General features: G+C 66.9%; 59 protein-coding genes, 3 tRNA genes and 1 pseudogene (1 of these 63 cut by a window edge). 30 read left to right on the forward strand and 33 right to left on the reverse strand.

All coding sequences use genetic code 11. The features are described from left to right. The first annotated feature begins 190 nt into the window (after window positions 1-190). On the forward strand, window positions 191-1279 hold the full coding sequence (gene aroC, locus KBZ14_RS08415; protein WP_255117884.1) for a chorismate synthase: 1089 nt from the start codon (window positions 191-193) through the stop codon (window positions 1277-1279). 18 nt (window positions 1280-1297) lie between these two features. On the opposite strand, the gene KBZ14_RS08420 is transcribed toward aroC, so the two are convergent. From KBZ14_RS08420 to psbO, 5 genes are all read right to left on the reverse strand, one after another. Next, entirely contained in the window at window positions 1298-1903 is a 606-nt protein-coding gene (locus KBZ14_RS08420) for a hypothetical protein (RefSeq protein WP_255117885.1), read from the reverse strand. 39 nt (window positions 1904-1942) lie between these two features. Next, entirely contained in the window at window positions 1943-2608 is a 666-nt protein-coding gene (locus KBZ14_RS08425; RefSeq protein ID WP_255117886.1) for a bifunctional 4-hydroxy-2-oxoglutarate aldolase/2-dehydro-3-deoxy-phosphogluconate aldolase, read from the reverse strand. A 28-nt stretch (window positions 2609-2636) separates the two neighbouring features. Further along, the gene (gene ftsH3, locus KBZ14_RS08430) at window positions 2637-4481 is read right to left on the reverse strand and encodes an ATP-dependent zinc metalloprotease FtsH3 (RefSeq protein WP_255117887.1); all 1845 of its coding nucleotides are present in this window, start codon (window positions 4479-4481) and stop codon (window positions 2637-2639) included. Between the two features lie 78 nt (window positions 4482-4559). Then, window positions 4560-5732 carry a sulfate adenylyltransferase gene (gene sat / locus KBZ14_RS08435; protein ID WP_255117888.1) on the reverse strand — a complete coding sequence of 391 codons (1173 nt, stop codon included), beginning with the start codon at window positions 5730-5732 and terminating at the stop codon, window positions 4560-4562. A 133-nt stretch (window positions 5733-5865) separates the two neighbouring features. Further along, on the reverse strand, window positions 5866-6678 hold the full coding sequence (gene psbO, locus KBZ14_RS08440) for a photosystem II manganese-stabilizing polypeptide (RefSeq protein WP_255117889.1): 813 nt from the start codon (window positions 6676-6678) through the stop codon (window positions 5866-5868). Between the two features lie 140 nt (window positions 6679-6818). Between psbO and KBZ14_RS08445 the strand changes: the two genes are divergently transcribed. After that, window positions 6819-7148, forward strand: coding sequence for a hypothetical protein (locus tag KBZ14_RS08445; protein ID WP_255117890.1), 330 nt, complete (start codon window positions 6819-6821; stop codon window positions 7146-7148). A gap of 18 nt (window positions 7149-7166) precedes the next feature. On the opposite strand, the gene coaBC is transcribed toward KBZ14_RS08445, so the two are convergent. Together coaBC and isiD are read right to left on the reverse strand one after the other, a co-directional pair. Further along, window positions 7167-8432, reverse strand: coding sequence for a bifunctional phosphopantothenoylcysteine decarboxylase/phosphopantothenate--cysteine ligase CoaBC (gene coaBC, locus KBZ14_RS08450; RefSeq protein ID WP_255117891.1), 1266 nt, complete (start codon window positions 8430-8432; stop codon window positions 7167-7169). Beyond that, the gene (gene isiD, locus KBZ14_RS08455) at window positions 8422-8652 is read right to left on the reverse strand and encodes a protein IsiD (RefSeq protein WP_255117892.1); all 231 of its coding nucleotides are present in this window, start codon (window positions 8650-8652) and stop codon (window positions 8422-8424) included. The genes coaBC and isiD overlap by 11 nt, the downstream gene beginning before the upstream one ends. Before the next feature lie 124 nt (window positions 8653-8776). Between isiD and KBZ14_RS08460 the strand changes: the two genes are divergently transcribed. The 4 genes from KBZ14_RS08460 (at window position 8777) to KBZ14_RS08475 (ending at window position 9895) form a co-directional block, all read left to right on the forward strand. After that, window positions 8777-8849: transfer RNA gene (locus tag KBZ14_RS08460), tRNA-Ala, on the forward strand. A gap of 35 nt (window positions 8850-8884) precedes the next feature. Then, a complete protein-coding gene (locus KBZ14_RS08465; RefSeq protein ID WP_255117893.1) occupies window positions 8885-9046 on the forward strand; it encodes a PCP reductase family protein in 162 nt (53 codons plus the stop codon). A 160-nt stretch (window positions 9047-9206) separates the two neighbouring features. Continuing rightward, window positions 9207-9407 carry a DUF8635 family protein gene (locus KBZ14_RS08470; protein WP_255117894.1) on the forward strand — a complete coding sequence of 67 codons (201 nt, stop codon included), beginning with the start codon at window positions 9207-9209 and terminating at the stop codon, window positions 9405-9407. A gap of 158 nt (window positions 9408-9565) precedes the next feature. Continuing rightward, window positions 9566-9895, forward strand: a complete 330-nt coding sequence (locus KBZ14_RS08475; protein WP_315856138.1) for a DUF565 domain-containing protein — start codon at window positions 9566-9568, stop codon at window positions 9893-9895. A gap of 36 nt (window positions 9896-9931) precedes the next feature. On the opposite strand, the gene KBZ14_RS08480 is transcribed toward KBZ14_RS08475, so the two are convergent. Together KBZ14_RS08480 and KBZ14_RS08485 are read right to left on the reverse strand one after the other, a co-directional pair. After that, the gene (locus KBZ14_RS08480; RefSeq protein ID WP_255117896.1) at window positions 9932-10942 is read right to left on the reverse strand and encodes an aspartate carbamoyltransferase catalytic subunit; all 1011 of its coding nucleotides are present in this window, start codon (window positions 10940-10942) and stop codon (window positions 9932-9934) included. 26 nt (window positions 10943-10968) lie between these two features. Further along, on the reverse strand, window positions 10969-11619 hold the full coding sequence (locus KBZ14_RS08485; protein ID WP_255118012.1) for a DNA-3-methyladenine glycosylase: 651 nt from the start codon (window positions 11617-11619) through the stop codon (window positions 10969-10971). A gap of 44 nt (window positions 11620-11663) precedes the next feature. Between KBZ14_RS08485 and KBZ14_RS08490 the strand changes: the two genes are divergently transcribed. Continuing rightward, window positions 11664-11801, forward strand: coding sequence for a DUF8629 family protein (locus tag KBZ14_RS08490; protein ID WP_255117897.1), 138 nt, complete (start codon window positions 11664-11666; stop codon window positions 11799-11801). Here the strand turns inward: KBZ14_RS08490 and KBZ14_RS08495 are convergent. Further along, complete coding sequence (locus KBZ14_RS08495) at window positions 11798-12097, reverse strand: DUF6679 family protein (protein WP_255117898.1); 300 nt, start codon at window positions 12095-12097, stop codon at window positions 11798-11800. The genes KBZ14_RS08490 and KBZ14_RS08495 overlap by 4 nt on opposite strands. Before the next feature lie 70 nt (window positions 12098-12167). Between KBZ14_RS08495 and KBZ14_RS08500 the strand changes: the two genes are divergently transcribed. Next, window positions 12168-12944, forward strand: coding sequence for a creatininase family protein (locus KBZ14_RS08500; protein ID WP_255117899.1), 777 nt, complete (start codon window positions 12168-12170; stop codon window positions 12942-12944). 9 nt (window positions 12945-12953) lie between these two features. Then, a complete protein-coding gene (gene gatC / locus KBZ14_RS08505; RefSeq protein ID WP_255117900.1) occupies window positions 12954-13247 on the forward strand; it encodes an Asp-tRNA(Asn)/Glu-tRNA(Gln) amidotransferase subunit GatC in 294 nt (97 codons plus the stop codon). 22 nt (window positions 13248-13269) lie between these two features. Here the strand turns inward: gatC and crtR are convergent, their stop codons facing one another. Beyond that, window positions 13270-14295, reverse strand: coding sequence for a beta-carotene hydroxylase (gene crtR / locus KBZ14_RS08510; RefSeq protein ID WP_255117901.1), 1026 nt, complete (start codon window positions 14293-14295; stop codon window positions 13270-13272). A gap of 70 nt (window positions 14296-14365) precedes the next feature. Then, a tRNA-Leu gene (locus KBZ14_RS08515) sits at window positions 14366-14447 on the reverse strand. A gap of 53 nt (window positions 14448-14500) precedes the next feature. Here KBZ14_RS08515 and KBZ14_RS08520 point away from each other — a divergent pair. Beyond that, complete coding sequence (locus tag KBZ14_RS08520; RefSeq protein WP_255117902.1) at window positions 14501-15070, forward strand: Ycf66 family protein; 570 nt, start codon at window positions 14501-14503, stop codon at window positions 15068-15070. A gap of 25 nt (window positions 15071-15095) precedes the next feature. Further along, window positions 15096-18023, forward strand: coding sequence for an isoleucine--tRNA ligase (ileS, locus tag KBZ14_RS08525; protein WP_255118013.1), 2928 nt, complete (start codon window positions 15096-15098; stop codon window positions 18021-18023). A 5-nt stretch (window positions 18024-18028) separates the two neighbouring features. Here ileS and KBZ14_RS08530 read toward each other — a convergent pair whose 3' ends face one another. Both KBZ14_RS08530 and KBZ14_RS08535 read right to left on the reverse strand, forming a co-directional pair. Continuing rightward, window positions 18029-18346: a DUF7734 family protein gene (locus KBZ14_RS08530; protein WP_255117903.1), complete on the reverse strand. Its 318-nt coding sequence runs from the start codon at window positions 18344-18346 to the stop codon at window positions 18029-18031. Between the two features lie 17 nt (window positions 18347-18363). Then, complete coding sequence (locus KBZ14_RS08535; protein WP_255117904.1) at window positions 18364-18978, reverse strand: DUF3177 family protein; 615 nt, start codon at window positions 18976-18978, stop codon at window positions 18364-18366. A gap of 71 nt (window positions 18979-19049) precedes the next feature. Between KBZ14_RS08535 and KBZ14_RS08540 the strand changes: the two genes are divergently transcribed. The 4 genes from KBZ14_RS08540 to KBZ14_RS08555 are packed head-to-tail and all read left to right on the forward strand — an operon-like array spanning window position 19050 to window position 23357. Further along, on the forward strand, window positions 19050-20336 hold the full coding sequence (locus tag KBZ14_RS08540) for an FIST signal transduction protein (RefSeq protein ID WP_255117905.1): 1287 nt from the start codon (window positions 19050-19052) through the stop codon (window positions 20334-20336). 7 nt (window positions 20337-20343) lie between these two features. Beyond that, entirely contained in the window at window positions 20344-21063 is a 720-nt protein-coding gene (gene trmB / locus KBZ14_RS08545) for a tRNA (guanosine(46)-N7)-methyltransferase TrmB (protein ID WP_255117906.1), read from the forward strand. 27 nt (window positions 21064-21090) lie between these two features. Beyond that, window positions 21091-22407: an IctB family putative bicarbonate transporter gene (locus KBZ14_RS08550; protein WP_255117907.1), complete on the forward strand. Its 1317-nt coding sequence runs from the start codon at window positions 21091-21093 to the stop codon at window positions 22405-22407. Then, entirely contained in the window at window positions 22407-23357 is a 951-nt protein-coding gene (locus KBZ14_RS08555) for an N-acetylglucosamine kinase (RefSeq protein WP_255117908.1), read from the forward strand. The genes KBZ14_RS08550 and KBZ14_RS08555 overlap by 1 nt, the downstream gene beginning before the upstream one ends. On the opposite strand, the gene glmM is transcribed toward KBZ14_RS08555, so the two are convergent. Then, window positions 23344-24735 (reverse strand): phosphoglucosamine mutase, encoded by a 1392-nt coding sequence (gene glmM / locus KBZ14_RS08560; protein ID WP_255117909.1) that lies wholly within the window; start codon window positions 24733-24735, stop codon window positions 23344-23346. The two genes, KBZ14_RS08555 and glmM, sit on opposite strands and share 14 nt — an antisense overlap. A 52-nt stretch (window positions 24736-24787) precedes the next feature. Beyond that, a complete protein-coding gene (locus tag KBZ14_RS08565; protein WP_255117910.1) occupies window positions 24788-25003 on the reverse strand; it encodes a hypothetical protein in 216 nt (71 codons plus the stop codon). A gap of 48 nt (window positions 25004-25051) precedes the next feature. On the opposite strand from KBZ14_RS08565, the gene KBZ14_RS08570 reads away from it, so the two are divergent. Then, on the forward strand, window positions 25052-27070 hold the full coding sequence (locus KBZ14_RS08570; protein ID WP_255117911.1) for a lytic transglycosylase domain-containing protein: 2019 nt from the start codon (window positions 25052-25054) through the stop codon (window positions 27068-27070). Window positions 27071-27074: 4 nt separating this feature from the next. Here KBZ14_RS08570 and KBZ14_RS08575 read toward each other — a convergent pair whose 3' ends face one another. Then, window positions 27075-27620, reverse strand: coding sequence for a hypothetical protein (locus KBZ14_RS08575; RefSeq protein ID WP_255117912.1), 546 nt, complete (start codon window positions 27618-27620; stop codon window positions 27075-27077). Next, entirely contained in the window at window positions 27617-28045 is a 429-nt protein-coding gene (locus KBZ14_RS08580) for an NIL domain-containing protein (RefSeq protein WP_255118014.1), read from the reverse strand. Before KBZ14_RS08580 ends, KBZ14_RS08575 begins: the two co-directional genes overlap by 4 nt. Window positions 28046-28186: 141 nt before the next feature. Between KBZ14_RS08580 and KBZ14_RS08585 the strand changes: the two genes are divergently transcribed. Both KBZ14_RS08585 and thyX read left to right on the forward strand, forming a co-directional pair. Beyond that, window positions 28187-28699 (forward strand): thioredoxin domain-containing protein, encoded by a 513-nt coding sequence (locus KBZ14_RS08585; protein ID WP_255118015.1) that lies wholly within the window; start codon window positions 28187-28189, stop codon window positions 28697-28699. A 42-nt stretch (window positions 28700-28741) separates the two neighbouring features. Continuing rightward, window positions 28742-29464 carry an FAD-dependent thymidylate synthase gene (thyX, locus tag KBZ14_RS08590; RefSeq protein ID WP_255117913.1) on the forward strand — a complete coding sequence of 241 codons (723 nt, stop codon included), beginning with the start codon at window positions 28742-28744 and terminating at the stop codon, window positions 29462-29464. A gap of 6 nt (window positions 29465-29470) precedes the next feature. Here thyX and dcd read toward each other — a convergent pair whose 3' ends face one another. Continuing rightward, entirely contained in the window at window positions 29471-30064 is a 594-nt protein-coding gene (gene dcd, locus KBZ14_RS08595) for a dCTP deaminase (RefSeq protein ID WP_255117914.1), read from the reverse strand. Continuing rightward, window positions 30064-30639, reverse strand: coding sequence for a cob(I)yrinic acid a,c-diamide adenosyltransferase (locus KBZ14_RS08600; protein WP_255117915.1), 576 nt, complete (start codon window positions 30637-30639; stop codon window positions 30064-30066). Before KBZ14_RS08600 ends, dcd begins: the two co-directional genes overlap by 1 nt. 123 nt (window positions 30640-30762) lie before the next feature. Here KBZ14_RS08600 and rph point away from each other — a divergent pair, with 123 nt between their 5' ends. The 4 genes from rph (at window position 30763) to KBZ14_RS08620 (ending at window position 34025) form a co-directional block, all read left to right on the forward strand. Further along, complete coding sequence (gene rph, locus KBZ14_RS08605; protein ID WP_255117916.1) at window positions 30763-31497, forward strand: ribonuclease PH; 735 nt, start codon at window positions 30763-30765, stop codon at window positions 31495-31497. Between the two features lie 64 nt (window positions 31498-31561). Continuing rightward, window positions 31562-32302: a global nitrogen regulator NtcA gene (gene ntcA, locus KBZ14_RS08610; protein ID WP_255117917.1), complete on the forward strand. Its 741-nt coding sequence runs from the start codon at window positions 31562-31564 to the stop codon at window positions 32300-32302. A 68-nt stretch (window positions 32303-32370) separates the two neighbouring features. Continuing rightward, window positions 32371-33576, forward strand: coding sequence for a DUF3084 family protein (locus tag KBZ14_RS08615; RefSeq protein ID WP_255117918.1), 1206 nt, complete (start codon window positions 32371-32373; stop codon window positions 33574-33576). Next, window positions 33573-34025: a RuvC family protein gene (locus tag KBZ14_RS08620; protein ID WP_255117919.1), complete on the forward strand. Its 453-nt coding sequence runs from the start codon at window positions 33573-33575 to the stop codon at window positions 34023-34025. Before KBZ14_RS08615 ends, KBZ14_RS08620 begins: the two co-directional genes overlap by 4 nt. Before the next feature lie 9 nt (window positions 34026-34034). Here KBZ14_RS08620 and KBZ14_RS08625 read toward each other — a convergent pair whose 3' ends face one another. The 4 genes and pseudogenes from KBZ14_RS08625 to psbH all read right to left on the reverse strand — a co-directional run bounded on the left by KBZ14_RS08625 (window position 34035) and on the right by psbH (window position 35404). After that, entirely contained in the window at window positions 34035-34292 is a 258-nt protein-coding gene (locus tag KBZ14_RS08625) for a DUF3146 family protein (protein ID WP_255117920.1), read from the reverse strand. Window positions 34293-34307: 15 nt separating this feature from the next. Further along, window positions 34308-34933: pseudogene (pth, locus tag KBZ14_RS08630) on the reverse strand (aminoacyl-tRNA hydrolase); the annotation flags it as partial. 14 nt (window positions 34934-34947) lie between these two features. Further along, complete coding sequence (locus tag KBZ14_RS08635) at window positions 34948-35199, reverse strand: TatA/E family twin arginine-targeting protein translocase (RefSeq protein WP_255117922.1); 252 nt, start codon at window positions 35197-35199, stop codon at window positions 34948-34950. A gap of 4 nt (window positions 35200-35203) precedes the next feature. Continuing rightward, complete coding sequence (psbH, locus tag KBZ14_RS08640) at window positions 35204-35404, reverse strand: photosystem II reaction center phosphoprotein PsbH (protein ID WP_255117923.1); 201 nt, start codon at window positions 35402-35404, stop codon at window positions 35204-35206. A 156-nt stretch (window positions 35405-35560) separates the two neighbouring features. Here psbH and psbN point away from each other — a divergent pair, with 156 nt between their 5' ends. Beyond that, window positions 35561-35701 carry a photosystem II reaction center protein PsbN gene (gene psbN / locus KBZ14_RS08645; protein WP_255117924.1) on the forward strand — a complete coding sequence of 47 codons (141 nt, stop codon included), beginning with the start codon at window positions 35561-35563 and terminating at the stop codon, window positions 35699-35701. Between the two features lie 20 nt (window positions 35702-35721). Here psbN and KBZ14_RS08650 read toward each other — a convergent pair whose 3' ends face one another. Next, window positions 35722-38739 (reverse strand): alpha-mannosidase, encoded by a 3018-nt coding sequence (locus KBZ14_RS08650; protein WP_255117925.1) that lies wholly within the window; start codon window positions 38737-38739, stop codon window positions 35722-35724. 99 nt (window positions 38740-38838) lie between these two features. On the opposite strand from KBZ14_RS08650, the gene KBZ14_RS08655 reads away from it, so the two are divergent. Further along, a complete protein-coding gene (locus KBZ14_RS08655; RefSeq protein WP_010312075.1) occupies window positions 38839-38958 on the forward strand; it encodes a photosystem II reaction center protein I in 120 nt (39 codons plus the stop codon). A 332-nt stretch (window positions 38959-39290) separates the two neighbouring features. Then, complete coding sequence (locus KBZ14_RS08660) at window positions 39291-42293, forward strand: DUF3769 domain-containing protein (RefSeq protein ID WP_255117926.1); 3003 nt, start codon at window positions 39291-39293, stop codon at window positions 42291-42293. Here the strand turns inward: KBZ14_RS08660 and KBZ14_RS08665 are convergent. From KBZ14_RS08665 to leuC, 3 genes are all read right to left on the reverse strand, one after another. Beyond that, on the reverse strand, window positions 42290-42790 hold the full coding sequence (locus KBZ14_RS08665; protein ID WP_399210449.1) for a pentapeptide repeat-containing protein: 501 nt from the start codon (window positions 42788-42790) through the stop codon (window positions 42290-42292). The two genes, KBZ14_RS08660 and KBZ14_RS08665, sit on opposite strands and share 4 nt — an antisense overlap. 84 nt (window positions 42791-42874) lie before the next feature. Beyond that, entirely contained in the window at window positions 42875-43510 is a 636-nt protein-coding gene (locus KBZ14_RS08670; protein WP_255117928.1) for a 3-isopropylmalate dehydratase small subunit, read from the reverse strand. A gap of 44 nt (window positions 43511-43554) precedes the next feature. Next, a complete protein-coding gene (gene leuC, locus KBZ14_RS08675; protein WP_255117929.1) occupies window positions 43555-44976 on the reverse strand; it encodes a 3-isopropylmalate dehydratase large subunit in 1422 nt (473 codons plus the stop codon). Between the two features lie 149 nt (window positions 44977-45125). Here leuC and KBZ14_RS08680 point away from each other — a divergent pair, with 149 nt between their 5' ends. Together KBZ14_RS08680 and KBZ14_RS08685 are read left to right on the forward strand one after the other, a co-directional pair. Then, window positions 45126-46226: a glycosyltransferase family 4 protein gene (locus tag KBZ14_RS08680; RefSeq protein WP_255117930.1), complete on the forward strand. Its 1101-nt coding sequence runs from the start codon at window positions 45126-45128 to the stop codon at window positions 46224-46226. Then, window positions 46153-48318: an amylo-alpha-1,6-glucosidase gene (locus KBZ14_RS08685; protein ID WP_255117931.1), complete on the forward strand. Its 2166-nt coding sequence runs from the start codon at window positions 46153-46155 to the stop codon at window positions 48316-48318. The genes KBZ14_RS08680 and KBZ14_RS08685 overlap by 74 nt, the downstream gene beginning before the upstream one ends. A gap of 50 nt (window positions 48319-48368) precedes the next feature. On the opposite strand, the gene KBZ14_RS08690 is transcribed toward KBZ14_RS08685, so the two are convergent. From KBZ14_RS08690 to KBZ14_RS08705, 4 genes are all read right to left on the reverse strand, one after another. Beyond that, window positions 48369-49622, reverse strand: coding sequence for a competence/damage-inducible protein A (locus KBZ14_RS08690; protein ID WP_255118016.1), 1254 nt, complete (start codon window positions 49620-49622; stop codon window positions 48369-48371). Further along, complete coding sequence (locus KBZ14_RS08695) at window positions 49612-50721, reverse strand: MraY family glycosyltransferase (RefSeq protein ID WP_255117932.1); 1110 nt, start codon at window positions 50719-50721, stop codon at window positions 49612-49614. Before KBZ14_RS08695 ends, KBZ14_RS08690 begins: the two co-directional genes overlap by 11 nt. A gap of 78 nt (window positions 50722-50799) precedes the next feature. Beyond that, complete coding sequence (glyA, locus tag KBZ14_RS08700) at window positions 50800-52089, reverse strand: serine hydroxymethyltransferase (RefSeq protein ID WP_255117933.1); 1290 nt, start codon at window positions 52087-52089, stop codon at window positions 50800-50802. 101 nt (window positions 52090-52190) lie between these two features. Next, a tRNA-Arg gene (locus tag KBZ14_RS08705) sits at window positions 52191-52264 on the reverse strand. A gap of 126 nt (window positions 52265-52390) precedes the next feature. Here KBZ14_RS08705 and KBZ14_RS08710 point away from each other — a divergent pair. From KBZ14_RS08710 to KBZ14_RS08720, 3 genes are read left to right on the forward strand one after another with little or no spacing between them, the layout of a single operon-like run. Beyond that, window positions 52391-52654, forward strand: a complete 264-nt coding sequence (locus tag KBZ14_RS08710; protein ID WP_255117934.1) for a hypothetical protein — start codon at window positions 52391-52393, stop codon at window positions 52652-52654. Window positions 52655-52678: 24 nt separating this feature from the next. Then, the gene (locus tag KBZ14_RS08715) at window positions 52679-52966 is read left to right on the forward strand and encodes a DUF3181 family protein (RefSeq protein WP_255117935.1); all 288 of its coding nucleotides are present in this window, start codon (window positions 52679-52681) and stop codon (window positions 52964-52966) included. A gap of 53 nt (window positions 52967-53019) precedes the next feature. After that, window positions 53020-53274: a cytochrome-c oxidase gene (locus KBZ14_RS08720; RefSeq protein ID WP_255117936.1), complete on the forward strand. Its 255-nt coding sequence runs from the start codon at window positions 53020-53022 to the stop codon at window positions 53272-53274. 27 nt (window positions 53275-53301) lie between these two features. On the opposite strand, the gene murJ is transcribed toward KBZ14_RS08720, so the two are convergent. Further along, window positions 53302-54781, reverse strand: partial view of a murein biosynthesis integral membrane protein MurJ gene (gene murJ, locus KBZ14_RS08725; protein ID WP_255117937.1) — the 3' portion only. The gene runs 269 nt beyond the window's last position; only the last 1480 of its 1749 coding nucleotides appear in the window; its start codon lies beyond the right edge, outside the window; its stop codon occupies window positions 53302-53304.

Raw genomic sequence — 54781 nt, forward strand, 5'->3', positions numbered from 1 at the left:
ACAACTTCCCCCTCGACCTGGCCGCTGCAGAAGCCACCCCCGTGGCTCTGACCGCACCTGTGATCGGCTGAAGCCAACAGTCCGGTTAACGAGCCCCCGCTACGGCGGGGGCTTTTTTATTGGCGCCTTGGGGATGGGGCGCACCTAGCCAGAACCCAACTTTGTAGGCTCATCCGAGCGCGTTGACTCCATGGGCAGCAGCTTCGGCGATCTCTTCCGCATCAGCACCTTCGGCGAATCCCATGGCGGCGGCGTGGGCGTGATCGTGGATGGTTGCCCACCGCGGCTAGCCCTCGATCTCGAGGCGATCCAGGCCGAACTCGACCGGCGCAAACCGGGACAGAGCAAAATCACCACACCCCGGAAGGAAGACGACCGGGTTGAGGTGCTGAGCGGCCTTCTGGACGGCGTGACCCTCGGCACCCCCATCGCCATGGTGGTGCGCAACAAAGATCAACGCCCCCAGGATTACAAGGAGATGGAGGTGGCCTTTCGGCCCTCCCACGCCGATGCCACGTATCAGGCGAAGTACGGGATCCAGGCCCGCAGCGGCGGTGGCCGAGCCTCAGCCCGTGAAACCATCGGCCGTGTCGCCGCCGGTGCGATCGCCAAACAGCTGCTGGCCAAAGCCCATGGCACGGAAGTGATCGCCTGGGTGAAACGCATCCACACGATTGAGGCCAGCGTGGATCCAGCCACGGTGACCATGGAAGCGGTGGAGAGCAACATCGTGCGCTGTCCCGATCCAGCCAGCGCTCAACAGATGATCGAACGCATTGAGGCCATCGGTCGCGACGGTGATTCCTGCGGTGGCGTGATCGAGTGCCTGGTGCGCCGTGCACCCGTGGGTCTGGGCATGCCGGTGTTCGACAAGCTGGAAGCGGATCTGGCCAAAGCGGTGATGTCGCTGCCTGCCACCAAGGGCTTTGAGATCGGCTCCGGCTTTGAGGGCACCCTGCTACGGGGCAGTGAACACAACGACGCCTTCCTGCCCACGGAAGACGGCCGGCTCCACACCGCCACCAACAACTCAGGCGGCATCCAGGGCGGCATCAGCAACGGTGAGGAGATCTGCCTGCGGGTGGCCTTCAAGCCCACGGCCACGATCCGCAAGGCCCAGCAAACCATCAATGCCCTGGGCGAAGCCACCACCCTGGAAGCGAAAGGTCGGCACGACCCCTGCGTCCTGCCCAGAGCCGTGCCGATGGTGGAGGCGATGGTGGCCCTGGTTTTAGCGGACCACCTGCTGCGCCAACAGGGTCAGTGCAGCCTCTGGTAAGGCGGGCACGGGCTGCGCTCAGCTCACCCCCGCCAACACACCGGTGCCGTTGCTACTGGGGGCGGCAGCCCCCGCCGGAGAGGCCAGCCGACTCATCGCCTTGGCCATGCGTTTGGCCACCGAAGAGCCACCACGCGCTGGCACAGAGGGCTTTTGGGCCACGGTGCGTTTGGCGGCTGGCTTCTTGGCTGCTGCGGGCTGGGCCGCCGGTTTCGCGCTGGCGGCTTTCACGGCCCTCTTCTTCACGGAGTTCTTAGCCGCGGGTTTGGCCACCGATTTGGCCTTCGCGGCAGCAGGTTGGCGGACTGCAGCCTTAGCGGGAGCCTTCGTGGACGCCGAACGGGAGCGGTGGCTGAGCACCATTGCCCACTCGGCATCGGTGAGAGTGGCTGGCTTGGTGCCATGGGCATTGGCCACCTGCGCCGCCTTTTCGATGTCGGCAATGAGGTTCTGCCAAGAGGTGGCGAAGCGCTTATCCGACTGCGACTTGGCAGCGCTCTCAACGAGGGTTTCCATCACGCCCGCCGCCGACACCTTCTTGCGACGACGGTTGAAGATCTCCTTCTGAAGCTGAGCAATCAGGGCATCGGCCTTGGCACTGAGCTTGATCGTGAGCTGAGACATAAACGAGAGAACCTCTATCTCAGGGGTAGCACCGCAATCTCAGGTTGACAACACGGCGCCGTTGTCGCCCTGGGGAAGCTGTGCCAGAAGCGGGGCTAATCCCGCATCCAGCAACGGCTGCTGGCCCCGGACATCGAAGAGGCCATGGCCGAGGGCCACAGCATCCACTCCGGCCTCGAGCCATGGCAACACATCACCACAGCGCAGACCACCCGCCGCGATACAGAAGGGCAGGGGCCCCAAGGGCCCCTGCAGCGATGGCCAATAGCCACACCCCAGCGCCGATGCGGGATAGAGCTTCACGGCTCCGCAGCCATAACGAACAGCGGCATCCACCTCTGTTGGGCTGAACACGCCGGGTACGAGCGTGAGCCCCGCCCCTTGGGCCTGCTCCAGCAGCCGTGGATCCAGGATCGGCGACACCACATAGTGCAGGCCGGCTGCCACCGCCGCCGCCAGCCCCTCAGCACGTCGCACAGAGGCGGCCCCGAGGCGAAGGCCAGGGAAGGCTTCGCACAGCCGGCGGGCCATAGCCGTCCAGGCCGGGAGGCGGTGGTGCTGCTGCTCCACGGCAAGCTCCACATGCACAAGGCCCACCGCCAGCAATTGCTCGAGCTGGCGGTGGGCCTGTTGGGCGGACTGGGGACGGAGCACCGCCAGCACGGGCTGGCGGTGCAGGCTGTCGATCAGGCCGGAGGGATCCACCAAGCCATCGGAGCCGTAGACGAAGCGATCAGACGTATTCGGCCACCTTCACATCCGAGCGGATCAGAAGCTCCTGCAGATCCTCGGCATCCACGGTTTCCTTCTCCACCAGCATCTCGGCCAACTCATCAAGTACCGAACGGTTGCCCGTGAGCACGGCGGTGGCGCGCCTGTAGGCCTCGGCCACGAGCTGGCTCACCTCCTCGTCGATGGCGGCAGCAGTGTCCTCAGAGAAATCACGCTCGGCGGCGATATCACGGCCCAGGAACATGCCGCCCTGGCTCCGCCCCAAGGCCACAGGACCGAGGCGATCACTCATGCCGAAGCGGGTCACCATCTGGCGGGCCACCCGAGCCACCTGCTGGAGGTCGTTGGAGGCACCGGTGGTCACTTCGTCTTCGCCGTAGACGATCTCTTCGGCAACGCGACCGCCGAGAGCAACGGCCATCTGGTTCTGGAGATAGGCGCGGGAGTAGAGGCCCGATTCCATCCGTTCCTCCGAGGGCGTGAAGAAGGTGAGGCCGCCGGCGTTGCCGCGGGGAATGATCGAGATCTTCTGGACCGGGTCGTAATCGGGCATCAGGGCACCCACTAGGGCATGGCCCGCCTCGTGATAGGCCACCAGCCGCTTGCGCTTCTCGCTCATCACCCGGTCCTTCTTCTCCGGACCCGCCATGACGCGCTCAATGGCGTCGTTCACCTCATCCATGGCGACTTCGGTGAGCTGACGGCGGGCCGCCAGAATCGCTGCCTCATTGAGCAGGTTGGCCAGATCAGCGCCGGTGTAACCGGGGGTGCGGCGGGCGATCTTGTCGAGATCCACGTCCTTGGCGAGGGTCTTGCCGCGGGCGTGAACCCCCAGGATCTGGAGGCGTCCGGCGTAGTCGGGACGATCCACCACCACCTGACGGTCGAAACGGCCCGGACGCATCAGCGCCGCATCCAGAACATCGGGGCGGTTGGTGGCCGCCACGATGATGATGCCGGTGTTGCCCTCGAATCCATCCATCTCCGTGAGGAGCTGGTTGAGGGTCTGTTCGCGCTCGTCGTTACCGCCACCGAGGCCGGCGCCACGCTGGCGACCCACGGCATCGATCTCGTCGATGAAGACGATGCAGGGCGCGCTTTTCTTGGCCTGCTCAAACAGGTCGCGCACGCGGCTGGCGCCCACGCCCACAAACATCTCCACGAACTCGGAACCGGAGATGGAGAAGAAGGGCACGCCCGCTTCACCGGCCACAGCCTTGGCGAGCAGGGTTTTACCGGTGCCGGGGGGGCCCACCAGCAGCACACCCTTGGGAATCTTCGCGCCGACGGCGGTGAAGCGATCAGGGTTCTTGAGGAAGTCGACGACTTCGGTGAGCTCCAGCTTGGCGCCCTCGATGCCGGCCACATCGCCGAAGGTGACCTGGGTCTGGGGCTCCATCTGAACCCGCGCCTTGCTCTTGCCGAAGTTCATGGCGGGGTTGCCGCCGCCGCCCTGGGCGCGGCGCAGCAGGAAGAAGAGGCCCCCCAGAAGCAGAAGCGGGAAGATCAGGGAGCCCACCGCCTGCTGCCAGGCCTGGGGCTGGCGGGAAGGCTCCACGGCGATGTCCACCTTGTGGGTCTCGAGGAGCTTGAGCAGGTCCTTGTCAGGGGCAAGGTTCACCACGGCACGCTGGCCGTCGTTCTCCACCACCTGGGCGGTGCCCCGATCGGGGGCGATCAACACCCGCGACACCTCATTGGACTCCACGGCCTCCACAAAATCGCTGTAGCGGAGGGTGCGGGGTGCGTTGGCCGGATCAGGACGATCCAGGAAGGCCGTGCCCACAGCGATCACCACCACCGCCAAGAGCACGTAGAGCCCCGCATTCCGCCAGCGCTTCTTCACTTTGGGCTCTCCGGACTGTTCGGTAAAGGAATGTTAACTGCCGCCTGCCTAGTTGGTTGGCGGTTTCGGCGCAAGGGCTCAGGAAGCTGAGCGCAGCACCTCCACCACGCTACGGAAGGCGAACCACTCGGGGATCTCCTCGCCACTGCGCAGCATCTGGCGGAACTGGGTGCCGCTGAGCTTTTTCACATGCAGGCCACGGGCCTCGGCGTGCTCAGCCGTGACGTAACCCTCTTCCTCGGTGAACACGAGGTTCAGGGACGGCACGGTCTCCATGCCGAGCTCGGGCGCGTTGTCGCGGGCGAAGTCCTGGGCCTGGTAAGGGCCGTAGAAGTCGTCGCCGCTGATGGAGCTCTTACAGCCAGCCATATCGCGGCCGATGATGAAGTGGGTGCAGCCGTAGTTCTTGCGGATGATCATGTGCTGCAGGGCCTCACGGGGGCCCGCCATGTGCATCGAATAGGGCAGGTAGGCCCAACGGATGCGGGGGTTGTTCACCTCAGCAGCGAGCCGCTCGTAGGTCTGGAAGCGCACGGCTCCGGCGATGTCGTCGTCCTGGGTGGGGCCACAGGTGGGATGCACCAGCACCACGCCCTGCTCGCTCACATTGCTGGCGTCCAAGGCCCTGGTGAACAGTTCGTAGTGGGCGCGGTGAATGGGGTTGCGGCACTGGAAGGCCACCACGTCCTGCCCTTCGGGCAGGGTGGCGCGCACCTCGGCAGGGGTCTTGCAGGGGAACACCCGCTCCGGCAAGTCCAGGCCCAGGATGGTCCCACCGAGGTAATAGCGCCCGCGCTCCGTGGCGATCATCTTCACCGCCGGGTGCTCGATCGAGGTGGTGCCGTAGCAGCCCAGGGCCTCACGGGCCTTATCGGGCTCCCACTTGCTCTCCACCGTCATCACCGCCAGCTCCTGGCCGCGATAGGTGAGCAGGAGCTTCTGGCCCACCTGGATGTCATCGCGCTGGGTGTCCATCACGATCGGCAAACCAAACAGCAGGCCGCTGGTGGTGCGGTTGCCCGCCACCACAGATTGGTAGTCCTCCTGGTGCATAAAGCCGCGCAGGGGCGAGAAGCCACCCACCATCAGCAGTTCCACGTCGCAGGCGTTGCGATCGGAGCACTCCACCACGTGGTCCACACCGGCCTTGACGACCTCACGCTGCTCAGCAGGAACCCGTAGATCCACCAGGGTGCCGCCGTGGGGGGCGATCAGGCCCTGGCGGGCAGAGGGAGCAGCGGTGCTGGTCATGCGAGGGGGGGGCTGTACGGGGTAATGGCGGCGATTCTCCCAGACAGGGATTGCCGGGCGGCCCGGCCCACGAACCGCCATAGAAAAGGGGGCCATCGGCCCCCCAACCATCAAGCCTGAGCCGAGCCGGCGATCAGGCTTTTTCGAGACGACCGTAGACCTGGCCCACGATCTTGACGTCCATGGTCTCCTTGGTGCCCATGTCGGTGTCGGACGGCTGGATAGCCGTGAACACCCCGGCAAATTCACCGGTGGCGGAATCCACCTTGGTGATGGAGAGATTCATGTTGCCTGTGCCATCCACGTAGCGCTTCACACTCTCGCCAGTGAAATCATCACCAGCTGGAACCAGACCCACAGCACTGCTGTAGCCGGTGGTGAGGCCACGGGCCTTGGGATCCAGGAAGTTGGAGGTGCGGTAGCTGGGAACGCGGTAGGAGCCGTCGAAGTCGGTGCTGGTGCTGATGGCGGTGCCATCAGCGGTGGCCGCCAGCTCCTTGCTGGAGAACACGAAAGGCACTTCCTCACCACCGGGCAGCAGCACGGTGATCAGCTGGAAATCGAGGCCGCCCTGCTCCTGGAAGTTCAGGCCGTTGCCGCTCACCGCGAGATCGCCATACACCTGATCCAGGCTGGTGGTGAAACGGGTGAGGATCTTGCTCGGCACAAACTGCGCCTCCTGGCGCTTATTGGCGGGCTCACCTTTCACATACACCTCAGCAGGGTGCATGCAGATCTCGAGCAACTGGTATTTCGCTGAGGAATCCAGAGCAATGGAGCCACGGGCCGAATCAGGCAGGGTCGGGCAGTCATTGGCCAGACCGGTGTTGTGAATGTCGTCGTAAGTCAGGTTGGCCCGGTCGACGGCCTTGGCACCGCCGCTGCAGGCGGTGACCAGGGTCAGACAGAGCGCCAGCACGAGGGCCAGCAGGGGACGGAAACGCATGGGGAGAAGCCGGTCTGGCAGGGAAAAACCTCTTAATTGGGGTGCGCCCGCTGCGGATACTACCGGTGCAAAACCCTGATTCCGCGTACCATGTCGCGGCTCTCAACAACCTGTATGAGGGAGCGCAAGCAGCAGGCCCCATGACCGACGGCAACAGCACCGCCCCAACCGCCCCGACCCCCTGGGACACCAGGCTTGAGGTGTTGCTGCAGGGGCTGAATGGACTGGCGGCCGAAGTGGATGGCGAACCGGAAGCGCTGCTGCTGTTGCTGCGCCGCCTGGAAGACCTGCACCGCACCATCCAGGACGGACCATTCAGGGCGAGCATGCCCGCCGATCGAGGCGAGCTGTTCAACCTGCTGCAGAGCATGGAGAAAAGCGGCGGCTGGCCCTACATCCCCCGGCTGCAGCTCAAAACGTTCATGGACCTGATGCAGAGCGACGGCAACAGCTCGCCCCTGGCCGCCTGAACCCAGGCCTGAAGCAGCTCAGCTCTCCAGCAAGCCACCCAGGGCCGACAGCAGCCTGTGGGCCAGCTGCAATTTGCTTGCGGAGTGGAACGTCTCGCTGCGATCGCCCGGCCCGAGTAGCCAGCCCTCATTGGTGGCGGCGCCAAAACCGGCATCTGGCTGATCGATGGGATTGGCGAATAGCAGATCGCAGCCCTTGCGCTTGAACTTGGCCTGGGCCTGGGGCAGCACATCGCCGGAATGGGCCGCGAACCCCAGGATCCGCTGACCGGCGGGGCGCCGGGCCACCAACTCCGCCAACAGATCCGGCACGGGTTCCCAACCCGCCTCCATCGCCAGGGCGAGGTGGGCCTTGTCGAGCTTGTGATCCAGAGCTCCCGCCCTGCGGTGGTCGGCCACGGCCGCCGCCATGGCGATGGCATCCGCCTGCCCCTGCAGCGCACGCAAGCGCTCCTGCAGATCAGCGCCGGTGTCCACCGGGTGGCAGTGCAACCCCTCCAACCAGGCTGGGTCCACCGCCAAGGGGCCGTGGATCAGCTCCACCTCAGCCCCCCGCAGCCGAGCCGCCTGGGCCAGTAGCACACCCATGCGGCCAGTGCTGGGATTACTGATGCAACGGGCTGGATCCAGCCACTCGCGGGTGGGGCCCGCCGTGACCAACAAACGCCGGCCCTGCCAATCTCGCCGGCACCCCCAGAGGGCGAGCGATTCCAGCGCCAGCAGCAACAGGGCCGGTTCCGCCATCCGGCCTGCTCCCTCCCGGTCGCAAGCCAGCAGGCCAGCGGCGGGGCCCAAGGGAAGGACCCGTGCATGGCCCTGAAGCTCTGCCCAGTTGCGTGCCACGGCCGGTGCACCCCACATGGCTGTATTCATGGCGGCGGCAGCCAACACCGGCGCCTCGGTGGCGAGCAGCAATGACGCCAGCAGGGTGTCGCCGAGGCCATGCACCCAGCGCGCCAGGCTGGTGGCGCTGAGTGGGGCCAGCACCACCAGCTCGGCCCATTCCGCCAACTCGATATGGAGGGGCCGCGCCGCCTGGGGGCTCCACTGGTCGGCATCGAGATAACAGCGATGGCGGCTGAGGCTGGCCAGCGCCACAGGGCTCACCAGGGCCGCAGCGCTGGGGGTGAGCACACAGCGCACCTGAGCACCGCGCTTGGCCAGGGCACTCACCAGCAGCGGCAGCTTCACAGCCGCAATACTGCCGCTGATACCCACCAGGATCCGGCGCCCCTCCAGGGGATCCGCAGCGGAGCCAGGCGGCCGGTGAGGCTCAGTCCTCATCGAAGGGTTCCTGGTCCACCAAATGCAGATAGGGCCTGGCCAACTCGGGGCGATGGATGGCAAGGGCACGCATCACGTGCCAGTCCTGCAGGCCCGCAAACGGGGTGGGGTAGTCGTCCTCATCGAGACGACGCGCCAATTCCGCCGTGGACGCCTCATCAAAGGAGGCCACCAGCTCGGGCGTGATCGTTCCAGGGGCCGTGGCATGGGGCTCACGCATGACTGGCCAGCACAGGGCCCTCCATTCTCTGTCCCCACAGACTCAACCGGCCACTGCAGCCGAGCGCAAAATCGGCCGCAAGACTGATAACTTCTGCGTGAGGCCACCGTTGCGGCCGCCAACCGGGGAATTAGCTCAGCTGGTAGAGCGCTGCGATCGCACCGCAGAGGTCAGGGGTTCGAGTCCCCTATTCTCCATCGTCAAACGGTTTGAGCCCCGGGAGGCCCTGGCGATGAACTGGAGCGCCGAGGCGGAAGCCAAGCTCAAGGAAATTCCCTTTTTCGTACGCCCGGCCGTGCGCAAGCGGATTGAGGCCATGGCCAGCGAAAGCGGTCTGAGCGGCATCGATCTGGCCTTCTACGAAGACGCCAAGGCCCGCTTCGGCCAGAAGTGAGCCGTCTGGCGAAGCCGCGCTGTTGGGAATCGGAGCCATGCCCTCTCTACTCAGCGTGGGGAGGACCGTGGTGCTTGTGGGGTTTGGAGCAGTGGCAATCGGCCGAGCGCTCACGGCCGGACGATGCGGTAAAAGGGAGGGCTAACACAGAACTCGCTCCATGTCGCAATCCAAGCGCGAGCAGGTGGTGAGCCACCTGCGATACATCCGCCAAGAACTCCGCGAAATGCACCAGGGCGTGATGGATGACGGCCTACTGCCCGAGGCGGGCGAGGTACGTGGCGTGATGGCCCAGATGGAGGCGCTGCTGGAACTGCTGGAGGGCAAAGGCTCCCGCAAGAGCAAGGACGCTGACGCCTGAAGGCCTTGGAGCGGCAGGGACAGCCCCCTCACGCTGATCCCACCACTGCCAAGCCCGGGCCACGGGCTCGGGCTTTTTGTGTGCCGATGCAGTAGAAGGCGCACAGCAACACACCGCGTCCTGGCGCCCCATCGAGGAGGTGGCTGAGCCCCTTGCCAGTGCAACAGACCCGTCTGCAACAGAGCCTCGGAGGAGCTGGAGCCAGGCTCGAGCGCTGGGCCATCAATCCCTGGCGCCGCCTTTCGCTGCAGCTGATCGCGCTACTTGGCAGTTTCTATATGGCCAGCGCCCTCACCACGGTCACGGGCGCCCTGGCGCTGCTGGATCCGCTGGCGGCGCTGATCTGCGTGGTGGCCGTGGAAGTGGCGGTGAGGCTGCGGCGGCCGCTGCGACGGCGCCCGGGGGACAAGCTGACCCTGCAACTGCTGGACATGCTGCGCCTGGGCTTCACCTACGGGCTGCTGCTGGAAGGCTTCAAGTTGCTGTAGGGGCTGCAAGCGCCGACTCCCAGCAACTGGCGAGCCTCAGCGCGCCGCCAGCAGGTAGAGCAACGCCATGCGGATGGGGATGCCATTGCGCACCTGCTCCTCCACCAGGCACCGCTGGGGATCATCGAGCAGGGCACCGCTCATCTCCACCCCCCGGTTCACGGGCCCGGGATGGAGCACCGGCACGGGCTGGCCACAACGCTCAAGCCGCTGATGGGTAAGGCCGTAGTGGCGGTGATAGCTCTCGAGGCTGGTGAGGAGGTGTTGGTGCATGCGCTCTTTCTGGAGGCGCAGAGTCATCACCGCATCCGCACCAGTCAGAGCCTGGTCCAGGTCATAGTCCACGATGATCCGCCCGCGAGACGCCACCGGATCGCTGGCCTGGCCGGGCGGTGGCGCCGCCACGAACTCGGCAAAGCTGCTGGGCAGCAGGGTGGACGGCCCGCACAGCACCACATCGGCCCCGCAGGCCGTGAGGGCCCAGAGGTTGGAGCGGGCCACACGGGAGTGCAGCACATCCCCCACGATCACGATGCGTCGCCCCGCCAGGGCCTGGGGCGTGGGGGCATCAGGAGCAAAGTGACGCGCCAGGGTGAACAGATCCAGCAACCCCTGGCTGGGATGGCTGTGCAGGCCATCGCCACCATTGAGCACCGCCACCCGATCACCGCTGGCCTCCAGATCACGGGCGAGGGAGGCGGGCACGCCCGTGCAGCGGTGGCGCACCACCAGCAAATCGGCCCCCATGGCCACATAGGTGCGCACGGTGTCGAGCAGGCTTTCACCCTTGCTGAGGGAACTCGACGACGGCGAAAAGCTCTGCACATCGGCCGAGAGGCGCTTGGCCGCCAGCTCGAAGCTGCTGCGGGTGCGGGTGCTGGGCTCAAAGAAAAGGGTGGTGACCAGCCGGCCCTGCAGGGCGGGAAGCTTGCGGGCACCGGTGGTGGGCATGACCCGAAAACGCTGGGCCAGCTCCAGAACGGTGGCGTAATCCGCAAGCGAGAAGGCCGCCAGATCCAGCACGTGGCGGTGGTTCCAGTCGCTCAAGGGTGCCGGCAGTTCACGGGCTCAGGCTAGAAGCCCCCGGCCCCCTCGGCCAGAACCCAGGCCTCAGCGACACGCGGCAAGGGATCACCCAGGGCCCGTTTGCTCACACTGCGGCTGGCCCTCAGATACCAACGCCAAGGCAGCTTCTGGCCCTCGCTAATCCCGATCCGCGTGGTCTGAACCACGGCCTCTACGGGCAATGCTGCCAGCGCCGCAGGACGGGGAGCCAGCCAAAGACCCTCATCGGGATGGCACTGCCGGGCGTCATGGCGGCGGTCGATGGCAAAACGCCGCGCCAGCAAGGCCGGCCCCGCCGCTGTGCGCTCAGGCTCACCCGGCAACGCCACCGCTCGAAGCAACACGCCGTTGGCCCAATCAGCCCGATCCGTCACCACGTTCACGCAGTGGTGGATGCCATAGCTCACATAGACATAAAACCGCCCAGGCTCCCCAAACAGGGTTTCGTTGCTGGCGCTGCGGCGGCGATGCCCGTGGCAGGCGGGCTCGGATTGGCAATACGCCTCCGTTTCCACAATCACGCCCCACAGCAACTCACCTGAGGATTGCCGCTTCACCAGCAGGCAGCCGATGAGCTCGGGTGCCACTACCTCGGCGGGGCGGGCGAAGAAGGATTGGGGGAGGGGACGATGCCAATGCAAAGACAAGGCCGTGGCAATGCCTGTGGACGCCCTCAGAATGGAGACAACCCAAGCGTCACACCATGCACACCTCCGGGTTCACCCTCGCCACCGTTCTGCTGGCCGGCAGCGGGCTGTTCGTGCTCACCACGCTGTTCTTCGGCACCAAGGGCGGCTACTACGACACCGACCAATACGACGGCAACGGCACCGCCCACTAGCCCTGGCTGGGCAGCTGCTCCGATTCCGGGCAATCGCCCGTTACCTCAATGTCTTCAGCTTCTGCGCTGCGGCTGAAGAAGGCGAGCCGCGTGCTCACGGCGCCGATCGAATCCAGGCGCACGCATTCTTCCCAGCTGTGCATCTCATCGTCGTCCTCGGCGTCGTAGCGAAGGGTCACTAGGTCGCCCTCCAACTCCACCACGAGGGCCTGCTCGATCCAACGCTGCTGATCCCGCAAAAACACCCAGATCGGGCGTTGCTCGCACTGAAACCGGTAGAGCTTGCGCTGAAGCATGGGGCACCCTCAGGAACCACCTGATGTCGATCCTAGGGATGATGGGCGGCACTGACGCTGACTCGCCGTCGTGGTTGCCACCAGTACTGAAACCATCCGTCTGCAATTGCGCAGCTGGCCTGAGGTGGAGGAGTACCTCAGCCGCTGCAAGGGGGTGATTGTGCCCCTGGGCTCCACCGAACAGCACGGCCCGACGGGTGCCATTGGCACCGATGCCCTCACCGCCGAAGCCGTGGCCCTGGAGGTGGGCCGCCGCACCGGCGTGCTGGTGACTCCGGCCCAGGCCTTCGGCATGGCGGAGCACCACCTGGGCTTTGCCGGCACCATGAGCCTGCAGCCCGCCACCCTGCTAGCGGTGATTCACGACGTGGTGCTCTCCCTGGCGCGCCATGGGTTTGAGCGCATCTATGTGATCAACGGCCACGGCGGCAACATCGCCACCACCAAGGCCGCCTTCGCCCAGGCCTACGGCACTGCCGCCAGCCGCGGCCTGCCCAATGCCGCGGCCCTGCGCTGCAAACTCGCCAACTGGTTCATGGCTCCCGAGGCCATGCAACTGGCGCGGGAGCTCTACGCCGATCGGGAAGGCCACCACGCCACCCCCAGCGAAATCGCGATCACCCTGCACCTGGAACCCAGCCTGGCGAGCAAGCAGCGGCCCCTGCCGGAGGCTGCGCCGGCTGGGCCCATCCACAGCCCGGAAGATTTCCGCCGCCGCCACCCCGATGGCCGCATGGGCTCCGATCCCTTCCTGGCCAGCGCCGAGCACGGTGCCCGCTTTCTGGATGTGGCGGCCACAGCCCTCGTAGCCGACCTGGAACGTTTCCTGAACGAGCCCAACAGCTAAGTTTCTGCCATGAGCAAGATCACCGCAGACGACGTTCGCAAGGTGGCCAACCTGGCCCGCCTCGACCTACCCGAGGAGAAGATCGCCACCTACACAGGCCAGCTGGAGCGCATCCTGGACTACGTGGCCCAGCTGGAATCCGTGGACACCGAGGGCGTTCCCCCCACCACCCGTGCCGTGGAAGTGGTGAACGTGACGCGCGACGACGTGGTGAGCGCCACCGACGTGCGCGAACAGCTGCTCAACGAAGCCCCCCAGCGGGAGGGAGACTTCTTCCGGGTTCCCAAGATCCTTGCGGACTAACTGTCTGCGGCCCAATAGCCACTCAGCGCTGCGGGGACACAGCCGTGCGATGCAGCAAGGCCAGCACGTGGCGTTTGCTGCGGAATGAGGGCATCAGGGCAGCAATCGGGCGCAACTTGCTGCGGCGGCGCTTGTGGCTGCGCACGCCCAAGAGAACATCATAAATGAAGTTGGTGAAATCGCTACGGCTTTCGAACAAACCAAGCCGCTGCGGAGATCCCTTTGCATCAAGAATATCTTTGGTAGCGTGATAAGCGGGCCGATATTCGAACCAGGGAATGGATGGCCAGAGGTGATGAACCAGGTGATAGTTCTGGCCCATGATCAGCCAATTCATCATCCGCCCTGGATACACGCGGGCGTTGTGCCAGCGATTGCGCGACTGAAAGGGCCTGTGAGGGAGGTAGTCGAAGAACAGCCCAAGGGTGACGCCCACCATCAAGGCCGGGGCAAACCAACAATTGAACACGAAATCAATGAAGCCATATTTCACTCCTGCCAGAACGATGGCCAGGAAAATGCCGCGGGCAATGCCCCATTCCAGCAACTCATTGCCCCGCCAGAGCTTGCGGCGGAAGAAGAAAAACTCGTGGTAGAAGAAACGCGGAGCAATCAGCCACAGGGGGCCAAAGGTTGAAACGATGTGATCCGGATCATTCTTCGGATCATTCACGTGGGCATGGTGCTGCAGGTGCACCCTCGTGAACACAGGGAAGCTGAAACCGAGCAGCAGCGCTGCGCCATGGCCCATCACGGCATTCCAGAAGCGGCTGGGATGCGCTGCGTTGTGGCAGGCATCGTGAATCACGGTGCCCTCCAGGTGGAGGGCGAGGAAGCCGCTGGCCAGCAGCAGCGGCAGGGGCCACCCCCAAACGAACCAACCGGCGATGGAGAGGGCAGCTAGCCCATACCCCCCCAGGAACAACGCCACCGTGGGGTTCCAGGCCGCGGGGGGATCAAGGAATTCCTTCGGAACGGCGCTCACGGACGCGCGCAGGCCCTGACGGCTGGCGAGGGTGTCCGGTTGCTGTGCCAGAGCGTGCGTCATCCCCTGGGGCAGCGCCATTCATGAAATGAAATCCCACCTTAAGGAGCGGAGCCCTCTCGGCGAGAAAAGATGCCCACCGGGGGACTTGAACCCCCACGACCGAAGCCACTGGTACCTAAAACCAGCGCGTCTACCAATTCCGCCAGGTGGGCGTGGGCACAACTGTAGGCAGCCGCCCACAATGGGGTCAACGCACTCCGGGGCCATGCTCGCCACCCTCAGCGGATCCCTGGCCTTGGTGGTGGGGCTGGCGGTGTTGCTGCTGCCACTGCTGGCCACGGAACTCAGCCGGCCCAGGGATACGGCCTGGGGAGCGGTGGTGTTGCTCCTAGGCCTGGTGCTGGTCACCAGCGCCGAGCGGCTCACAGGCTCACCCATGCTGGGGGTGCTCTGTGGCGGCCTGCTGATCGGGCGGCTGGGTAGCGAGGTGCTGCAGGGGCGCTGGCGCCAACTGACCCCGGAAGAACAGCAACGGCTGGGCTCCCTGGAGCGCTGGCAATCCAGCTTTGGCCAGCTCAGCGCGGCCCTCGCCCGCCTGCTGGCCCTAGGCGGCGAAACCGCCGGCGGGCTGCTGGGGGCCTTCAACCGCCCCGGCAAGCCGAAAACTGGCACCGGCAAGCGCTGGGTGCGGCCCGAAGACACCCAGGCCAAACCCGAGGACGGCTCCACAACGCCAGCAGACACCGAAGCCACCAGCTCCCCCACCACCGTGGTGAGCTCCTTTGAGGACATCGACGCCTTGATCGAGGCTGCCGCCAGCGGCCAAGCGGGATAATCGGCTGTTGCTGCCCCCAGGCGACGTGACCGCCAGCCCTGCGCCCGAGCCCGTCTCCTACAAGGACACCCTGAACCTGCTGCAGACGCCCTTCGCCATGCGGGCGAACGCCAAGCAGCGGGAGCCCCAGATCCAGGCCTTCTGGGCTGAGCAGCGCCTCTACGAACGCCTCAGCCAGCAGAACCCAGGCGAGAGCTTCACCCTGCACGACGGCCCCCCCTATGCGAACGGGGCCCTGCATGTGGGCCACGCCCTCAACAAGATCCTCAAGGACATCATCAACAAAACCGCCCTACTGCAGGGCAAAAAGGCGCGGTTCATCCCCGGCTGGGACTGCCATGGCCTGCCGATCGAGCTCAAGGTGCTGCAGGGGCTGAGCAGCAGCGAGCGCCAGGCGCTCACCCCCGTGAGCCTGCGCCAGAAGGCCCACGCCTATGCCCTGGAACAAGTGGCCGGCCAGAAGCAGGGCTTCCAGCGCTGGGGCATCTGGGCCGACTGGGAGACGCCTTACCTCACGCTGCAAAAGGACTACGAGGCCGCCCAGATCCAGGTGTTCGGCGCCATGGTGCTGGCGGGCCACATCTACCGGGGCCTCAAGCCCGTGCACTGGAGCCCCAGCTCCCGCACCGCCCTGGCTGAGGCCGAACTCGAATATCCCGACGGCCATACCTCCCCCAGCGTCTACGTGGCGTTCCCGGTGGAATCCGTGCCCGCGGCCCTGGCCGCCAAGATGGCCGGCGCTGGCCTGGCGCCTGAGCTGAGCACGGCAGGCGGGGGCATGTCGGTGGCCATCTGGACCACCACCCCCTGGACCCTGCCGGCCAACCTGGCGGTGTCGGTGAACGAACGGCTCGACTACAGCATCTGCCAGGCCGGCGAGCGCCACCTGGTGGTGGCCAGCGAGCTGCGCGAGGGCCTGGAAACCACTCTGGGCCTCACGCTCACGCCGGTACTGACCGTAAAAGGTGCCGAGCTGGAAGGCATCACGTATCACCATCCCCTACTGGAACGCACCAGCCCGGTGGTGATCGGCGGCGATTACATCACCACCGAAGCCGGCACGGGCCTGGTGCACACCGCACCGGGCCACGGCGTGGACGACTTCAACACCGGCAAGAAATACGGCCTGCCGGTGCTCTGCCCGGTGGATGAGGCCGGCAACCTCACCGCCGATGCCGGCCCCTTTGCCGGCACCAACGTGCTCAAGGACGCCAACCCCACCATCATCAGCGCGCTGGAGGGATCAGGCCTGCTGCTCAAACAAGAGCGCTACGAGCACCGCTATCCCTACGACTGGCGCACCAAGAAACCCACCATCTTCCGCGCCACCGAGCAGTGGTTTGCTTCGGTGGAAGGCTTCCGCCAGCAAGCCCTGGAGGCCATCGCCCAAGTGGAGTGGCTACCGGCCAGCGGCCGCAACCGGATCGAATCGATGGTGAGCGAGCGGGGCGACTGGTGCATCAGCCGCCAGCGCACATGGGGCGTGCCGATTCCGGTTTTTTATCACCGCACCACCGGCGAGGTGCTGCTCAATGCCGACACCCTCAGCCACATCCAGGGGCTGATCGCCGAGCACGGCGCCGACGTGTGGTGGCAGCGCGATGAGGCCGGCCTACTGCCTGAGCCCTACGCCGCGGAAGCCAGCCAATGGCGCAAGGGCACCGACACCATGGACGTGTGGTTTGACTCCGGCTCCTCCTGGGCCGGCGTGCTGGGGGGGATGGCGGGCGCCCAGAGCCGTGCCCCTGAACTCCACTACCCCGCCGATCTGTATCTCGAGGGCAGCGATCAGCACCGCGGCTGGTTCCAGAGCAGCCTGCTCACCTCGGTGGCCGTGAACGGCCACGCCCCCTACAAGCGGGTGCTCACCCACGGCTTCACCCTCGATGAGAAGGGCCGCAAGATGAGCAAATCCCTCGGCAACGTGGTGGATCCAGCGGTGCTGGTGGAGGGCGGCAAGAACGAAAAACAGGAGCCGGCCTACGGCGCCGATGTGCTGCGCCTGTGGGTGAGCTCGGTGGATTATTCGGCCGACGTGCCCCTGGGCCCGGGGATCGTGAAGCAGCTGGCCGACGTGTACCGCAAGGTGCGCAACACGGCCCGCTACCTGCTGGGCAACCTGCATGATTTCGCGCCAGACCGCGATGCCGTGCCCTACGACCAACTGCCGCTGCTGGATCAGTGGATGCTGCAGCGCACCGCCGCCCTGATCGACAGCGTGACAGGAGACTTCGAACGCTTCGAGTTCTACCGCTTCTTCCAATCCCTGCAGAACTTCTGCGTGGTGGACCTGTCGAACGTCTACCTCGACATCGCCAAGGACCGGCTCTACGTGAGCGGAGCCAATGAATTCCGCCGCCGCAGCTGCCAGACGGTGCTGTCCGCAGTGGTGGAGCGCCTGGCCGGCCTGATCGCACCGGTGCTCTGCCACATGGCCGAGGACATTTGGCAGAACCTGCCCTACCCGGTGGCCGAGGCCTCGGTGTTTGAGCGGGGCTGGCCCACGGCCCCCACCGGATGGCGCCAAGCAGACCTGGCGCAGCCGATGGAGCGGATCCTGGAGCTGCGGGCCCTGGTGAACCGCCAGCTGGAGAGCTGCCGCGCCAGCGGAGCCCTGGGCGCGTCGCTCGAGGCCCAAGTGCACCTTGTCCTGGAGGATGGCGAGGCCGCTGCGCCCCTCGCCACCGCCCTGCAGTGGCTGGAAGCCTCAGCCCATCCCAGCGTGGACAACCTGGCCGACTGGCTTCTGGTGTCGAGCCTGGAGCTGAGCGGCGCTGGGATGGCAGGAACGAGTGCCGAGGTGCTGGCGGAGGCCCAGGAGGCGGGCCTGCGCGTGCGGATCGCCAAGGCCGACGGCCAGAAATGCGAGCGCTGCTGGCACTACGAAACCGACATTGGCCAACACAGCGCCCATCCCAGCCTCTGCGGCCGCTGTGTGGCCGTGCTGGACTGACTTGATCAGCCCCAGGCGGCTGGCTCCAGGAAGCCCGTGGGCGCGGCCGGGCCCGCCAGCCGCTGCTCAGCCATCGGATTGAGTGGCCCCTGCAGCAGTTCGGCCGAGGTAATCAGCGCCGTTTCGGGCAGGGCCGGTTGATCCGGATCAAAGGCAGTGGGATGGCTGACGCTGCTGGAAAAGCCGCGGAAGATCAACAGCTCGAACGCCTCGAGCCCACCGCTCTCGCTAGGTAGCTCGCCCCGCAGCCGCAACACCCGATCAGGGCGAGACCTGCTGATCTCCTCGAGGGCCTGCAGCAGCTCCGCACCATCAGCAGCCATCACCAACGCCTCCTCGCTCAGAAACCACCGGCCACGCGGCCCTGCTTGGGCAGCCGCACCAGCAGCCACTGGAGCAGCCCCACCACGTAGCCCACCAGCGCCACGTAGCCCACAAAGGCCGCCACGGTGCCCGTCCAGGCCCCCCCGAACACGAAGTTAAAGACGCTGGCAGCGCCTCCATGCAGATCGTCCGGGGCCTGCAGCCAGGCCCGGCACACCGGACGTACCAGACCACCTCCCACACAGCTGAAGGCCAGGGCACTGAGGGCTGCCCCCAAAAGGCCGTAGACCGTTACGCCCCAGCGCCAGGCACGCACCACAAACGGCAGCGGCCTCCAAGGCGGCAGATCCGCCAACTCTTCATTGAGATCCACCCAGAACCACACGCTCACCACCAGCAACAGCTGGGCCAGCACGGCCATCAGAAACCCGATGGGGCGGTTATCGGTGAGCAGCAGCACCGTGATCAGCAGCAAGCTGGCCACCTTCCAGTAGATGCCCAGCAAGCGCACCAAGGCGCGCTCCTGCTTCATCGCCGCCCAGATCAGCAGCACCAGCGGTAAGCCCACAGCGAAAACGGCCGCCAGGCGGTAATCGAGCCAGACAAGGGTGCGATAGAGCAGGTCCGGCACGGAGCAGGGAGGTCAGGTTGGCCTCATTATCCGCGGATCAGTGCTGGGGGCTGCAGCTGTAGGGTCCGCCCATGGCCAGGCGCTTCTCGCTTCCATTGCCCTTTCCCCGCCGGAGCACCACCGCGGCCAGCTGCCGCAGTGCCCTCTCGCAGAACGTGTCGCTGGAGGCGGCCGTGGCCGAGCTGGTGGCTGCGCTTCAGATCAAGCGCGGGGCTCCCAGCGCGGATCTAGCCCTGGTGTTCTGCTCCACCGCCTACGCCAGCGATCTGCAACGGCTGATGCCCCTGCTACGCCAGGCCATCCCGGCGCAGCACTGGATCGGCTGTGCCGGTGGCGGGGTGGTGGGCACCGACACCACCGGCCAACCCCACGAGCTGGAGCACAAGCCCGGCATCAGCGTGACCTTGCTGCAGCTGCCCGGCGCCAACCTGCAGCTGTTTCAGCTCGATGCCGGCCAACTGCCGGATCTGGATGGACCGAGCCAGCAATGGGTGGACTGGGTGGGCGCTGATCCAGAAGCCGCCACATCCATGCTGCTTTTCGTGGATCCGGGCTGCCCAGGCATCAACGATCTGATCAGTGGCCTCGACTACGCCTACCCCCAAGTGAGCAAGGTGGGTGGCATCGCCGGGCAACACAGCGCCAGCCATGGCTCCCTGTTCCTCAACGACCAGGTGCTGGACGGTGCCGTGGGCTGCCTGATCGGCGGGGCCTGGCGCATCGATCCGGTGGTAGCCCAGGGCTGCCGCCCCATCGGGCCGGTGTTCGAGGTGGAACAGGCAGATCGCAACGTGGTGCAGCGCCTCAGCTGCAAGGAGCGTGCGGGCACCCCAGTGGCCTGCCTGCAGACCATCCTCGAAACCCTCACCCCCAAGGAACGCGAGCTGGTGCGCCACTCGCTGTTTCTGGGGGTCGCCAAGACCAACTTCCAGCTCCCCGCCAACGGCGAGCCCCCCAGCGATGCCGCCTTCCTGGTGCGCAACCTGATCGGCGTTGATCCCCGCACGGGCTCGGTGGCCGTAGGCGAACGGATGCGGGTAGGGCAGCAGGTGCAGTTCCAGTTGCGCGATGGCGACACCTCCCGCCAGGAGCAGGAGCAATTGCTCGGAGCCCAGCAACGCCAGCAACCCCAACCCCTGGCGGCGCTGCTGTTTGCCTGCCTCGGGCGCGGCGAAGGCCTCTACGGAACAGCGGATGGCGATGTGAAGGCCTGCCGCAAGTTGTTCAGCAGCGTTCCGGTGGCCGGAGCCTTCTGCAATGGCGAAATCGGGCCGGTGGCCGGGGCCACCCACCTGCACGGTTACACCGCCAGCTGGGGGTTCCTGCTGCCCAACGAGGAGCCCCAAGCCCAGCCCTAAGCCCCAGATGGTCCGTCAGCACGTCAATCCCCTCAGCCGCTTCTTCCAGTTGCCGTTGCGGTTGCCGCAGCCTGCGGAATTGTTCAGGGATGCCGGCCTGCCGTTGCACCTCGATATCGGCTGCGCCCGCGGCCGCTTTCTGCTGGCCATGGCCCAACAAGATTCGGCCCGGAACCACCTGGGCGTGGAGATCCGCCGACCCCTCGTGGCGGCCGCCGAGGCCGACCGCACGGCCCTCGGCCTCGGCAACCTCCACTACCTCTTCTGCAACGCCAATGTGAGCCTGCAGGACTGGCTGGCCGAGCTGCCCGCCGGCCTGCTGGAGCGGGTGTCGATCCAGTTTCCGGATCCCTGGTTCAAGAAAAAGCACCACAAGCGCCGGGTGCTGCAGCCGCAGCTGCTGCTGGCGATTGCCGCGGCCCTCGAACCGGGCCGGCAGTTGTTCCTGCAGAGCGATGTCCTGGCGGTGATCGAACCGATGGTGGCCCTGAGCGAAGCCAGTGGCTGCTTCAGCAGGCCCGCCGGCGACGCCAGGCCCTGGCGGGCTACCAACCCCCTGCCGATGCCCACCGAGCGTGAAACCTATGTGTTGGCCCAGGGCCTACCGGTGTACCGGGTGCTCTACGAACGCAACGATGCCCCCTTACCGGCCCTGGCAGACCTGGAGCAATGGCTGGAAGACGCCGATAATCCGGCCACTGCCCCGGCCTGCGTGCCGGACGCCTGAACACGGCTCCCCCATGACGGCTCCCCCATGACCCAGGCCCCTGCGCCATCCACCCCCTGGCTCCTGCGCTGGCAGGGGCTGCTGGCCCAGCGCAGCGCCGGCCCACTCACGGCACGGCTCAACCTGGTGGCCGGTGTGGTGCTCTGCGCCCTGATGGCAGGCTTGCCCCTGGTCACCCGCAGTGGCCTGACGCTGCTGATCGCCGCAGCGGGCCTGCTCTGGCTGCTGTGGGCCCTGCGCACCCCGGCCGGAGAGGTGGGGGCAATCAGCGGCTGGTTGCTGGTGATGTTAGGCGTGGCCGTGCTGGCAACAGGCTTCTCGCCGGTGCCTGTAGCGGCCTTCAAGGGATTGATGAAGTTGGTGAGCTATCTCGGGGTGTACGCCCTGATGCGCCAACTGCTGGCGGAGGCACCGATCTGGTGGGACCGCATCCTGGCGGCCCTGCTGGTGGGGGAGCTGGCCAGTGCCGTGATGGCAATCCGCCAGCTCTATGGCGACACCGGCGAGCTGGCCCGCTGGGCCGATCCCAACTCCGTGGCCGACGGCACAATTCGCGTGTATGGCCCCCTCGAGAACCCCAACCTGCTGGCGGGCTACCTGATCCCGATCCTGCCCCTGGCGCTGGTGGCCCTGCTGCGCTGGCGGGGCTGGCCCCGGCGCCTGTTCGCCGCAGCGGCCCTGATACTGGGCGCGACGGCCCTGTTCCTCACCTACAGCCGCGGGGGCTGGCTGGGCATGGTGGCCGCCGTGGGCGCCATGGTGCTGCTGCTGGTGTTGCGCCAGACCCGCAGCTGGCCAACCCTCTGGCGCCGCCTGTTTCCGCTGCTCCTGGTGGCGATCGCCGCTGCGGTGCTGGTGGTGGCGGTGACGCAGATCGAACCGCTGCGCATCCGCGTGATGAGCCTGGTGGCAGGCCGTCAGGACAGCTCCAACAACTTCCGCATCAACGTGTGGATGGCGGCGATCGGGATGATTCAGGACCGCCCCTGGATCGGCATCGGGCCCGGCAACAGTGCCTTCAACCTGATCTATCCGCTTTACCAGCAGCCCAAGTTCAATGCCCTGAGCGCCTACTCGGTGCCCCTCGAGCTGCTGGTGGAGGGCGGAGTGCCGGGGCTGGTGGCGGGCCTGGGCCTGCTGCTGGCCAGCGTGCGCACCGCCCTGGTGCAGCTCAAGGGCGAGGCGGCCTTCGCCCTACCCGCCCTGGCCGCCCTGGCGGCCATCGCCGGGCTCTGCGTGCAGGGCGCCACCGACACCATCTTCTTCCGCCCGGAAGTGCAGATGACCGGCTGGTTCTGCCTGGCCACCCTGGCCGTGAGCAGCAGCACCCACCCCGACGCCTGATGCAGCTGATCGCGGGCTTTGATGCCGGCCAAACCCACACCACCTGCCGGCTGGCCCTGGTGGATAGCAACGGCACCATCCAGCCGCTGGGCGAGGGCCAGGGCAGTGGCGTGAGCCACCTGGCTGCCGCCGCTGGAGAGGCGCGCTTTCAGTCCGCGCTCAGCAGCAGCCTGGCGGCGGCGCGCACCACGGCACCGGCGGCCTGGGCCGATGCCCCCCTGGCCACCAGTGCGGTGGGCGCCAGTGGCATGGAGGCCGGCAGCGCCGTACAAGCCCGCGGCCTGGAATTGGCCTCTGTGGCCCTCGGGCTGCCTGCGGGCGCGGTAGCCGTGACCGGCGATGAACACACGGCCCTGCGCGGGGCATTCCCGCAAGGCGAGGGGATCCTGCTGATCAGTGGCACCGGCTGCATCTGCCTGGGCCAGAACGCCCAGGGGGCCCAGCACCGTTGTGGGGGCTGGGGCTGGCTCCTGGATGGGGCGGGCTCGGCCATGGATATCGGCCGGGATGGCCTGGCCCTGAGCGTGCAGATGGCGGATGGTCGTCTGCCGGAAACAGCCCTGCGCACCGCCCTCTGGGCCGCCCTCGGCGCCGACACGGCCCAGCAGGTGAAGGCCAGGGTGGTGGAGCCCGATTTCGGTGCCGCGGGATTCGCCCGTCTGGCGCCGGTGCTGGATCAGCTGGCGGCGGCCGGCGATCCCCACAGCCAGGCCGTGCTGCAGCACTCCGCCGCGGCCCTGGCCGGCCTGGTGCAAGGGGTGGCCAAGCATCTGACCATGGACCAGCCCGCCGTGTGCGGGGTGGGTGGAGCACTCCGCCACCTGGTGCAGCTGCGCAGCCGCTTTGCGGCCGCGTTGAACCAGGTACTGCCAGGCGCCACCAGGGTGGAGCCCCAGGGGGATGCCACCCACGGCGCCCTGTTGCTGGCTGCCGACCTCAGGCTGCGTTGAGGTGTTGATCCGCGAGGGCGGCCAGGTGCCCGCTCCAGTGGTCCACATCGCCCTGATCCGCCGCCTCCACCATCACGCGCAGCAACGGCTCGGTGCCACTGGCCCGCACCAGAACCCGCCCGCTACCGGCCATGGCCGCTTCCGCTGCGGTCACCGCCGCCCTGAGGGGCTCACACACCTCCCAACCGGTGCGGCGGCCACGATCCGGCACGGTCACGTTCACGAGTTTCTGGGGATAGGGCTGGAAGCTGCCGTCCATCCAGTCCGCCAGGGAGCCCCCCTGGGCCTGGATCAAGGTGGCCACCTGCAGGGCCGTGAGCAGGCCATCGCCGCTCATGCCGTGCTGCGCCGAGAGGATGTGACCCGACTGCTCACCCCCCAGGCCAGCCCCCAGCTCTTCCATCGCCGCGTGCACGTATTGGTCGCCCACCGCGGTGCGCTCCAGCAGGCCGCCCCTGGCCTGCCAGGCCCGTTCAAATCCCAGATTGCTCATGACCGTGGCCACGATGCGGTTGGCTGGCAGCTGGCCGCCGGCCATCAGGGCCTGGCCCCATAAGTAGAGGATCTGATCGCCATCCACCACCCGGCCCTGGCCGTCAACAGCGAGCATGCGGTCGGCGTCGCCGTCGAAGCCAAAGCCCATGGCCGCACCCCGCTCCAGGACGGCAGCCCGCAGGGCCTCCAGATGGGTGCTGCCACAGCCCTGATTGATGCGGCGGCCGTCCGGGCTGCCGTGCAACACGGTGAGGTCGGCACCGAGCTCACGGAACACCGCCTCGCCGCAGCTGGTGGCCGAGCCCCAGCACAGGTCGAGCACGATCCGGCAACCATCGAGGCGGGCGCTGCCCACGCTGTCCAGCAGCGACTGGCTGTAGGCCTCCAGAAGATCCGGACGGGCCACGAGCCGGCCGTTGGCCACAAAACCGGCGGCCGCATCACTCTGGCCATGGAGACCGGCCTCAATCGCCGCCTGCTGCTCCCTGCCGAGCTTGGCGCCACAGGCCCCGAACACCTTGATGCCGTTGTCGTGGGGCGGGTTATGGCTGGCGGACACCATCAGGCCGCCACTGGCCCCGAGCCGGCGGATAGCGCCCGGCACGGCCGGTGTGGGGCAGAGGCCGATATCCAACACCTCGCGACCAGAGGCGGTGAGCCCTGCCGCCAGGGCCGCCACCAGCATCGGCCCACTGCTGCGCGAGTCCATGCCCAGCACGATCGGGCCACCATCGGGCAACACCCGCCCGCACCAGTAGCCCAGCTGCAGCGCCAACGCCGGCGTGATCAGCTGTCCCACGCGGCCGCGGATGCCGTCGGTGCCGAATCCCGCCACCCCAGGCGCGAGGGGCTCACCGAGCGGAAAGCGGGCCAACTCCGCCATGGCGCAGCACCGTTACAGATTGGGGCAGGCTACGGCCTGTTCTCTGGTCTGCTCAGCGCCAGCGGCGCGGCCAGCAGCTCCAACGCAAGAGCTCCCACACCGCCCACAACATCAGCAGCCCCACCAGCCAGCCAGGCAAGAGCGACACCGGCCACCAGGGGCGCAGGAACATCACCAGACCAGCCGCCGCCAGCACCTGCAGGGCCCGGCGCCGCTGGCTCCAGCCCGGCAGCGTGCGGAGGAGCGGCGGCAGCGGTGGAAGACCCATGACCCACGACGCAGATCTCCCCAGAATGCCAACACCTGCCCGGCCCCCTTGCCACAGCCGCATCCAGCCCAGCCCAGCCCGGCGCACCTGGGCGGCCTGCTGATCGGCCTTGTCTGCCTTGGCAGCGGCATCGCCCTGGCGGCCGGCCGCCAGGCCCTGCTGCAGCTGGTGCCCGCGCCCACACCGGTCGCCAGCCAGGCCAACCTCGAGCGCACCCGTCACTGGAGTGTGGACCCCAGCCACCGGCGCGATGCAGCCCTACTGCTAAGTAGCCAGACCAGCCCAACGCCAAACCAGACGCTGCGCTTGCTGCGGGGCCAGGGCTGGGGCCAAGACCCTCTGGCCGCCGTGGCCCTGAAGCAGTCGGCCCTGGCGGCGGAGGCCACAGGCCAGCCCAACCAGGCCAGCCGCCTGTGGCGGCAACTGCTGGAGCGTTTCCCCCAGCAGCCCGCCAGTGCCGATGCGCTCTACGCCCTCGGCCGCAACACCCCCCGCCTGCGGCAGCAGCTGCTGGCCCGCTTCCCCGCCCATCCCGCCGCCCTGGCGGCCGCAGTGGAGAGCCAAGCGGCCCTGCACCTGGCCCGCTGGGGCGCGCGCTGGCCCGGTGCCGAACCCCTGCTGCGGCAGGCCTGCCGCCAAACCAAGCCCCCCCTCCGGCCAGGGGAACGGCAAGCCCTGAGCGGCTCCCTGGCGCAGCTCGGCGATGGCCAGGCCGCACGCCAGTGCCTCGGCTCCACGCCGCCCACGGCGGCGCTGCAGCTGCTGCTGGCCCAAGCCCTGCTCAAGGGCAACGCCAACGACCAGGCCACAGCCGATGCCGCCCTGCTGGAGCTCACGCGCCGCTGGCCAGCGAGCCCGGAAGCCCGGGAGGCCACGGCCCTACTGGCGCAGCAGCCGGGCCCAGTGGCCCTGGCGCGCCTCAGCCAGTTACCGGCGGCCCTGCAGGACACCGCAGCTGTACAGGCCCGGCTAGCCCTCGAAGGCCAGCGCCCCTGGCAAGCGGTGCTGCAGCGCTGGCCCACGGACCCCGCCAGCTGGGATCTGCAGTGGGACCTGGCCCGGGAAGCCCTGCTCAAGCGGCAATGGAGCCAGGCCGCCACGATCCTGGCCAGTCTGAACGTCAAGCAGCTGCCCGCACCCCTGGCAGCGCGCCAGCTGTTCTGGCAGGGCTACAGCGCCGAGGCCCTCGGTCAGCGCAGCGCCGCGGAGTGGTTCTGGCGACGGCTGCAGCAGGTGTCGCCAGCCGGCTACTACGGCTGGCGGGGGGGGGTGCGCCTCGGCCAGCATTCAGGATTGGATCCCCGCAATACCCCCTCGCCGTCCGGGGCGGGCAACCAGGCCCTGGCCTGGCAGCCGCTGGCCAGCGGCGATGCCGAACTGGATGCGCTGTGGCGGGTGGGCCAGTCCCTGGAGGCCTGGGAAACCTGGCGCCATCGCCAGGGCGGCAGGGCGCCGCAGGGGGGAGAGCAACTGCTGCTGGAAGGCCGTTTGCGCACGGGGGTCGGCGACGACTGGACCGGCCTCGGCCAACTGGAACTGGCCAACCTGCGCCTCCCCCAGGCCAGCTGCGCCGTGCAGTGGCAACGGGAGCAGCAGCTGCACCCCCGCCGCTACAGCGACACGTTCGAGCAGGCGGCCAACGACGCGGCGATCGATCCAGCCCTGCTGCTGGGCGTGGCCAAGCAGGAATCCCGCTTCAGTGCGGGCGTGGCCTCACCGGCCGGCGCCGTGGGGCTGTTGCAACTGATGCCGGCCACCGCCAGCGAACTGGCAGGAGAACCCCTGGACGCCGCAGCCCTGCGGGAACCCCGGCGCAACGCCCGGCTCGGAGCCCTCTACCTGCGCCAACTGCTCGACCAGTGGCAGGGCAACAGCTTCCTAGCCATCGCCAGCTACAACGCCGGGCCGGGCGCCGTGCAGAGCTGGCTGGGCAGCGACAAGCCCAACCCGCTAACCGAGCCGGAACTCTGGACGGAGGCCATCCCCTACCCAGAAACCAGGCTGTACACCAAAAAAGTGCTGGGCAACCTCTGGACTTACCGCCGCCTGCAACAACCCGGCTGCTGAAGCGTCATTGGCCGCCACCCGAGCGCAGGTATGGATCCAGGCGGCCCTGCATCAGGTGATCCACGCCGCTGTGCAGCCCATGGCCCAGCCAGATGCCGCACAGCACCACCAGGCTCAAGCACGCCAGCATCACCAGCGGCGGCGGCACGATCCGCAGGCGGGTGAGGTCGAGCCGGGCCAACAGCACCGCAGCGGCCAGCACCAGGATCTCGGTGAACACGCTGAGATGCAGCAGGTAGAGGCCACCGGTGATCACCGCCAGCAGCGTCACCACCAGGGTCAGGGCCTTACTCGCCGACATCAACTGCGACAACTCCCGCAGCAGCAAGTCGGGCATGGTGCAGACCAGCACCACTAGGAAGGCCTGCAGGCACTGCAGCGGCCAAAACATCTGACCCACCAACCCGAACTGGGACGCCGCTTGCGACGAATCCGGCACCACCTGGGTGAGTTCAGCCCAGTGCAGCCCCATGTAGAGGCTCACCAGCAGCAGCACCAACAACATCGGTGCCCTCAGGGGCAACAACAGGAGCTCGAGAACGGCTTTCACGAGTTCAACGGCACAGGCTGATCCAACACCAGGGCAATCGCCTCAAACGGGCACGACGGGATGCATTGTTCGCACACCAGGCAGCGTTGCGCGTCAAAGTGCAACTGCCAAGTGGGTGTGGCGCTGGTCAACGCACCACTGGGGCACACGCTGGTGCACAGGCCGCAGTCCACACAGCGTTCGCGATCGATCTGAATCTCCCCCGGCGCCCGGTTCAGCCCCAGGCCCTGGCTCTCGAGCCACTGCTCGGCGGCGGCGAGATCATCGATGTCGCCGGAGAGCTCCACCACCATGGTGCCGCTCTGGTTGGGGGCGATCTGGGCCCTGAGGATCTTGGCGGCGATGTCGAACTCCACCGCCAGCCGATAGGTGATCGGCTGATGCACCGCCTCGCGGGGGAAATGCAAGGTGATGCGGCGCTTCACGCTCCAGCGTCCTCCGGACATGAGCGTAGCGACTCTGCCAAAACTGGCAGAGTGGGCGGCCATCCCCTGCGGGACCTGGTCTTGAGCTCCGAGCCCCCTGTGACCACTGCTGCCGAGGGCCTCCTGGGCCGGCGTGAGCGGATGCTGCTGGCCGCCCTTGCGGCGGTACTGGCCGTGGTGTTGTTTGCCCTGCGGGGAGGCCTGCAACCAGCGGCACCGCTGGAACAACTGGCCCGCCAATCGCTCGATCTCCCCGTGGCCTTGGCCGATGGCCGGCCCACCCTGGTGGAGTTCTATGCCGACTGGTGTGAAGCCTGTCGGGCCATGGCACCGGCCATGGCCGCCATGGAACGCCAACACCACGATCAGATCGATGTGGTGCTCCTCAACGTGGACAACCCGCGCTGGCAACCGGAAATCGATCGCTACGACGTGAACGGCATCCCCCAGCTGGAACTGTTCGACGCCAACGGCACAGCCATCGGCCGCTCCCTCGGAGCCCGCAGCGCCCCGGAACTGGAAGCCCTCAGCACCGCTCTGATCAGCCAGGCGCCCCTGCCCCAACTGGCCGGGGTCGGCAGCCTGAGCAGCCTCGATCCAGCGGGGGCCCTCGCGGCGGCGGCCAGCATGGCCGGCCCGCGCAGCCACGGCTAGAACCCGCCCAGACCCCGATCCGCCCTGCCCTCCTCTCCTGCCATGAACCGCTTCCGGGTCGAGCTGATCGCCGCCACACCCAACCCCCAGCAGTGCATCTATGCCGCGATGCACCAGGACTACTCCGAGGGATTCGTGGCAGCCGATCGCGCCAACTGGCCCGATGAAGCCAAGGCCGGCGAAGTGTGTGTAAAGCGGCTGCTGGCAGGTGAGCGCGGCCACTACGGGCCCCTGGAGCACGCCCAGATCGTGCTCAACGTGGGCTGGTTCCCCCACTCCGTGATGCAGCAGGCCCGCACCCACCGGGTGGGCGTGAGCTTCGACGTGCAATCCATGCGCTACACGGGCGACCGCATCTGCAGAGCCGCCAACGGCGAGCTGGAGCTCGAGGAGGTGTTCTACCTGCGGCCCGTGGGCAGCTACAGCGACCGCCAGGGCAAGAAATACGCCTACAACGCCGAAGAACGCCAGAAAGACCTGGAGATCTGCCGCCTAGCCGCGGAGCGCTACCGCGACATGCTCGCCGCTGGCTTCGCCGAGGAACATGCCCGCGGCATCTTGCCCTTCGACTACCGCCAGCACTTTGTGGTGAGCTTCAGCCTGCGGGCCTTTCTCCACTTCATGGACCTGCGGGCCAAGCTCGATGCCCAGGAGGAAATCCGGGTGCTCTGCGACCTGATGTGGCCCCACATGGTGACGTGGGCCCCGGAGATCGCCGCCTGGTACGAGAAGAGCCGGCTACATAAAGCGCGGCTAGCGCCCTAGGCAGCCCTAAACCCGGGCCAGGGTCACGCGCTCAGGCTGGTGCTGGTATTTGCCGGCACGATCGTGATAGGTGGTTTCGCAGGGATCACCTTCAAAGAACAGCAGCTGGCAGATGCCCTCGTTCGCATAGATGCGGCAATCAGCGCCCGACGAGTTGCTGAACTCCAGGGTGAGATGGCCCTCCCAACTCGCTTCCGCTGGGGTGGTGTTCACGATGATGCCCAGACGGGCATAGGTGCTCTTACCGAGGCAGATCACAGTGATGTTGGCGGGCACCCGCATCTTCTCCAGCGCCACACCCAGGCCATAGGAGTGGGCCGGAAGGATGAAATAGGCACCATCCTCATCCTCGTGCAGGGGAGCCGGCTCCAGGTTGGCCGGATTGAACCGCTTGGGGTTCATCACGGTGCCCGGCACATGCCGGAAGATCAGGAACTCCTGGGCCGAAAGGCGCAGGTCGTAGCCGTAGGACGAGCAGCCAAAGCTCAGCACCGGCTGGGCACTGTTCTCAGGGTCCAGATGGCGCACCAGCTTCGGCTGGAAGGGCTCCAGCAAGCCCTGAGCAGCCTGCTCGTTAATCCAGCGGTCGTTCTTGAGCATCAGAAACCTCGGCGCAGCTGCGTAACCTGATCGGCCATCGCCATGAAGGATGCGGGCATGGCGGGGCCTGTGAGGATCACATCCACGTGGGAGGGACGCTTCTCCAGGGTCGCCAGCACCTCGACCGCGGGGAGATAACCCAGCTCCACAGCCAGGCCCAGTTCATCCAGCACCAACTGATCGAGCTCGCCGGCCAGCAACTGATCCCGGCTGTAGCTCCAGACCTCAGCCACGGCCTCAGCCGCGGCACCATCGGCACCGGCGGAATCCGCCAGACAGCCCGCCACTGCAGGCCGCAGCCATTGCAGCCGGCCGCAGAGCCAGAGGCTGCGCTCCAACCCTTGATCCACGCCCCCCTTGAGGAACTGGGCGATCAACACACGGCTGCCGAGGCCGGCACTGCGCAGGGCCTGGCTGAACACACCGCTGAAACTGCCACGGAAGGGGGCCGTGTGGATCTGAAGCAGCCCCTCCTGCTGGGCCACCAGCTTGAGGCTGCGGTGGGATGAGGGCACTCCAGGCCGCAAGGTGCCGGCGCTGGGCCTGGGCTGATGCTTGATCAGGCTGGCCGTCATCCCGTGTTCTGAACAGCGCGGTGAAACCTGAATGTAGCGGTGAGGAGCCTCTCGGCAAGCATCAGCCACTACGGGTGGTGGAAACACCCGTACCATCGGCGTAGCTCGCTGCCCAGCCAAGCCATGACCGATGCCACCCCGCGGCGGGACGGCCGTTCGCCCGGAGAGCTGCGACCAACCCGCTTCGCGTGGGACCCGATGGGCTTTGCCCTCAGCTCGGTGACCGTGCACACCGGCCGGACAGCCGTGATCTGCAGTGTGTGCCTGGAGGAGGGCGTTCCGAAGTGGCGCCAGGGTTCCGGCAAAGGCTGGCTCAGCGCCGACTACCGCTTGCTGCCGGCCTCGACCCCCAGCCGGCAGCCCCGGGAGCTGATGAAACTCTCGGGCCGCACCCAGGAGATCCAACGGCTGATCAGCCGCAGCCTGCGGGCCTGCCTCGATCTCGAGGCCCTGGGGGAGCGCACCCTGCAAATCGATTGCGATGTATTGCAGGCCGATGCCGGCACCCGCACGGCCGCAATCAGCGGCGCCTGGGTGGCCCTCGCCCTAGGGCTGCGCCGCCTGGAAGCCCGCGGCGTGCTGAACAGCTCGCCCCTGCGCGAGCAAGTAGCCGCCGTGTCCGTGGGGGTAGTGGATGGCGCCTGCCTGCTAGATCTCGACTACAGCGAGGACAGCCGCGCTGAGGTGGACCTCAACGTGGTGATGGACGGACAGCAAAAACTGCTGGAGATTCAGGGCACGGCCGAAGGCGCACCCTTTTCCCGCCAGCAACTTGGCACCCTGCTGGATCTGGCAGAGGCAGGGTTGCAGCAGCTTCAAAGCGCCCAACGACTAGCCCTGGACGAAGCCCCGAATTAGTGTCATCCGTTACACGGCCGCCCCAAGTCGATCCTTAGGGTCCGGCTCACCTTGCACCGCCGTTATGGTCGGCGCCACACGCGGCTTCACCCGCTACTCCGCCAGTCCAACCACCGGCAACACTGGACTGACTCCAGCGGCTGGCAGTGCGCTGTCCGGCAACACCACGCTGCTGGACGTGATCCGCGGCCTGAACGGCAGCACAACCGAAACGGTTGAACGCGGCAAGACGATCTTCTTTCCGGGCGATCCGGCCGAGAAGGTGTATCTGCTGCGTCGGGGCGCTGTTCGGCTCTCGCGCGTCTACGAATCCGGCGAAGAAATCACCGTGGCCCTGCTGCGAGAGAACAGCCTGTTTGGCGTGCTGTCGCTACTGACCGGCCAGCGCTCCGACCGCTTCTATCACGCGATTGCCTTCACCCGGGTGGAGATGGTGACGGCACCGGCCACCTCGGTGCGCAAAGCCATCGAGCAGGACGCCAGCGTGGGGCTGTTGATGCTGCAGGGCCTCTCCTCCCGCATCCTGCAGACCGAAACGATGATCGAAACCCTCACCCACCGCGACATGAGCTCGCGACTGGTGAGCTTTCTGCTGGTGCTGTGTCGCGATTTCGGCGTCCCCAGCAGCGAAGGGATCACGATCGACCTGCGCCTGTCCCACCAGGCCATTGCCGAGGCCATCGGCTCCACCCGCGTCACGATCACCCGCCTGCTGGGCGACCTGCGCAATGCCGGCTTGGTGCAGATCGACCGCAAAAAGATCACGGTGTTCGATCCCCTAGCCCTGGCCAAGCGCTTCAGCTGAGCAGCTGGCCGATGGGATGGTGCAACCCCAGCCCGCTCGGTTGATACTGACCATTCCTGCCCTGTGTCGTGTCCGGCTGGCTGCTGATCCTGGCGTTGCTGGTGCTCGGGGGGATCCTCTCCACCCTGGGGGATCGGCTGGGCACGCGCGTTGGCAAAGCGCGCCTCAGCCTGTTCAACATGCGGCCGCGCAAGACGGCCGTGCTGATCACGGTGCTCACCGGAAGCCTGATCAGTGCCATGTCGCTCGGCCTGATGCTGCTGGTGAGCGAGCGGTTGCGCACCGGCCTCTTTGAACTCGACCAACTGGAGCGCCGTCTGCGGGATAGCCGCCATTCCCTGGAAACAAGCCGCACCGAACTCAGCCGCAGCCAGGCGGCCCTACTCCAGGCTCGCAGTGGCCGGCTAGAGGCCCGTACCCAGCTGGCCCTGGTGGAGCGCCAAGCCCAGGGGCTGCGCAAGGAACTGCAGCCCCTGGTGCAACAGCGCAAGGTGCTGGAGCAGGAACGCGATCGTCTCAATGGCGATATCGCCGCCAAAGATGCCGACATCCGTCGCAACCGCGATGAGCTGGCCAAGGTGACCCAGAAGATCGCTGCAGGAGCCAAGGAACTCGAGCAACTGGAAACCAACCTGATCGCCCTACGTCGCGGCGACGTGGTGATCACCAGCGGCCAGCCCCTGGCCACGGCCAAGGTGCGCATTGACAACCCCAACCAGGCCCCGGAGGTGATCCAGTCTCTGCTGGTCCAAGCCAATCTGGCGGCCTACCAGCGGGTGCTGCCCGGCGAGAAGGCGAACCGCCAGATCCTGCTGGTGCCGCGCAGCGACATCGCCAAACTCAACACCATCCTGCGCCAGCGAGGCTCCTGGGTGGTGAGCCTGATCTCGGCGGCGAACGTACTCAAGGGTGAGCGCCAAGTGCTGGCCTTCCCGGATGTGCGCCCCAACCGGCAGGTGATCCGCAATGGCGAGCAACTCGCCACCACCGTGCTCGAAGGCGATGAATTGAACGCCGAACAAGTGCGGAGCCGTCTGAATCTGCTGATGGCGGCGGCCTTCACCAAAGCCCAGCGGCAAGGGTCCCTCGCCAACGGTCTTCAATTTGATGCCACCCGTTTCAATCAGCTCGGTGCCGCCCTGAGCGCACGCCCAGCTGGTGAATCCGTGCGTCTGGAAGCCATCTCCCGGCGCAACAGCGATCTGGCCGATCCCGTTGTGGTGGACATCAGGGCCATGCAGACCCCAGCCACGGCGGTGCCCGGACGGAATTGACCACAGCGCGGCCCCATGAAACCGCCAGCCCGGGCCAGGGGCCCTGGGCGGCCCTGGATCCAGGCCGCAGCAAATGCGGCCTGGTGCTCAGCAACCCCGAGGCCACGAGCATCGTGGAGGCCGCTGTGCTGCCCCCAGACAACTGCTGGCAGCGGCTGCAGAGCTGGCAGCAGCGCAGGCCGCTGCAGGCCGTGATCCTGGGGGATGGCACGGGCAGTGGGGCCTGGCAGCAACAGCTAGCTGAACTGGGCGCAGCGGTGATCCTGGTGCCGGAACGGGGCACCACCCTGGAGGCTCGCCAGCGCTACTGGCAACTGGAGCCCCCGAATCTCTGGCAACGGCTGCTTCCCAGGGGCCTGCGCCTGCCGTCGCGCGACTGGGACGACGTGGTGGCGCAGCTCTTGCTGGAGCGGCACCTCAAGCGGGAACTGAGCCGCACACTGGCCTGAGCGCCCTGGTCAGAACTTGGCCCGCACAGTGAAGGCGTAATCGCCACCGGGCTCCAGTTGATAGTCGGCCTTGAGCAGAAAGCGCAGCAATGCGTCCTGAATCAGGGCGCGGCCCAGGGAGGGCTCCACCTGCAACTCGCCGCGATCAAAAAACCAGCAGAAGGTCCACTGGAAGCCGCCGGCCACCACCTCCCCCTCCAACAGCCGCTGGCTGAAGCTCTGGTGCAGCACGCGCAACTGAGCGGTAGTAGCAGGCAAGGGACTCATGCCGGCACATCCGCGAGCTTGGCAGCCGTGGGGGCCACAAAGCCATTGAGGCGATTACCGGCGCGCTCCAACCCAAGCTGCGCGATCAGATCCACTCCCGCCAACGCCTCATCGAGCACCTCATCGAGGATCGGCTGCTCGCTCGGGGAAAAGCGACCAAGCACGTGGGACACGGTGCGCTGCTTGCGCTCCACCGGATTGAGCCCCGGGGCCCCAATACCAATACGCAACCGCGAAAACTCCTGACCGCCCAGATGGGTGATGGTGCTGCGGAGGCCGTTGTGCCCCCCGGCCCCACCAGAGGCGCGCAGCCGCAGCCGCCCGAGGGGCAGATCCATGTCGTCCACCAGGATCAACATCTGGCTGGGCTCCAGGCGGAACCAGTCGAGGGCCGCGCGGATAGAACGCCCGCTCTCATTCATGTAGGTCTGCGGCATCAAGAGGCGCAGGCGGCTCGGCCCATAGCCAACCTCGGCCAGCAGACCGTGGAGCTTGGCCTGCACCTTGAAGGCCACGCCATGGCGGGAGGCCAAGCGCTCCAAGGCCATGAAGCCCACATTGTGCCGAGTCCCTGCGTACTTGTCGCCGGGATTACCCAGGCCAACAAGCAACTGCAGGGATGCGGCAGGCTGCGCTGTCATGGCAGACAAGGGGCTCAGCCCGCCGAGGCGTCATCGCTGGAAGCGGGCTCAAGCGTCTTGACCCGCTGCTCCGAGGCCACATCGGCTTCAACGGTGTCGACAACCTTGCGGAATTCCTGCTCGAACTCCTTGGAGGCGGACTGGAAGCCCTTGAGCGTGCGACCCAGGGTTTTACCCAGCTCAGGCAGCCGCTTGGGACCGAACACCAACAGCCCGATGGCCGCGATGACCGCCATCTCAGGCAGTCCGATCCCAAAGATGTTCATGGGATCAGCCGATGCCGTTCCAATTCACGGTAATGCCGTCGAGCAGCAATGACTTGTTGTAGAGCTGCAGGATCACCAGCAGGAACACCAGGAACAGGGCCATAAACACGCCCATCACAGGTGTGGTGCCCCAGCCAGGAACAACCTTGCCGTATTCAGAGTTGAGGGGACGCAGCAGGTCTCCCAGTCGGGTGCGTTGGGCCATGGAGGCGCGGTCCTCTCTGCCAGGGGATCGGTCTCGTTACTGTAAGGGTGCTGGCGGCCCCAACGGCTGCTGCCGTCGAGAGTTGTGACGGAACTCTCCGGAACGCATCACCGCCACCGGCCCCTTCACCGCCCACCCCCCGCCACCGGAATCGCCATGGAATCCACATCCCCAGCCATGTCCGTGGCCATCACCGTGCTCACGGTGCTGCTGGCCCTCACAGGGTTTGGCATCTACACCGCCTTTGGGCCGCCATCGAAGGGCCTCACGGACCCCTTCGATGACCACGACGACTGACGCTGGGGCGGAAGCAGCAATTAGCGGTTGCATCGCCCTACCCGCACGCTGAGCAGTTGCCAGGGTTGGAGCCAGCCCTTAGACGGCCCATCCAGCAGGCACCAGGGATCCGGCAGCTCGAGCACCTGACGCAACGGACTCAGGTTCTGTACGGTGAGCAACGCCACACCGGCCTCGCCCTCGGGATCGGGCCGCAAGCCCACCAAGTGGAGCGCCGCAGTGCCGAGCCGCAGTGCTGACGGCAACGCCATCGGTGCCGGCTCGACCTGTCGATCGCGTGGCAGCTGAGGCCGGAGCCACACCGGCTCCCGGAAGCGCACCGCCTGCTGGGGCACCGCAGCCTGGCGCCACCCTCCGGGGCAAGGCAGCAGGGCGAGGCGCAGGCGCTGATAGCCGTTGTCGGCGGATGGATCCGGCCAGGTGGGGGCCCGCAGCAGCGAAATCCCCAGCCGATCGGGCTGAGCCGACACCCCCTGGGGCCCAGCCAGCAGCACTGCCAAGCCACCGGCCTGCCCCTGGGAGGCGATCCAGCTGATGGCGGGCACCTCCCAGCGGGCCTGCTCGCGGGGGGTGGAGGCCGCCGCCGGCCGTTCGAGCACGCCACCACTGGTATCGGCGGCGTAGCGGCTGCTGACCTGGGCCAGAGGCAGCTCGAGGCGCAGCAATTCATGCTGCTGCCGCCAGTCGACAGTGAGGCTGAGCTCTAACCACGGGCAGCCAGCCCGCAGCTGCACATCCAGCCGGAGGGCACTCTGGCCGGCCCAGCCGCGCCACACCAGGCGGCTGCAAAGGGGGCCCTGCTCCACCAGCATGGGCCCTGCCAGCCATTCCAGCTCGAGGGGATGGTCGCGATAGTCGCCGGCCAGATCCCAGGCATCCCAGAACTCACCGTGGTCGCGCCAGCGGCGCCACTGCAACGGCCCCGCCAACTGGGGCAAGCCATCAGCGCCCCACAGCTGGCGCACACCCTCCGGCCCCAGCTCGACCGTGATCAGGCCGTTGCTCAGGCTCCACAGCTCCGGGGCCGCAGCCGAAGGTTCCCAGCGCAACTGCACCGGGTGAAGCACCGGCAGCACACGCAGCTCCGGCCCCTCTGGCTCCTCCGGCCGGCGCTGCAAGGCCACGGCCGCCACCCCGGCGGGGCACGCGATCTGCACCCACTGGCCGCCCCCAGGGGCAAGCTGACAGGGCAAGCGTTCCCCGTGCTGGCTCCAGCGCCCCTGGGGCAGCCGCAGGCAGAGCGGCGCCGCGGCCAGCGGCTGCAGCTGCACCAGCCACCAGGGCTGGGCGGCATGGTCCGGGGCCGCATAGGGCGCCAACCAGCGCTGCAGAGCCCCATCGCGGTGCTGCCGGGCCGTGCGACGGGCCGCGCACCACTGGGGTTCGGCCTGCTCAAACACCTCGGGAATCGAGGTGCCGGGAAGAATGTCGTGAAACTGCTGGAACAGCAGGGGCCGCCAATCCACGCCGGGGGCCTCGCCGCCCTCCAGAACCAGCAGGGCGGCGGCGAGCTCCGCCTCCCGCAACAACCGCTCCAAGCTGCGGTTATGGCGTTTCTGGTCGGGCCGGCTGGTGGCACAGCCGCGGTGCAACTCCAGATAGAGCTCATCGCGCCACACCGGCAAGCCGGCCTGCTGCGGCTCGAGGCGGCCGAGGTAGTCCCGCAGGGTGCCGTACTGCTGGGGGCAGGCCAGCGGTTGCTGCTGCCAAAGCTCCAGCTGCTCCAGCATCTCCGCCGTGGGGCCGCCGCCATGGTCCCCCACCCCTGGCAGCCACAGGGCCTCGGCCACGCCACTGCCCCGCTCCCACTGCAGCCGGTAGGCCTCCATTGCCAGCGGGTCGCCATCGGTGCCGATCGGCGCATGCATCAGGGCCAACACCTCGGCGCCGCAGCGGCTGCGCCAGCGGAACAGGCGATGGGGGAAGGGATTGGTGGCATTCCAGGCCAACTTGTGGGTGCAGAACCAGCGCACCCCGGTGGCCTGGGCCACGGCAGGCAGGCCCGCCGCAAAGCCGAAGCTGTCAGGCAGCCAGCACAGCTCGTGGCGCCACTCCGGAAAGCGCTCGCGGCTGTAGCGCTGACCCTCCAGAAACTGGCGCAGCAAGGAGGCCGTGCTGATCAGGACGCAGTCGGTTTCCACCCAGGGGCCGTTGATGGGCTCCCAGCGACCGGCCTGCATGGCCCGGCGAATGGCGGCAAACTGGGCCGGCTGGTGCTGCTCGATCCAGGCGTAGAGAGCTGGGGTGGAGTGGGCGAAGTGCAGCTGGGGATAGCGCTCCAGCAGCGCCAGGGCCGAGCCGAAGGTGCGGATCGCCGCCTGCCAGGTGTCGGCCACTGGCCACAACCAGGCCATATCGAGGTGGGCGTGGCCCAGCACCTGGAATCCCCCCTGCGGACGCGCCGCAGCGGCCTCGGCCAGCAGGGGAGCGAGGCGCTCGGGAGCCGCAGGGTCCAGGGGATCGAGCGGTTCCAGGGCTGCGGCGAGCGCCTGCGGCTGCCGCAGGGCCTGCAACGTGAGCACCGTGGCCTGGAGCACCGCCGTGGGATCGGCGTGGTCGCAGGGCTCCAGGTCCACCTGGCTGGTGATCAAGGCCCCGTCGTCGTGGAGCGGAGACCGCAACATCAGCTCCAACGCGAGGGGCTGTCCTTGCCACCAGGTTTCGGGCAACAGCCAGCGACAGGCGGTATCGAACAGGTCGCCCTGATGCACCTGAACGCCATTCACCCGCAGCACCACGGCATCAGCCCACCAGCGCAGCACCAGCCGCGCCTGGCGATCCCCCTGCTGCTGTTTGTGCCACTCGACTGGACACTCCAGACGGCACCGCAGCAGATGCCAACGCCCCCCACGGGGCCACACCACCAGACCGCGGGCCACCCAATCGGGACGGTGCAGCTGCCCCCAGGGGTCGTCGAGGGCAGGCCGTGGGGGGCCATCAAGGGGGGCGACCTGCCAGAGGGGGCGCAGATCCAGCCGCGTTCGTGCCTGAAACGTTTCAATCCAGGGGCGAACTACGGCCTCAGGGGCCTCCGGCATCGGTCAACGCGATCGCGACCCATAGGATGATGCGGCTGCCGCAGGGTCGTTCAGGGCCCACCTGGCGCCTGTCACTCCCTGTCACCCGCCGGACAGACCATGCTCGCTCTCAAGATCTCGGTTTACTCAGTCGTTTTCTTCTTCATCGGGATCTTCGTGTTCGGATTCCTGGCCAGTGATCCCAGCCGGACCCCCAGCCGCAAAGACCTCGAGGAGTGATCCCACTCCAGGCCAATCCAGAGGCCTGATGAACCGGCCCTCTCTCCTCAATGCAGGCGGGCATGCGTGGCAGGATCAGCTCCGCTTGCCTCGCCTCGGTGCCTTCCCCTCAGCGTTTCAGCCGTGTGATCGCGGCGTTGGGGTCGGTAGCAGTGTCGATGCAGCCGGGTTTTGCTCTGGCAGGGCCAGAGCTGCCTATCCCGGCATCGCCGAACTCCATTGACCAGCCGCCGAAGCCGAGGCTGATCCCGGCTTCCCCCGCGCAGCAACCACCTCTGGATATCGAGCTCAGGGCAGATACCCAGGGATTCGACCAACAACTCAACCGTTTTGTGGCCAGCGGTCGCGTGATGGCTTTTGTGGCTGGAGGCCGCTTGCTGGCCGACCGTTTGGAGTATGAGTTCACAACCCGCACGATCTACGCCAGCGGCAGTGTGCGGTTCCAGCGGGGTGAACAGTATTTGCAGGCCAGCAAACTGCGCTACAGCCTGATCGCCAGCACCGGGGAATTGGAGGATGTGTATGGCGTTCTTGATCTCGATACCACTGCCAGTGATCTGGATCTGGCTCAACCGCCCTCGGCGGCCCTTGCACCGCTCAGTTACTGGAACGCACCAAGCCCGCTGGCATCCAGCCAACCCCAATTCAGCACCGAGCCTCCAGCCCTCCTGATCCAAGCCAATGGCAAGGCCCAGGGCCAAGCGATCTCCAGCTGGGCTACCAGTACGGAACGCACCCAGACCGCGCTCGAACAACAGCCCCTCGATCCACCCACCCAGGGCGCTGAACCGTTTAAGGCCCTGAGCTCCGCGACGCTGCCCATTCCATCCGGTGTGGCACCGATCGAACCCAGCAACGCGGACTGGCGGATGCCTCCCGTGGCCCTCTCCCCCGCCGCCCAGACGATGGCATGCCCGCCACCGCTCCCGGCTATCCCCGATTGGCATCCCTATCCGTGGGCCGCAACCCTCTGGGGCGGTCAGATGGTGGATTCCAACTTCGGCGACACCTTCGTGTTCAACGGACGCCTGCGCCCGGAATATCTGCTGGGCGTGGGCCTCAACAAGCGGCTGATCGAGGCCGGACCACTGGCCCTGGAATTCGACTCCAACCTGATGGGCCACCACGCCTACACCCAGGCGGGTGGTGAATTCAACCAGGCCGTTCCTTTCGCCGACACCCCCGCACAGACCTTTGCTGAAATCACAGCCGGACTTGGCCTACGCCTGTGGGTACAACCCTGGCTCAGCCTCGGCTTTGTGGAAGGGGTGAGCCTGAACACATCGGTGAGCAACTACGAGAAGACCTACCGCGAAAACTACACAGCCTTCCTGAATTACTTGGGCTTTGAGGTGGAGGCGCTGGTGTCGCCGGAATGGTCGGTGGTGGGACGCATCCATCACCGCTCCGGGGCCTATGGCACCTACAGCGGCGTGAGTGAAGGCAGCAACGCTTACCTGATGGGCGTTCGCTACAGATTCGGGGAGGCGCCAGCCCAACGACTCACCGCCAGCATGCCTCCCCCCAGTGGCTGTTCCGATCCGGATCGCACCCGCCGTCAACCGGTGCGCCCCCTAGCCGAGCAGCTCAACAGCGTGGCCTTCGGAGCATTGGATTCAACCACCCCAGAAGAACCGAGCACAGCAGCCAAGCCCACCACAACCTTGACGCCAAGGCAGCAAGAACAGGAGCGCCAACAGGCCATTGATGCCGCCGTGGATCAAAGGGTCAGCAATCTCACCTACGTGCGCAGCCTGAAGCTGGAGCGCCGCCTCGGGGTCACCACCACCTACGCACAACCCAGCGAGGCCGAAACCTTCGGCCAGGCCCAACCACGGCAGATCCGCAGCCTCAATGCAGCAGGCCCCCAGAAATTGGTGGATGGAACGGTGAGTCGCTGGCGCTTCCAAGCCGCCAAACTCACCCTCACCCCCGATGGCTGGAGTGGTGATCGGGTGGCATTCACCAACGACCCCTACACCCCTGCCCAGTCGTGGCTGGATGCCGAAGGTGTGTTGGCCAAACAGCTGCCCGGCGGCGCCACCCAGATCCGCAGCCAGCGCAGCCGGCTGATTCTTGAGAACAGATTGCCCCTGCCGATGCGGCGCAACCTATTACTGGAAAAGGACAAGGAGGTCGACAATCCCTGGGTTACGGCTGTTGATGGCGAAGACCGCGATGGTTTCTACGTGGGCCGCAAGCTCCAACCCATCAAGCTGGGGCAGCGCGGGGCCAAGCTCACGCTTCAACCCCAGTTCATGGTGCAGCGGGCCCTCAGCGGCACAACGGACAGCTATCCCCTACCCGGCCAATCCGCCGGTGATCCCGGCAGCAGCCAGCCCACCCGCATTGGCGATCTGTTTGGCCTGGAAAGCAAGCTAAAGGGCACGGTTCTGGGCTTCAGCAGCGATGCCACCGTGAGCATCTCCAGCTTTGACCCCAGCAATCTCACCAATGCGATCCGCAGCTGGGGCGATTTCGCCAAACCGATCAGCCTGCCGGGTATCGGCACGGTCACGAGCCGCCTATTCGGGGCCTATCGCTACCGAACCTGGAATGGATCCCTGGGGGAACAGGATGTGTATTCCGCGCTTGGCGCTTCACTCGAGCAGGTCGGCGCGCTTCCAAACTGGGGATCAATCAGCCACAACTACTTCTGGCGCGCAGGCTTCGGCAGTTTTCAGGGCAATGAGTTCAATACCACCAACATCGCCGACTTCTGGCGAGCCAGCTTCTTTGGGTCGGTGAACAGCTCCGTAGCCCTCTGGACCGGCAAGCCGGCCCCTGTGAACGCCGAGGCCGCCACACGCAACACCCCAACCCCGATCGTGCCAGGGCTCAGCATCAACACCAACACATCGCTCAACGTGGCTTACTACGGCGATGGCACCAACCAGAACCTGCTGAGCATCTCCGGCGGTCCATCCCTGACCCTGGGCCATTTCACCAAGAACTTCCTCGACTACACCGTCTTCACCGTTACCGGTGGGGGCACCCTGCGCCAGGGGCAGAGCCCCTTCAGCTTTGATCGAGCTGTGGACCTCGCCACCCTTGGCCTTGGCTGGACCCAACAACTCGTAGGTCCGCTGGTGTTCAGTGGGGGCTTGGGGCTGAATGTGGATCCCTCATCCATTTATTTCGGCGACGTAACCGGGGCCTCGGTGGAGCTGCGTTGGCAGCGCCGCGGTTATGAATTCGCTGTTTATTACAGTCCCTACGAACAGATCGGGGGCGTTCGTGTGAAGTTGAACGATTTCAACTTCTCAGGAACGGGCGTGCCCTTCGTGCCCTATCACCCGAGCAACGAGTACGCCAAGCGCCGCTCCCTCTTTTAACGACGAGGTGCCAGAGGTGGCAGAGGCGGGATGCGCTCCTCAGGCCCACCGATCACCAGATCACTGCCGGTGATATCGGCGCCGATCAACACCACCCCCTCGGTGCGCACACCTGGCGTGAGGGCGTGAATCACGATGGCGTCACGCAGATCAGCCTGGCGCAGATCGGCATCGGCCAGATCAGCATTGGTGAGCAGCACACCCTGCAACAAGGCGCCCTGCAACTGGGCACCGCTCAGATCAGCGCCCTCGAGATTGCTGCCACGTAAATCGGCAGCGCGCAAATCGGCTCCCCGCAGATCCATGCCAATCAGCGACAGGCCGCTCAGATCACGGCCGCGGAGGTCGCAGCCAGCACAGGCCGCCCAAGGCGGACGATCAGCGGCAGCTGTTGCATAGGGAACCACTGGCAAAGCCTGAGCCTGCGCCAGAGCCGGCGCGGCAGCCGGCGCCAGGACCAGCAGACCCGCCAACACAGGGAGCAACGATGCAGCCATGGCCATGACGGCGCCAAGAACCCTGCTTTCTTGATAGACAGCTGAGCGACTGGCCGCCACAAGCCGCCAGGACAAGGCGCCGATTCAGCCCGGGAAGCCGCTCAAATAGGGCAAGCGCACAGCGGTGGCCTCCAGGGCCGTGCCATTGGCCAGCAGCTGACCCGTGGCGTCCCATTGGCCGCTGGCCAGTGTCTGGCGAGGCCCGGGGGCGAGTTCGAGCTGCCAGCGGCAACCTGAACCCTCGAGGCTGGCTGCCGCCACATCCAGGCTGAATACGGCGCTGGGATGAGCCGCAGCGGCCTCTTGGATGGCGAGCATTAGGTCGTGGCTCGCGGTGAAGCAGGGGATCCCCAGCGCCAGACAGTTGCCGTAGAAGATCTCCGCAAAGCTCTCGCCCACCACAGCTCGGATCCCCCAGCGCATCAGGGCCTGGGGAGCATGCTCACGGCTGGAACCGCAGCCGAAGTTGCGGTTCACCAGCAGGATCGAAGCCCCTTGGTGTTCGGGCCGATCGAAGGGATGGGGCCCGGCCGGATCGCCTGCAAGCTCAGCCCGATCATCCGCGAAGGCCGCAGGCCCCAAGGCCTCAAAGGTGACGCACTTCAGAAAGCGGGCCGGAATGATCCGATCGGTGTCGATGTCGTCGCCGCGCACCACCACGGTGGTGCCGCACACCGAGACGATCGGTCCGACAGGGAAGGAAGCGGTTGGAGCAGTCATGGGGATGGCGACGCGAGCAGACGGAAGCAAACCTGTGAGGGCAATCAGAGCGGAGCGGACGACGCCAACAGCTCACGCACATCGCTCACCTTGCCGTTGATGGCCGCAGCGGCCACCATGGCCGGGCTCATCAACAATGTGCGCCCGCTGGCCGAGCCCTGGCGGCCCTTGAAGTTGCGGTTGCTGGAGCTAGCACTGATCTGGCGGCCTTCCAGCCGGTCCGGGTTCATAGCCAGACACATGGAGCAACCTGGCTCCCGCCACTCGAAGCCCGCGGTGGTGAACAGCTTGTCGAGGCCTTCAGCTTCCGCCGCCGCCGCCACCTGCTCACTGCCCGGCACCACGAAGGCCTTGATGCCGGGAGCCACGTGACGGCCCTTGGCCACCGCCGCCGCGGCCTGCAAGTCGGAGAGGCGGCCGTTGGTGCAGCTGCCGATGAAGCACACGTCCACGGGCGTGCCGGCAATCGGGCTGCCGGGCTGCAGATCCATGTAGCGGTAGGCCTCCTCCGCCAGAGGCCGCTCATCGGGTTCGGTCTGCTCCAGGGTGGGCACGGTTTCATCCACGCCGATGCCCTGGCCCGGGGTGATGCCCCAGGTGATCGTGGGGGCGATACTGGCGGCATCGAACCGCACCGTGTCGTCGAACACGGCATCGGGGCCGCTGGCCAGGCTGCTCCACCAGGCAACAGCACGGTCCCAGGCCTCACCACTGGGGGCAAAGGGACGCCCCTTCAGGTAGGCAAAGGTGATGGCGTCGGGGTTCACGTACCCGCAGCGGGCACCGCCCTCGATCGCCATGTTGCAGAGGGTCATGCGCTCCTCCATGGAGAGCGCCTCGATGGCCGGGCCAGCGAATTCATAGGCATAGCCCACCCCGCCCTTGACCCCCAGGCTGCGGATGATGTGAAGCACCAGATCCTTGGCGTACACACCCGGCTGGAGAGCACCATCCACCCAGATGCGGCGCACCTTGAGCTTGCCCATCGAGAGGGTCTGGCTGGCCAGCACGTCGCGCACCTGGCTGGTGCCAATGCCGAAGGCGATGGCCCCAAAGGCGCCGTGGGTCGAGGTGTGGGAATCGCCGCAGGCCACGGTCATGCCGGGCTGGGTGAGACCCAGCTCGGGGGCGATCACGTGCACGATGCCCTGGCGACCGCTGCCGAGGCCATGCAGGGTGATGCCGTACTCAGCGCAGTTGCGCTCGAGGGTCACGAGCATCTCTTCAGCCAGGGGGTCGGCGAAGGGCCGCGCCTGGGAGGTGGTGGGCACGATGTGATCCACCGTGGCCACGGTGCGCTCGGGATGGCGCACGCTCAGGCCTAGGTCCCGCAGGCCGGCGAAAGCCTGGGGACTGGTGACCTCATGGATCAGGTGCAGGCCGATGAACAGCTGGGTGGAACCACCGGGCAGTTCAGCAACCTGATGCAGGGTCCAGACCTTGTCGTAGAGGGTGCCGGCGCTCACGAATGGCCCATGCGACTGAGGAGCCAGCCTAAAGCTGCACCCAGGGATCCATTCGCCTCAGATCCGGCTCCAGCGCACCGAAAAACCCTCTCTATGACTGAAAGGTCGAGGGGAGCACGCTCCGCGACACACCCCCGTGCGCGCAAGCGATGCGAATTGCCCAGGTTTCCCCGCTCTGCGAAAGCATCCCGCCCCGCCGCTATGGCGGAACGGAACGGGTGGTGCACTACCTCACCGAAGAACTGGTGCAGCGCGGCCATGCGGTGATGCTGTTCGCCAGCGGCGATTCCCGCACCAGCGCCGAGCTATTCCCCTGCGTGCCCGAAGCCCTACGGCTGGCGGGCTACGACGGCGACCCCAACGTGCCGGAGCTGATCCAGCTGGATCAGGTGATGGATCAGCTGGATCGCTTCGATGTGCTCCACTTCCACACCGGCGCGAGCCACTATCCCGTGGCGCGGCGCCTGCCCGTGCCCCATCTCAACACCCTGCACGGCCCCCTGACGGCCCCCGACCGGGCCCAGCTGTATCGGCGCTTCCCCCACCTGCCACTGGTGTCGATCTCCGAAGCGCAGCGCCAGCCCCTGCCTGAGGCCCACTGGCTGGGCACCGTGCACCACGGCCTACCCCTGGACCTCTACCAACCCGTGCAGAACCCCCGTGACTATCTGGCCTTCGTGGGGCGCATCTCCCCGGAAAAACGCCTCGACCGGGCCATCACCATCGCCGGCCAACTGGGACTGCCCCTCAAGGTGGCCGCCAAGATCGACAGCAGCGATCAGACGTATTACCGCGACGAGATCGCGGGCCTGATCGAGGCCAATCCGCTGGTGGAGTTCATCGGCGAAGTGGACGACGCCGGGAAGCAGGAGTTGCTGGGCCATGCCCTAGCCCTGCTGTTTCCGATCGACTGGCCCGAGCCCTTCGGACTGGTGATGATCGAGGCAAATGCCTGTGGCACGCCCGTGATCGCCTGGCGCAACGGCTCGACGCCGGAGGTGATCCATCCCGGCGTCAACGGTGTGCTGGTCGACTCAATCACCGAGGCCGTCAATGCGGTGCGGCAGCTCGACCGACTGGATCGGCAGGCGGTACGCCACGACTTCGAGCAGCGCTTCAGCGTGACCCGCCAGGCGGAGCAGTACGAGCAGCTGTATCGCCGCCTGATCGAGGCCCATGGAAGCCACGGCAGCCACCAGCCCCTGCACCGCCCCTGTTCACCCCGCGATCCCCAACTTCATGCCGCATGACGTGCTCCCCCCGTTCGTGCTGAAGAACGGGGAAACCTTTGCGATGCTCGATGCCCACGGCGAGATCCACCCCGACACCCACGCGGACTCGGGTGTGTTCCACCGCGGTACGCGCCATGTGAGCCGGCTGGAATGGCAACTGTGGGGCCGGCCTGGGGCGGTGCTGAGTTCCACCGAGCGGGGGGAACTGGGCCTGCAGGTGAGCCACCTCAGCAACGACGACGGCACGGTGCACCTGGAACGGAGCACGGTGCTCACACCGACGGCCTGCCTGCAACAACTCACCTTCACCAGCTACGCCCAGACCTCGTTGCAGGTGCCGATCACGCTGCACTTCGACGCCGACTTTCGGGACATCTTCGAAGTGCGGGGCTACCAACGGCCGGAGCGCGGGCGCACGGTGCACAGCTGCACGGCGGAGGGACTGGAAGCGGTGTACCGCGGACTCGACAACACCGAGCGCTGCACCCTCGTGCGGCTGAGCGGCCCGGTGCAGGAGCTCGATGAGACCTGCCTGGAGCTGAGCCTGCAACTCGAACCACGGCGACCAAGGCGGCTGTGCCTGGTGCTCGACTTCCACCCCGATGGCAGCCGTCAACCGCCGACGCCGGAGGCGGCCTTTGATGCAGCCCTGGAGGCGGCGGTGGAGCGCTTCCGCGAAGCCAACCGGCTGGCCGCCAGCGTGAGCAGCGACAATCCCGCCTTCAATGCCTGGATCGCGCGTTCCACCTCGGATGTCCACCTGCTGGCCAGCCAGCTCGACCACGGCCTCTACCCCTACGCCGGCGTTCCCTGGTTCAGTTGTCCGTTTGGTCGCGATGGCCTGATCACGGCCCGGCAGCTCCTGCTGTTCGAACCCAGGCTGGCCCGTGGCGTCCTGGGCTTCCTGGCGGAGCACCAGGCACGCCACGGCGACCCGGCGAGCGATGCCGAACCCGGCAAGGTGCTGCACGAGGCCCGGCTGGGGGAGATGGCCGCCCTGGGCGAGGTGCCCTTTGCCCAGTACTACGGCAGCGTTGATGCCACTCCCCTGTTTCTGATCCTGGCAGGCGACTACCTGATGCGCAGCGGCGATCAGGCCTTCATCCACGACCTGCAGGACCCCCTGGATGCGGCGATGGCCTGGATTCGCAACGCCGAGCAGCACGCCCCCGATGGCTTCCTGCGCTACCAGTGCGCCGCCCAGGGGGGCCTACGCAACCAGGGATGGAAGGATTCCGACGATGCCGTGCACCATGCCGACGGTCACCTTGCGGAGGGATCGATCGCCCTCTGCGAGGTGCAGGCCTACAGCTATGGGGCCCGCCAAGCGATGGCCCACATCCAACGGCATTTCGGCTACGACGCCGAGGCCGAGCGGCTGCTGGAAGAGGCCAGCCTGCTGCGGCGACGCTTCCACGACGCCTTCTGGTGCGAGCGGATCGGCACCTATGCCCTAGCCCTCGACGGCCAGGGCGAGGCCTGCGAGGTGCGCGCCTCCAATGCAGGCCACTGCCTCTGGACCGGCCTGGCCAGCAAGACCGCAGCCAGCGCGATCGCCCGCCAACTGCTGGCCCCCAGCAGCTTCAACGGCTGGGGAATTCGCACCCTGGATGAAGGGGAAGCCCGCTACAACCCGATGAGTTACCACAACGGTTCGGTGTGGCCCCACGACAACGCGCTGATCGCACTGGGGCTCAGCCGCTATGGCCACACGCCGGAGGCGATGCAGATCCTGATGGGCCTGTTCGACACCGCCCAGGCCATGCCCCTGCATCGCCTGCCGGAACTGTTCTGCGGCTTCCCGCGCCAGCCCGACGAGGGGCCGACCCACTACCCGGTGGCCTGCAGCCCCCAGGCCTGGGCCAGTGGCAGCCTGTTCGGGCTGCTGGAGGCGATCACCGGCATGGGGATCGGCCACAACGCCGAGAGCGGGCGCGTGGAGGTGCTGTTCCGCAACCCAGTCCTACCGGAGCGGATCAACCTGCTGGAGATCCATGGGCTGCGGCTGGGCGAAGAGGAGATCGACCTGCAACTACACCGCGGCGAGGTGGACACCGGGGTGCTGGTGAAACGCCGCAGCAGCGGCGTGGATGTTGTGATTCACAAATAGACGTTGTGATTCACAAGTAGATGGTGTGCGTCACACGCAGCCCCTGGACTTCAGCCCTCGGGGGGCGCCGCGGCCAGGCGCAGGCGGTGCAGCGCTTCACCGGCCGTGAGTTGCTGAATCCAGGCCCGGCCGCGGCTGGCGCCGAAGCGCACCCCCTCGCTGGTGCAGCCATCCGGGCCGGCAATGGCGAGGTGCACGAGCCCAACCGGCTTCTCAGCACTACCGCCTCCGGGGCCGGCAATGCCGGTCACGGCAATGGCCCAGGTGGCACCAGTGGCACGGCGGGCGCCCTCGGCCATGGCGCAGGCCACCGGATCGCTCACGGCCCCATGGCTCTCCAGCATTGCCGCCGGCACCCCGAGCAACGCCTGCTTCACCGCATTGGCGTAGGCGATCACCCCACCCAGGAACACGTCCGAGGCGCCGGGGACCGCCGCCAGGGCAGCGCCGATCCCACCACCAGTGCAGCTCTCAGCCACCGCCAGGGTCTCGCCGCGGTGGCGCAACAGCTCGAGCACCACCGAAGCCAGGCTGTCGTCGTTAACGCCGAAGCAAGCGGCTCCTGAGCGAACACGGATCTCCGCCTCCACCGGCTCGAGCAACACTTCAGCTGCAGCCTCGGTGGCGGCCCGCGCCGTGATCCGCAGCTTCACCTCACCGGCACCGGCATAGGGCGCCACGGTGGGGTTCTCCAGGGCCAGCAGATCGGCCATCTGCTCAGCCAGGGCCGATTCCGACACGCCCCAGAAGCGCAGCATGCGGCTGGCGAACACCCCCTCAGACACACCGGTCTGGCGTAACCAGGGGGCAGCGGTAGCGGCCCACATGGCCCGCATCTCGCTGGGCACCCCCGGGAAGGTGAGCACGGTGAAGCCCGGCACAGGGGTCCAGATCATCCCGGGAGCGGTGCCGGTGGGATTGGGCAACACCTGGGCCCCTTGGGGCAGGAAGGCCTGCTTGCGATTGCTGGGGGAGCACACCCGGCCGCGGGCACCAAGGCGGGCCTGGATGTCACGCCAGATCTCGGGGTGCTCCACCAGCGGTGTGTCGAAGGCTGCGGCGATGGCTTCCGTGGTGAGATCGTCGGGGGTGGGGCCCAGGCCTCCGGTGGTGATCGGCACCCGGCAACGGCCCGACGCTTCACGCACCGCCGCTATCAGCCGCTCGCGGTTGTCACCCACCACCGCCTGGCGGTGATGGGCAATGCCTAGGGCAGCCAGCTGCTCAGCCAACCAGCGGGCATTGCCGTTGGTGATGTTGCCGAGCAACAGCTCGGTGCCGATGCACAGGAGTTCAGCCACCATCGCCGGGCAGCTCCAGGGCCTGCTCACGGGTGAGGCTTCGGCGGCAGGCAATCACCACCCAGATCAGCACCGCCGTGGCGAGGGCCAGCCACAGGAAACGCAGCTCAGCATTGGCCAACACCAGCGCCAGGGCCGCTAGCCACTGGGTAAAGGCATAGATGAGAACCACGGTGCGGCGATGGCTGAAGCCTGCCCGCAGCAGGCGATGGTGCAGGTGGCGGCGGTCGGGATAGAAGGGCGAATGGCCCTCGCTCACCCGGCCCATGATCACCGCCGACATGTCGGCCAAGGGCAGCGACAGAATCAGCAGTGGCAGCAACAGACTCACGCTGGTGAGGCCCTTGGCGGGCCCCACGATGCTGATGGCCGCCAGGGCGAAGCCCAGGAAATAGGAGCCGCCATCGCCCATGAAGATGCGGGCGGGGTTGAAGTTATGGCGCAGAAAGCCGAGGCAACTGCCCGCCAAGGCGGCAGCCAGCAGCCCGGGCGCCGGCTGGTTGAGGCTGTAGCTCACCGACAACAAGCCAACCGCCGCAATGCCACTGACGCCGGCGGCCAGACCATCGAGGCCATCCAGCCAGTTGATGGCATTGGTGATGCCCACCAGCCAGATCACCGTGGCCAGCAAACTCAGCCCATCGGGCAGGGGCAGGGCGCCGGGCTGGCCACCGAACAGGGCGAAGGGCAGATCGATGGCGCCGATCCGCACACCCTGACTCCACACCGCCATCGCCACTCCCACCTGGCCGGCCAGCCGTGGGAGCGGCGGTAGCGCGAACAGATCGTCGGCCAGGCCGATCACGAAGAAGCAGAGAGCTCCGGCCAGGGTGGTCCAGATCAGCTGGTCTTTTTCAGGCGCCAGGCCGGCAAAGCCCCCCAGCCACCAGATCACCAGAAGCGCCAGCCCAAAGCCCGCCACGATGCCCACCCCACCCAGCCGCACCATCGGCGTGGTGTGCTGCTTTCGGGCATCGGGCTGGTCAATGAGCCCCCAGCGCAGTCCGGCCCGGCGCACCAGCGGCACGATCAAGGCGGTGAGCAGCGCAGCGGCAGCAAAGACCAGCACCGCAGCGAGGTCTGGCCTGCTGGAGATCGTCACAAGCGCTGCATGGATCGGGAAGAATGCCGGAGCTGGCCCGGTGGGCGAAAGCTTAAGCAGGGCCAGCCATTCGAGCGGTTACGCAGGCTGCAGCTGACGCTCAGTGGAATACAGGGGGAAGCGGGCGCACAGGGCAGCCACCCGCTCGCGGCAGCGCTGTTCGATGCCAGCGTCCTCCGGGTTCAGCAGGCGATCGGCGATCACATCGGCCACCTCGCGGAAGGCGGCCTCGTCGAAACCACGGGTGGTGCAGGCGGCAGTGCCGAGGCGCAGACCACTGGTCACGAAGGGCGACTGGGGATCGAAGGGCACCGTGTTCTTGTTGGCGGTGATGTGCACATCACTCACCAGCAAGTCGGCCACCTTGCCGGTCATGCCGATGCCGCGCAGATCCAGCAGCACGATGTGGTTGTCGGTGCCACCGCTCACCACAGCGATACCGCGCTCCTGGATGCGCTCGGCGAGGGCCTGGGCGTTAGCCACCACCTGCTGGCTGTAGGCCTGGAAGCTGGGCTGCAGGGCCTCACCGAAGGCCACGGCCTTGGCAGCGATCACGTGCTCGAGCGGGCCGCCCTGGCTGCCGGGGAACACGGCCTTATCGAACTGCTTGCCGAACTCGGCATCGCGGCAGAGGATCAGGCCACCGCGGGGGCCCCGCAGGGTCTTGTGGGTGGTGGTGGTCACCACGTCGCAATGGGGCACCGGACTGGGGTGCACGCCCGCCGCCACCAGACCGGCGATGTGGGCCATATCCGCCAGCAGGTAGGCACCCACCTCATCGGCAATGGCGCGGAAGGCCTGGAAATCAATGGTGCGGGGATAGGCGGAATAGCCGCACACGATCAGCTTGGGCTTGTGCTCCAGGGCCAGCTGGCGGATGGTGTCGAAGTTGAGCTGCTGGGTGTCGGGGTCCACGCCGTAGTGCACGGCCTTGAACCACTTGCCGCTCACGTTCACCGGCGAGCCATGGGTGAGGTGGCCGCCGTGGCTGAGGTCCATGCCCAGGATCGTGTCGCCGGGCTGCAGCAGGGCCAGGAACACCGCGAAGTTGGCCTGGGCGCCGCTGTGGGGCTGCACGTTGGCCCAGGCGGCACCAAACAACTGCTTGGCCCGCTCAATCGCCAGTTCCTCGATGGCGTCCACGTGCTCACAGCCGCCGTAGTAGCGCTTGGCCGGCAGACCCTCGGCGTATTTGTTGGTGAGCACCGAGCCCTGGGCCTCCATCACGGCCCGGGAGGCGAAGTTCTCGGAGGCGATCAGCTCCAGGTGCGTTTCCTGGCGATCGAGTTCCTTGTTGATCAGGGCCGCAATGGCGGGATCACCGCTGGCCAGGGAGGTGTTGATCGCCGCACCGCTGGAAGCCGCCATGAAACCCGCGCAAGATGAATCGATCGTAAGAAACCGACAACAGCCACGACTTGGCCTGCAAACACAAAAAAACCGCCCCGGAGGACGGTTTTGGTTTCAAGCGCGCCTGGAGAGATTCGAACTCCCGACCCTCTGATCCGTAGTCAGATGCTCTAATCCGCTGAGCTACAAGCGCCTGTGCCTGCCCTGACATTGTGCCCACATCGGGGGCCCGGCCGTCAACTGGGCCCCACAGGCCCCGGCTGAAGCAGGGCCGCCACAATCAAGACAACCCCCGCCGCGCCCTGCGGCTTCTCCCCTCATGCCGATCCGCTGGTACGGGCCCGCCAACCCCGACGACCCCACCTACCGCCACTTCGAGCGCATCGTGAATGTGGTGCTGCACGGGGGCATCTTCGCCGCCGTCAACAGCGGCCTCTGGTTCGTCCAGGGCATCCGCCATCCCTGGGGTCATCTGGCCTGGCTCACAGAGATCTGGGCGGTGCTGCTGCTGGCCCAACTGGTGAGCGTTGTGGTGCAGCGGCCCAAGGTCAATGCCGAATCCACATCGGCCGGGCCATCGTGAACGGGAGCCTCTGAAGCCGCCGCCATGGCCCTCTCCCCAGACGAGATCCGCAGCCTGCAGCTGGAACTGGCAGACCGCCTCTACATCCAGATCGGCGGCTGGCATCTGTATCTGGGCGACGCCGGCCTGGCCGCAACCCTGGCGATCGAATGCGCCGCTCGGCTGGATCAAGGGCCTGGGGTGTGCGCCCGCCAGGCCCTGGAGGCCGTGCAGGTGCCCATCGGCGGCGGCAGCAGCAAGCTGCCCCTGGCCCGGCTGGTGCCCCCCGGCCAGTTACAGGATCTCGAAGATCTGCTGGCCAGCCGTTGCTGAGCCTTGTCGGGCCACGGCAGGGCGGATAGGGTTGCGCCTCCCGCCGCGGCCCTGTGCTGGTCATCGAGGTCACCAACGCCCGCGAGGTGGTGCGCCAGCGCATTGGCCGCCTCGGCAGCCGACTGATCGGCAAGGTGGTGGATGCTGAAGCCCAGGTGGAAAAGGCGCTGATCCAGGAACTGGAGAATGCCTTCCGCGACTTCGGCATCGAGGCGCGCATCTTCTCGGTGGATGGCCCGGCCATGGTGGGCCGCAGCCATCTGGAGATCCCGGTGCAGGTGCGCGAGGAACGGATCGTGGAGCTCTGAGCCCGGGCAGAGGGCCGAGCGCCAAGCTCAGCTGAGCCCTGGCAATCTTTGGCGCAACTGACGACTGAGCTCACGGGCCTCGGGCACGCCCGCCCAGCTGGCCAGTAGCCCATACACCAACAGACCCACCCCACTACAGAAAGCGCACTGGATCAGCAGGCCCCAGATGTGGGAGGGCCAGCCAATGCCCTCAGACAGCCCCCAGGCCGCCAAGCCGGCCAGCACCGCTGCACCCAGCAACAGCAAGGTGTCGCGGCCCCACACCCGCAGCGGCAGGCCACCCAGGCGTTGCTGCAGAGCCAGAAGCAGCCCCAGGCAGGTGATCACATTCACCGCCACCGTGGCGAGCACCAGGCCGGGCGCTCCGAAATTGAGGGCCGGCACCTGCAGCCCCCAGGGGGTGGGGCCGCCCACCAGCAGCCAGTCGAAAATCACATTCAGGCCAATGCCGGCCATGGAGAAGCGAAAGGGCGTGGTGCCATCGCCCAGGGCGTAGAACACCCGCACCAGCACATCACGGCCGAGATAGGCGGGCATCCCCACGCCGTAGGCCATCAGCAGCCCCCCCACCAGGGCCGCAGCACTGGCGTTGAAGGCCCCGCGCTCGTACACCAGCGCCACGATCGGGCCGGCCAGGCCCACCATCAGCGCCCCCAGCGGCAGCATCGAGGCGCTGGAAAGCATCAGGCCCTGGCGGATCCGACCCACCAGCTCCGGCCGATCGGCCGGTGCCGTGAGCCTGGCGAACACCGGCAGCAAGGGCACCAGCAGGGCATTGGAGAGCAAGCCGAGGGGGGTCTGCACCAGCAGGTTGGCGTAGCCCAGGCCAGCGGCCGCTCCCACAATTCCGGAAGCAAAGAACAGATCCGTGAACACGTTGATCTGCAGCATCCCCGAGGAGAGGGTGGCCGGCCCCATCACCTGCAGCACCTCCTGCACGCCAGGGTGCTTCCAATCCCACACCAGCTGGAATTTGTGCAACCCCTGCTTGGCCAGGGCCGGCAGCTGAATCAACCACTGGAACACCGCCCCCAGCAGGGTGGTACCAGCCAGCACAGCTCCGCCCACCGCCGCGTATTGGGGTAAGGCGATCGCCGAGCCCAGATGGGCCCAGAGAATGCCCAGGCCGGCGATCACGGCCACGCTGGACAGCAGCGGGCTCACCGAGGGCAGCCAGAATTCATCGGCCGCATTCAGGGCGCCAAAGCCCAGCCCGATCAGGCCAGCGAACAGGGCCATGGGCGCCATCCAGCGCAGTTCGAGCACGGCAATGGCGTGGCGCTCGGCATCGAGGCCCGGACCCACCAGATCGATCAGCGGATCGGCCGCCAGGAACAACAGCAGGGTCACGCCGATCAGCACAGCCCCCACCAGAGTGTTAATCGCGGCGAGCACGTGGGCCCCTTCCTCGCGGGGGCGGCGGGCCAACACGCTCACCATGGCGCTGTGGAAGGGTCCATTGATCCCCCCCAACAGAATCAGCAGAAAGCCAGGCAGCACATAGGCG

The organism is Synechococcus sp. HJ21-Hayes (genome assembly GCF_024345835.1).
GTDB lineage: Bacteria > Cyanobacteriota > Cyanobacteriia > PCC-6307 > Cyanobiaceae > Vulcanococcus.

Bases quoted from the DNA above. Each gene is read 5' to 3' on its own strand.
- KBZ14_RS08550 (WP_255117907.1), top strand. From the start codon at position 21,091: ATGACCCAGGCCCCTGCGCCATCCACCCCCTGGCTCCTGCGCTGGCAG.
- isiD (WP_255117892.1), bottom strand. From the start codon at position 8,652: ATGCGTGAGCCCCATGCCACGGCCCCTGGAACGATCACGCCCGAGCTG.
- coaBC (WP_255117891.1), bottom strand. From the start codon at position 8,432: ATGAGGACTGAGCCTCACCGGCCGCCTGGCTCCGCTGCGGATCCCCTG.
- aroC (WP_255117884.1), top strand. From the start codon at position 191: ATGGGCAGCAGCTTCGGCGATCTCTTCCGCATCAGCACCTTCGGCGAA.
- KBZ14_RS08680 (WP_255117930.1), top strand. From the start codon at position 45,126: ATGCGAATTGCCCAGGTTTCCCCGCTCTGCGAAAGCATCCCGCCCCGC.
- KBZ14_RS08710 (WP_255117934.1), top strand. From the start codon at position 52,391: ATGCCGATCCGCTGGTACGGGCCCGCCAACCCCGACGACCCCACCTAC.
- KBZ14_RS08555 (WP_255117908.1), top strand. From the start codon at position 22,407: ATGCAGCTGATCGCGGGCTTTGATGCCGGCCAAACCCACACCACCTGC.
- KBZ14_RS08685 (WP_255117931.1), top strand. From the start codon at position 46,153: ATGGAAGCCACGGCAGCCACCAGCCCCTGCACCGCCCCTGTTCACCCC.
- sat (WP_255117888.1), bottom strand. From the start codon at position 5,732: ATGACCAGCACCGCTGCTCCCTCTGCCCGCCAGGGCCTGATCGCCCCC.
- crtR (WP_255117901.1), bottom strand. From the start codon at position 14,295: ATGACGCACGCTCTGGCACAGCAACCGGACACCCTCGCCAGCCGTCAG.
- KBZ14_RS08530 (WP_255117903.1), bottom strand. From the start codon at position 18,346: ATGGCTGCTGATGGTGCGGAGCTGCTGCAGGCCCTCGAGGAGATCAGC.
- KBZ14_RS08715 (WP_255117935.1), top strand. From the start codon at position 52,679: ATGGCCCTCTCCCCAGACGAGATCCGCAGCCTGCAGCTGGAACTGGCA.
- KBZ14_RS08585 (WP_255118015.1), top strand. From the start codon at position 28,187: ATGCTGCTGGCCGCCCTTGCGGCGGTACTGGCCGTGGTGTTGTTTGCC.
- psbN (WP_255117924.1), top strand. From the start codon at position 35,561: ATGGAATCCACATCCCCAGCCATGTCCGTGGCCATCACCGTGCTCACG.
- KBZ14_RS08665 (WP_399210449.1), bottom strand. From the start codon at position 42,790: ATGGCTGCATCGTTGCTCCCTGTGTTGGCGGGTCTGCTGGTCCTGGCG.
- KBZ14_RS08540 (WP_255117905.1), top strand. From the start codon at position 19,050: ATGGCCAGGCGCTTCTCGCTTCCATTGCCCTTTCCCCGCCGGAGCACC.
- glmM (WP_255117909.1), bottom strand. From the start codon at position 24,735: ATGGCGGAGTTGGCCCGCTTTCCGCTCGGTGAGCCCCTCGCGCCTGGG.
- ntcA (WP_255117917.1), top strand. From the start codon at position 31,562: ATGGTCGGCGCCACACGCGGCTTCACCCGCTACTCCGCCAGTCCAACC.
- psbO (WP_255117889.1), bottom strand. From the start codon at position 6,678: ATGCGTTTCCGTCCCCTGCTGGCCCTCGTGCTGGCGCTCTGTCTGACC.
- glyA (WP_255117933.1), bottom strand. From the start codon at position 52,089: ATGGCGGCTTCCAGCGGTGCGGCGATCAACACCTCCCTGGCCAGCGGT.
- thyX (WP_255117913.1), top strand. From the start codon at position 28,742: ATGAACCGCTTCCGGGTCGAGCTGATCGCCGCCACACCCAACCCCCAG.
- KBZ14_RS08490 (WP_255117897.1), top strand. From the start codon at position 11,664: ATGCACACCTCCGGGTTCACCCTCGCCACCGTTCTGCTGGCCGGCAGC.
- KBZ14_RS08420 (WP_255117885.1), bottom strand. From the start codon at position 1,903: ATGTCTCAGCTCACGATCAAGCTCAGTGCCAAGGCCGATGCCCTGATT.
- gatC (WP_255117900.1), top strand. From the start codon at position 12,954: ATGAGCAAGATCACCGCAGACGACGTTCGCAAGGTGGCCAACCTGGCC.
- KBZ14_RS08565 (WP_255117910.1), bottom strand. From the start codon at position 25,003: ATGGGTCTTCCACCGCTGCCGCCGCTCCTCCGCACGCTGCCGGGCTGG.
- trmB (WP_255117906.1), top strand. From the start codon at position 20,344: ATGGTCCGTCAGCACGTCAATCCCCTCAGCCGCTTCTTCCAGTTGCCG.
- KBZ14_RS08465 (WP_255117893.1), top strand. From the start codon at position 8,885: ATGAACTGGAGCGCCGAGGCGGAAGCCAAGCTCAAGGAAATTCCCTTT.
- KBZ14_RS08650 (WP_255117925.1), bottom strand. From the start codon at position 38,739: ATGCCGGAGGCCCCTGAGGCCGTAGTTCGCCCCTGGATTGAAACGTTT.
- KBZ14_RS08690 (WP_255118016.1), bottom strand. From the start codon at position 49,622: ATGGTGGCTGAACTCCTGTGCATCGGCACCGAGCTGTTGCTCGGCAAC.
- psbH (WP_255117923.1), bottom strand. From the start codon at position 35,404: ATGGCCCAACGCACCCGACTGGGAGACCTGCTGCGTCCCCTCAACTCT.
- dcd (WP_255117914.1), bottom strand. From the start codon at position 30,064: ATGCTCAAGAACGACCGCTGGATTAACGAGCAGGCTGCTCAGGGCTTG.
- KBZ14_RS08635 (WP_255117922.1), bottom strand. From the start codon at position 35,199: ATGAACATCTTTGGGATCGGACTGCCTGAGATGGCGGTCATCGCGGCC.
- KBZ14_RS08600 (WP_255117915.1), bottom strand. From the start codon at position 30,639: ATGACGGCCAGCCTGATCAAGCATCAGCCCAGGCCCAGCGCCGGCACC.
- KBZ14_RS08445 (WP_255117890.1), top strand. From the start codon at position 6,819: ATGACCGACGGCAACAGCACCGCCCCAACCGCCCCGACCCCCTGGGAC.
- KBZ14_RS08625 (WP_255117920.1), bottom strand. From the start codon at position 34,292: ATGAGTCCCTTGCCTGCTACTACCGCTCAGTTGCGCGTGCTGCACCAG.
- KBZ14_RS08520 (WP_255117902.1), top strand. From the start codon at position 14,501: ATGCTCGCCACCCTCAGCGGATCCCTGGCCTTGGTGGTGGGGCTGGCG.
- KBZ14_RS08470 (WP_255117894.1), top strand. From the start codon at position 9,207: ATGTCGCAATCCAAGCGCGAGCAGGTGGTGAGCCACCTGCGATACATC.
- rph (WP_255117916.1), top strand. From the start codon at position 30,763: ATGACCGATGCCACCCCGCGGCGGGACGGCCGTTCGCCCGGAGAGCTG.
- KBZ14_RS08655 (WP_010312075.1), top strand. From the start codon at position 38,839: ATGCTCGCTCTCAAGATCTCGGTTTACTCAGTCGTTTTCTTCTTCATC.
- KBZ14_RS08495 (WP_255117898.1), bottom strand. From the start codon at position 12,097: ATGCTTCAGCGCAAGCTCTACCGGTTTCAGTGCGAGCAACGCCCGATC.
- KBZ14_RS08670 (WP_255117928.1), bottom strand. From the start codon at position 43,510: ATGACTGCTCCAACCGCTTCCTTCCCTGTCGGACCGATCGTCTCGGTG.